The organism is Paraburkholderia tropica (assembly GCF_014171495.1).
Taxonomy (GTDB): Bacteria; Pseudomonadota; Gammaproteobacteria; order Burkholderiales; family Burkholderiaceae; genus Paraburkholderia; species Paraburkholderia tropica.
In genome coordinates, this window is the sequence record NZ_CP049136.1 from 1,487,948 (window position 1) to 1,545,618 (window position 57,671).

The window sequence follows — 57,671 nt, forward strand, 5'->3', positions numbered from 1 at the left end:
CTTTGTTGGCGTTGCGTGCTGCGCGCACTAGCATGCAATGAGGCGGACGATTACGTCCGCGATTGTCTTTGCGGGGACATCCATGCGATACAAGGGCTATGAAGTCGAACCGTCTGCTTATGCGTTGCCAAGCGGACTCTATGCGGCGAATCTGATCATCGAAACGGCATTGCCGGCTGTTGAATCTTCATTCTCGTTCGAAGCGCTCGATTATTTCTTCGAGCCGGATCACGCCATCGCCTATGCCTCACGCTGGGCTCGCGTGTGGATCGATCAGCGGGCGAAGCGGGCCGCTCAATGATCCGCAGGCGAGTGCCGCCGGTGCCGTCCTCGGCACTTTCCACGTAACGACCCTGCCAGGCAGCAAGCACAAGACTCTCCGTCGTTTCAAGAGAGTCTTCGTGTTCTCAGATACGTGGCCCCGCTACCGTGGCGAGCGTATCTAGCAGGGGTTGCGCCAGATGCAGTATTTGCCAGGGCGTGCCGGCGTGCGTGTTCCGGGATTCGGGCTCTCGCTTCGATAACAACGTGCGCGTAATCACCCAGTTTGACACGTCCAGGCTAACGACGGAGGCGCAGATATCCGCGTGGGCCGCAGTCTCGCCGTTGCGAGTAATTTCATTTGCGATTGCCTCATCGAGATCTGCGTCGATATCGACGCGAATCGTCTCGATGTAGGCGAACCTCGCATGCCTGGCAGGACCTTTCGAAGCGTCCAGGACGCTATGTGCATCAATCGGTGCACGGCCGAAGCTATTGGTCACATTGCGGTAGCGTCCGGTGGCGAGGAAGTCGCGGAATGCCGCATCATGGCGCCAGAGGTATTGCGAAGCGTAACGGGTTTCTTTCGCACCATGACGTCCTGCTTCGCGCAGGAGAAACGCTTTGTAGAAGAGGTCGGGCGCGTTGTCCCACAACGAGCCGCGCTCTTTTGCACGAAGGTGGATCTTGCTTGTATCGTAGTCGGACGGGAGGCGGTGGCCATAGAAAACGGTCAGCATGGTAAACGCTCCTTTGAATGATTTCGCAATCGGGTAAACGGCCGACACAAGCGTAGCAGCGGTCTTCCCGGTGATATAGCGATCACGCCCAGTTTCAGTGATTCGAATTCTTTATGGACAGGGAATGAAGGGTCTTGATGTAGAAGCCGTTCAGGCTTTTGTGCTGGTCGCCGATCTGAAAAGCTTTACCCGTGCGGCGCATGTGCTGGACACGACGCAGGCCGCGGTCAGCTTGCGCATCAAGCGTCTCGAGGAGCAGCTTGGGCGGCGGCTCGTGGAGCGGACCTCGCGTCACGTGCGATTGTCCGTAGACGGCGACACGTTTCTTTCTTCTGCACACGCGCTCGTAGCGGCGCACAGAGACGCGATGGGTGCGTTCGGCGAGCGGCGCCGAAAACTGGTGATCGGCATGAGTCACCATGTGGTCGGGGCAGAGCTTCCGCTGCTGCTGCGGCAACTGGGCTACGAAAATCCGATGGTGGTGATAGAGCTTCGCATCGCTGCCTCGCGCGATCTTCTCGACGACTACGACAAAGGCGTTTTGGATGCGGCTATCGTCTTGCAACACGATAGTCGGCGACTGGATGGTCAACAGATTCTGAAGGAGGCGTTCGGATGGATGGCGGCTGAAGATTTTCAGCATGACACGTCGTCGCCACTGAAGCTTGCAACGCAGGCCGCGCCTTGCAGCGTGCGCCAGATGGCAATTGATGCGCTCGACGAGGCGGGGGTTTCGTGGGAAGAGGTATTTGTCGGCGGGGGCGTGACCACAATCGGTGCGGCTGTCGCTGCCGGGATCGCGGTCGCAGCGCTCGGTCGTCGAGTCGCTCCTGCCGGCACCATAGACATCGGCGAGCGATATGGTTTGCCGCCGCTGCCTGGGCGTAATGTTGTCTGTTATAGCGCCCAACGAGACGAGCAAACCAAATGCATTTTGCACCGCCTGGGTGAAGCGTTGTGCGCTGTCCCTGTGCGATGAGCATGTGAAGGCCGCTCTTGCGTGACGTGCTGCGCGTGAGGCGATAAACGCTCACGCAGATCGCGTATCGCTCGTCGCGAACCCGTCACGCAAATCACCGCGTGGTGACCTCAGACCGCCAAAGCAACGCCGTCACTACGCGGATCGTGCGCGCCGCACGCAACGAATCCAGCGTCGTCGACATCGAGACAGATAACCCCCGCTTGTCCGCCGAGCGGACTGAGCGGCGGCAACTCGGCGATTTCGTGTCCGCGCGCGGCCAGCGCGTCGAACACCTCGCGCCCCGCGTGTGTTTCGAGCTTGAGGTTGTCGCGACTGTCCGAGAAAGTGCGCCCGAGCAGGAAACGCGGCTGCGCCAGCGCCGCCAGCGGATCCATCCCATAGTCGATCAGCCGCGTGAGCAGCGCGGCGAGCGTCTGCGGCTGACCGTCCGCGCCCTGTGTGCCGTAGAGCAGGCGCGCGCGTCCGTCCACGAGATACATGCCGGGATTGAGCGTATGGAATGGCCGCTTGCCCGGCGCGATCACGTTCGGATGCGCGTCCCGATGCGGGCCGCCGCCGGGCGCGCGGAAGGCCGCGCCGCGGTTGTGCCAGAGGATGCCGGTGTCGCCCGCCATCACGCCGCTGCCCCAGTCGTGGAAGATCGTCTGCAATACGCTTACCGCGCGACCTTGCGCGTCGGTGGCGGCGAGATAGACGGTGTCGCCTTCACGGAATCGATGCGGCCACGCCAGTGCGCGCGTGGGCTCGATGCGCGCCGCGCAGGCGGCGAGGTGAGCGTCGCCGAGCAGCCTGTCGACGGGCACGTCTTGCGTATCGGGATCGGCAAGATGCCGGTCGCGGTCGATAAAGGCCTGCTTCACCGCTTCGACGAGCCGGTGATAGTAGTCGGCGCTGCCGTGCGCGCAATCGCGCAGGCCCAGTTTCGCCAGAATGCCCATGATCTGCAGCGTCGTCATGCCCTGGGTGGGCGGCGGCAGCGTCGCGAGCACGCCTTCGCCATAACGCAGCGTGAGCGGCGGCTCGCAGCGTACGCGCGTGGCTGCGAGGTCGTCGGCGTCGAGCGGCGAGCCCGCTTCGCGCAGGCCGCGCGCAATGCGTTGCGCGAGCGCGCCTTCGTAGAAGTCGCGCGGACCGTTTGTCGCGAGCGTGCGCAGCGTGGCCGCGAGCGCAGGCTGGCGGAACGTCGTGCCGATGGCGGGAATCGCGCCGTCCGCCAGGAAGGTCTGCGCGAAGCCGCGCCAGCGTTCGGCGTCGCCGTATTCGTCGGCGCGATACGTTGTCCAGAAGTGCTGCGAGCGCGTTAGCGCGAAGCCGTCCTGCGCTAGCGCGATGGCGGGCGCGAGCAGCGCGTCCCACGCGAGCGTGCCGCCCCAGTGTTCGCGGCTCGTGCGGTACGCCGCCTCCCACGCGGCGACGGTGGCGGCGCTCGTGAGCGCGGACGCGGGGCCGCGCACGGGAATCGCGCCGTCGAAGTTCGGGAGATCGCGCGCCGCCTGGCCGATGCCCGAAATCGACTCGACGGGCTGGCCGGGCGCGGCAATCAGCCAGAAGCCGTCGCCGCCGAGACCGGTGAAATGCGGCATGGTCACGCACAGCGCCGCCGCCATCGCAATGGCCGCCTCGATCGCGTTGCCGCCGCGCGCGAGCACATCGCGTCCCGCTTCGCTGGCGAGCGTGTGAGGACTGGTGACGAGGCCCGCGCGGCCACGCGCGTTGGCGGTCGAGGTTTGCGTGCGTGTGTGGATTCGGGTGTTGATCGTCATGCGGTGACTTCGGCGTCGGCGTGGCCGCCCAGGTAGGCGGCGGACAGTTTCGGATCGGCGGCCAGTTCGGCGGCCGTGCCGCTCGCGCTCACGCGGCCTTCTTCGAGCACATAGCCGCGGTCGGCGATCGCGAGCGCCATCGCCGCCATCTGGTCGACGAGCAGCATCGAGAGCGACTCGCTGCGCAGATCGTCGAGCGACGCGAACAGTTCGGCGATGACCTTGGGCGCGAGGCCGAGCGAAGGCTCGTCGAGCAGCAGCACGCGCGGCTTCGACATCAACGCGCGCGCGATGGCCAGCATCTGCTGCTCGCCGCCGGAGAGCAGCCCGGCGCGCCGATGCTGGCGCTCGCGCAGACGCGGATAGCGCGCGAACATCGACTCGATGCGCGCATCCAGTTCGCCGCGCGGCAGTCGGCCCGACGGGAACGCGCCAAGCTTGAGGTTATCGAGTACCGAGAGTTCGGGGAAGACCTGGCGGCCCTCGGGCACGAGCACGACGCCGAGCGCGGCGATCTGCGCGGCGTCGAGGCGCGCGAGGTCGCGGCCGTCGAAGGTCACGCCGCCGGCCACCGGGCGATGCAGGCCCGCGAGGGCGCGCATGAGGGTCGATTTGCCCGCGCCGTTCGCGCCGAGCAGCGCGACCAGTTCGCCTTCGCGCACCTGCACGCTCACCTCGTGCAGAACGGGCGCGGCGCCATAGCCGGCCGTCACGTTGCCGACGCCGAGCACTTCGCGCGCCGGGGCATCGTCTTGCCGCGCAATGTGTGCAACGTGCGCGGGGCGCAGCGCATGCAGCGCGGCGTCGTTCGATGCGCCCAGATAGGCTTCTCGCACGGCGGCGTCGGCGCGAATCGCGGCGGGCTCGCCTTGCGCGAGAAAGCGTCCCGCGTCGATCACGACAATGCGATCCGATACGCCCATCACGAGCGACATGTCATGCTCGACGAGCCCGACGGTCACGCCCGAATCGGCGATGCGGCGCAGCAGGGTGCCGAGACGCGCCTTGTCTTCGCTGGACAGGCCCGCAGCGGGTTCGTCGAGCAGCAGCACGGCGGGGCGCGTGGCGAGGGCGCGCGCGATTTCGACGAGGCGGCGGTCGACGTGCGCGAGGCTGGCGGCTTCGATCTGCGCGTCGCCGTGATAGCCGCAGGCGCGCAGCAGCGCGAGCGCCTGCTTGCGCGGCGCGTCGCCCTGCATGCGCGCGGTGCCGAAAAGCGCGCCGAGACGGCCGCGCGTGAGCGCGAGCGCGACGTTGTCGAGCACCGAGAGGCTGCCGAACAGCTGCGAAGTCTGATAGGTGCGCGCCACACCGGCGCGCGCGCTCCGGAACGCGCTGCCAGCGTCGAGTTGCAGTGCGCCCAGCTTGCGCGTGCCGGTTTGCGGGCGATAGAAGCCCGAGAGCATGTTGAGGACCGTCGATTTACCGGCGCCGTTCGGACCGATCAGGCTCGTCACGCGCGCGGCGGGCAGCTCGAACGACAGATCGCTGACGGCCTTCACGCCGTCGAACGTCATCGAGAGGCCTTGCGCGGCGAGCGAGCGGCGCGCATCGGCGCTGAGCGGTTCGAGGGCGACAGGCGCGGCGGCGTCCCGATCGTGCGGCGACTCGCCCGACTGCGCGCGCGACGGCGAGACCAGCCGACGCACCAGCGCAGCCGCCACGCCGGCCACGCCGTTGGGCGCGCTCCATAGCACGACGAGCAGCAGCACGCCAAAGCACAGCAGACGCAGGTTTTCGAGCCCGGCGAGCAATTCGGGCAGCAGACCGACCACCGCCGCGCCCACCAGCGGCCCGGCCAGCGATCCCGCGCCGCCGATCATCACGACGAGCACGAAGAGGATCGATTGGGAAAACGAGAACATGCCGGGCGTCACCATGCCTTGCAGCGGCGCGAATAGTCCGCCCGCGAAACCGGCCAGTGCCGCCGAGAACGCGAACGCCACGGTTTTCACCGTGAGCGCGTTCACGCCGATCGAGGCCGCCGCCGTTTCGCTGTCGCGCACCGCGCGCATGGCCGCGCCCCACGCGCCGCGCGAAACGCGCGCATAGAGCGCGAGCGCCACGGCGAGCAACACGAGCGCGATCAGGGCGACGGCGCGCTCGCCATCGGCGAAACCGCCGAGCGCCGGGCCGAACACGTTCATGATGCCGTTTTGCCCGCCGGTGAGATCGCCGCCTTCCACGGCGCTTTGCTCGATCACGAAGGCGAACGCGATCGTCACCATCGCGAGGCCCGGGCCGCGCACCCGCAGGGCGGTGAGCGCAAGCAGCGCACCGGCGACGGCGGCGACGCCCGCGCCGAGCGCCCACGCGCTCCAGAAGCTCCAGCCGAACTGCGTGGTGAGAATGGCGACGGCATACGCACCGATCGCGAAGAACGCCGCGTGGCCGAACGACACCTGACCGGTCAGCCCGAGCAGCAGGTTGAGGCCGACGCCGCAGATAGCCAGCAACACCACGCCCGCCAGCACCACGACGAAATAGCCGTTGACGTTGCATGCGGCGAACGCGGCGGCGAGCAGCACGACGGCGAGCGCCGCGCCCTGCCAGAGTCCGCGCGAACGCGCCTCGCCTGAACGTGGCGCGGGCATTGCCTCGCGCGCGGCGAGAGAAAGTCGGGAATCGCTCATACCTTGCGCACCTCCGCGCGCCCGAAGAGGCCGTTGGGACGGATCGCCAGCACGACGATCAGCAGCCCGAATGTGATGATCTGCGTGTAACTGGATCCGAGCGTGGCCGTGATCATCGCTTCGGCAGCGCCGAACAGCAGGCCCGCGATCATCACGCCCCACGCGCTGGACAGCCCGCCCAGAATCGCGACCGCGAAGGCCTTGAGCCCGAACACGGTGCCCATGTCCGACTGCACGTTGAACAGCGGCGCGATCAGCACGCCCGCGATGCCCGCAAGCAGCGCCGAAACCGCAAACGCAGCCGCGATGGTGCGCTGGATCGGAATGCCCATCAGGCGCGCGGCGTCGCGGTTCTGCACCACGGCGAGCATCGCCACGCCCCAGCGCGAGCGGCGCAGCGCGTAATGCAGCACGGCAGCCAGCAGCAGGCCGACCGCGGGAATCACGAGCTGCAACGGATACACGCCGAGCCCCGCGCCGCCGATGTGCAGCGACGACTGCGCGAGCGGCGAGGGCAGGCTGCGCGGCTCGGTGCCGAAGGTCAGCATGACGACATTGTCGAGCACGATGCCGAGCGCCACGGTCGCCATGAGCCACGCGTTCGAGCCGCGCCGCGCGAACGGCCGCACCGCGAGGCGCTCGACGACGAGGCCGTAGAGCGCGCACGCGGCCAGCGCCAGCGCGATGGCGAGCGGCATGGGCCAGCCGAGCGTCTGCGCGAAGGTGTAGGCGAGCACGGCGCCGAGCATCATCGAGCTGCCCTGCGCGAAGTTGACGGTCGCGCTGACCGCGAACGTCAGATGAAAGCCGAGCGCCATCAGCCCGTACATGCTGCCGAGGCCAAGGCCCGCAACCAGCGCCGATATCCATTGCATGAGTGAATCTCTCCGGGGTTTTCCGCGTGTTGTGCCGGCTTTACTTCGCGGCCATCTGGCCGCCCGCGGCGCTGACCGGCACGATCCGGTTGTCGATGAACTGCGCCCACACGTAGTCGCTCGCGCCCAGCGCGTCGGGCTGCTGCTCGCTGAACGGATGTACGTAGGTCTTGATCAGCCCGTCGTAGCGGTCGATTGCGTAGAAGCCCTTGCGGATCGCATCGCCGTCGGTGGAGCCGGCCTTGTCGATGGCGAGCGCGCTCAGATGCATCGCATCGTAGGCATTGGCGACGCCCACGGCGGGCGTGATGTCGTCGGCGCTCTTGATGTCGGGATACTTCGCCTTGAGTTCGGCCACCACGCGCGCGCTGATCGGCGAGGTCGCGCCGAAGAAGCTATACGTCTGCACGAAATGCACGTTCTTTGCGTTCGGTCCCGCGAGTTCCGTGAAGCGGCCGCCCGCCGGGCCCCAGTGCGAGACGATCGGCACCTTCCAGCCCATGCGGTCGAGCGACTTCACCACCTGCGCCGAAGGCCCGACATTGCCGACCATCAGCAAGGTATCGGCGCCCGCGGCCTTCAGGCGGCCGAGCTGCGGCGTGACGTCGACATCCGTCGCCTCGATCTTTTCGATGCCGGCCGGCTTCATGCCCTTGGCGGCCAGCGCCGCGACGATGCCCTTTTCGTTCGACTGGCCCCACGGATTGTTGACGAGCACGAGGCCGAGCTTCTTCGCGCCGAAAGCCTGCTGCGCGTGCGCGACCATCGCCACGTCCACCAGTTCGTCGACGGCGGACACGCGGAACGCGAAGTTCGGCTTCGCGCCGTTGTGCGTGATCTGCGTGCCCGCGGCCCACGGATCCATGAACGGCACTTTCTCGTGATTGGCGAGCGGCACGATCGCCATCGAAACCGGCGTATCGAGGCCGCCGAACAGCACCGCCACCTTGTCCTTGTAGATCAGTTCGCGCGCGGCCAGCACGCCCTTGGCGGGATTGCCTTCGTCATCGCGGCGCACGAGTTCGAGCTTGCGGCCGCCGAGCACGCCGCCGCTTGCGTTGATCTCGTCAATGGCGATGGTCATGCCGCGCGTGAGCGCTTCGCCCGCGCGCGCCGACTGGCCGGAGAGCGCGGTGACGAGGCCGATCTTGATGGTGTCGGCAGCATACGCGACGCCGCACGACAGCGCGGCAGCGGTGAGCGCAAGCGCGACGGCACTCGTCTTGAACCACTGGCGGCGCGGCGAGGAAGCGGGGCGGACGGCCTGGTGGGCGGCGTGACGTAGCGGCATGAGACGGTTCTCCAGTGAGTGTGACGGACGCGGGCGAGGCCGCGGATGCGTCGCTTCACGCAAGAGCTATGCCATTTCGTTCGCGATTTGAGCAGATAGTTGCCGACGCCAGTAATCACAACGTGCGAACGATATGGAACGCCAATTGCATACGATCTGGCTATCAGATGGTTAACCATTTGTGGTGCGCCAAATCGGTTCGCGTTCGCACAACAGCGGTGCGCCGCGCGCGACGACAGGCACCACGACAGGCACCGCGTTATGGCTGCAAAGCGGTGCGCCCCATCGCCGACTGCAATCGCACACTACGCAAGGACACAATGAGCACAACCTTCATGGAAGCCGCGCCGATCGACGCGAACGCCACCCGGCGCGACGACCCGCGCTTCGGCGCGCTGCGCACGCACGGGCGCTTCGACTATCAGCCGATCGTCGCGCGCGATACGTATTGCTGGCCCAACGGCGCGCGCCTCGCGGTCTATCTCGGCTTCAATCTGGAGCACTTCGCGTTCGGCGAAGGGCTGGGCGCGAATCTCGGTCCGCTTTCGCCGCAACCGGACGTGCTCAATTACAGTTGGCGCGAATACGGCAATCGCGTGGGCGCGTGGCGTTGCCTCGATCTGTTCGACGATCTCGCGTTGCCCGCGGGCATCGTCATGAACACGGCGCTCCTCGATCATTGCCCGGAGTTGATCGCAGCCTGCGTGAAGCGCGGCGACGAACTGATCGCGCACGGCCATTCCAACGCGCACCGGCAGAGCGACTTCGAACGCGCGCACGAGCGCGATCTGATCGTGCATTGCCGCGCGCGTCTCGCGGCGCTCACGGGGCAGGCGCCGGCGGGCTGGCTGTCACCGTGGATTTCGGAGACGCTCGACACGCCCGATCTGCTCGCGCAGGCGGGGTATCGCTATACGCTCAACTGGTGTCACGACGACCGTCCCGTCCGCATGCGCACCGGACATGGGCCGCTGTGGTCGATTCCGTATCCGCAGGAAGTGAACGACATTCCGATGATCGTTGGACGGCATCTGGACGGCGCGGCGTTCGCGGACATGATCGTCGATCAGTTCGACGAGATGCTTACGCAGGCCACGCATCCCACGCGCGGGCAGCCGCTGGTGATGGGGATCGCGCTGCATCCTTATCTGGTCGGGCAACCGTATCGCCTGCGCCACCTCCGACGCGCGCTTGCGCACATCGCGCAGGCGGCGCGCGCGGGCACGATCTGGATGACGACGCCGGGCGCGATCAGCGCGCATATGGATGCGATCGAGGCAGCGACCGAAGCCTCGAGTGAAGGCGCAATCGGCAGCGATCTGGCGGCCACGATCCGCTAAACTGGCTCACGATTCCCTCACCCGCTATCCCTGCTTGCGCCGAACGCGTTGCACATCATGTCCACCAGCCGACCGACCCGACCTGACCGATCCCCTGCCGCGAAGAAAGCCGCCGCGAAGAAACCTGCCGTGCACGAAACGGGCGACGAAGCGCTCGCGAGCGCGCATGACGCCATGCAGACCGAAGCGGGTATCGAAACGCAAATGTACCGCACAATCGTGGATGGCGTGCTCGCGCATCGGCTCACGCCAGGCACGAAACTGCCTGAGCCGGAGCTGTGCCAGTTGTTCGATGTGGGCCGCGCGAGCGTGCGCCGCGTGCTCGAGAAGCTCGCGCATGATGGCATCGTCACGCTGCGGCCGAACAAGGGCGCGGTGATCGCCGAGCCTACGCCCGAGGAAACGCGCACGATTTTCGAAGCGCGCCGCGCACTCGAACGCGCGCTGGTCGAACTGGCGGTCGCGCGCGTGACCGATGCCGACCTCGCGCAATTGCGCAAGCAACTCGACGACGAACACGCGGCGATGCACCGCTTCGATCAGCCTTCATGGGCGCGTCTGGCGAGCGATTTTCATCTGCGCGTGGCGGCGCTTGCGGGCAATGCGGTGCTGCAACGCTATCTGGTCGAGCTGGTGTCGCGCTGCTCGTTGATTGTCGGGCTGTACGAGCCGCCGGGCTATGCGCCTTGCGAGCACGACGAACACGCGGCCATCGTCGAGTGCATTGCGCAGCGCGACGCCGAAGGCGCGATTGCGCGCATGCAGGCCCACCTCGTCGATCTGGAGCAGCGCATCGAGACCACCCGCATGCGTGGCGAAAAGAGCCTCGCCTCGCTGCTCGGGCTGGCTGAAACGAAAGTGGCCGGCGCGCGCAAATGATGCACGCGGCGCGCCGCCGCGAACCCAACAAACGCCCATGAAGGGGCGCAAAACGCCATGGAAATCGACTTCAACGAACTCACGGCTTACGAGCGTTACAAGCTGATGGCGGGGCTCATCGTGCCGCGGCCAATCGCACTCGTGACGACCCTGAGCCCGGGCGGCGTGATCAACGCTGCGCCGTTCTCGATGTTCAACATGGTCGGCGAAGAGCCGCCGATCGTGATGCTGTCCGTGAATCGCCGCGACGACGACTCGCTCAAGGACACCGCCGCGAATATTCTGCGCGAGCGCGAATTCGTGGTGCATCTGACCGACGAAGCGATCGCTGCAAAAATGCACGCTTGCGGCGAAAGCCTGCCTGCGTCGGAAAGCGAACTTGCGCACGCGGGGCTGACGTCAGTACCGTCGACGCGTGGCGGCCCGCCGCGTATCGCCGAAGCGCCGGTGGCGTTTGAATGCACGCTCTGGGAGACGCTCGAAACACCGAGCCGCCATATTTTCATCGGACGCGTGGAGCGGCTGCATGCGCGCGACGATCTGATCGACCGCGAGCGCTGCCGCGTGCGTTTGCAGCATTACTATCCGGTCGGGCGTTTCGGCGCGAGCTTTTATGTCGATACGCGCAACCGCTTTTCGATGGAAGTCAACGAGGGCACGACGACTACGGCGACTTCCGTGGACGAAATGTAATTCAGCGACGATGCCTGCCGGGAAACTTGAGAGCAGGGCGACTGCATCTAACCTGATGTCATTCGATGATATCGGCCGTTTCACTCAACACAACCCGGCAGCCTGATTCGACGCGATCGAACGCCAAAGTCATGCCATGCATGACGGCGACCGCATTCGCAAGACTGAGCCCAAGACCGTTTCCGGGCGTATGGCGGCTGGCTTCGCCACGATAAAAGCGGCGCAAGACGGCTTGATGCTCGGATTCGGGAATGCCCGGCCCGGTGTCGTGAACGGACAAATAAACGTGCCCCTCAAGACGGGCGAGGCCGATAACAACCGTCCCGCCGACTGGCGAAAATTTGATCGCATTCTCGATCAGATTGGCGAGCGCTTCGAACAATAAATTCGGATCGCCTTCAAGCACGAATTCACCGCTGTCTTCGATTTCGCATCGGTAATTCAGTTGCTTTTCTTCAGCCGACGCCTCGTAGTATTCGTACACGTCTTTCACAATGGCGCCGAGATCGACCGCGACGAACGACTGCCGACGCACGCCGCTTTCAATTTCCGAAATGCGTAGCAGAGCGTTGAAAGTGTGATGCATGCTGGTAGCGTCGACGAGCGTATTGTCCAGCGCCTGACGATAATCGTCGACCGTCCGGCCACGCCGTTGCGCGCGCTCGAGTCCGGCGATCATCGACGTCAGTGGTGTGCGCAAGTCGTGCGCAATCGCGTCGCACACGCCTTTTACTTCATTCATCAGGCGCTCGATTTCGTCGAGCATGCCGTTGACCACGCGTACCAGACTCTCAAGATCGTCGTGACGCCGATGCGTCGGCAGACGTTGCGAGAGGTCGCCGCCAACGATCTGTTTGATCGTTGCAGTGACCGCATCGAGTCGCCTAAGCGAGCCGAGTCCGATCAACGCCGCGCCGATCAAGCCAATCGCCAGCGCGATCATCGCGCCAATGAGCAGCACGTTGACAAGCCCGCTGTTGAAGCTGTCCAGTTCCAGCGCATTCTGGCATCGCAGGGCCATGCGATCGCCCGGCAGTTTCGCGGCAATACACCGGGCGGTCTGATTGATCGGTCCATCATGCAAGCGAATCGCGAATGGTTTTCCCACATATGGAATATCGCGAGGCAATGTCGTCAACGAACCGGCGATATAGCGCCCGTCATTGCCGAACAGGCCGTTCGGCCGTTGCTGGTCCGGATCGCTTTGACGCAGCACGTTGAACAGTGCGGACAAGCGTTCCGGCGAACTGCGTTGCATGGCGACATATTCCCGACCTAACCAGTCATCGACGCGTTGCGTTTCAAAACCGGTAATCGAAAAATACAGATAGGCAAATAGCGGCACCGAAATGCCGCCGAAGATGCCGAGGAACAGCACCGAAAGCCGAAAGCTCGTGGTGCGTCGAAGATCAATCAGGCGCACGAAGGACATAGCCGGAACCGCGAACGGTATGAATGATGGGCGCCGATCCCGTTGGGTCGAGTTTTCTTCTCAGGCGGCTGATATGCACGTCGATCACATTGGTGCGCTCGCCGACACGGTAATTCCAGACCGCTTCGAACAGCATCGTGCGGCTGATCACCTGGCCTTCGCGACGAATCATATATTCGAGAATCCGGTATTCGCGCGGCAGCAATTCAACTTCCTTGCCTGCATACACGACGCTACGGCTCACCAGATCGACGTTCAGCGCTCCGACGCGATACGCCTGCTCCTGGCTGGCGGTTTGCGAGCGTCGCACCAGAGAATCGAGCCGTGCAGTCAGTTCGATATATTCAAAAGGCTTCACGAGATAATCGTCGCCGCCTGCGCGCAATCCCTTCACGCGTTCGTCGACCGTCGACAGGGCGCTGAGGATCAACACGGGCGTGGTCGATCCCGCCTCTCGCAGCGCGCCGAGCACGTCGAGCCCCTCCATGCCGCCGGGCAGCATCCGGTCGAGAATGATCGCATCCAGCTGGCGCGAAGTCGCCTGTGCGAGTCCATCCGCGCCGGTTGTCGCGATTTCGACCGCATATCCGGCATCCTCCAGGGCGACCTGGATTTCGTGGCGTGTTTTCGCGTCGTCCTCGACGACGAGTACTGTTGGCATAGCGATAACTCTTCAAAAATTCAGCAGACAGGCCCCGAAAAGCCCCCTCAAACATTAAATAAAGTTCATTAAACGCGGTTCATCTCATTGATTTTGCGAAGGAATTGCCAAATCTGAATTTTTAAAGTATAAATACGAACCATTCTCATTTTAGCAGCGAGCAGGCCTCCATGACAGCCCGAGCCAGGGCTCGCGACCAACGCGCCGGACGCACTGCCGGGCGCTGTCGTTGCGCATGTGTCGCTATGTCGACAGACAGGATGATTAGTATTCCTACTATAAATGGCGGTGCCTACACGGCGAGGATCGAGCAATATCCTCAAGCGTTGGCCGATCTGCATGCCGCGCCTCGCGCTGTGCTCTACGTCATGTGTGCGTCCGGATAAACATCTACCGCTGGGCCGATAGCCACTTTTCGTGCATACATGAGTGGACATCGCTTCAGTCTTTGCCGGATCAAATTAACTTCGATGTGTCGCCCCGTTCGAATGCCGCCGCATTCGATGGCGCAGCTTTGCGCATTACTTTCTCCTCTCTCCGCCATGAATCGATCTTCCCGCCAAATTCGTCGCGCCGCCTCGGTCCGGCAACGCTCCGCCTTGAAACGACGCCGCTCCATTGCGGTCGCGCTGACCGTGGTCGCTTATGGCGGTCTCGCCGATTCCCGCGCATGTGCGGCTGAGCCGGTCGCGGCTTCCAGTGCGCCTGCATCGGCGTCCGCTGCTGCGAGCGAGCCGGAAAAGGGCGCGACGCTTGCGCCCATCATGGTCAAGACGGCGAAAGAGCCGGCGGCGAGCCCTTACGCGCCGAAGACCGTGCAGACGGGCCAATATCGCGGACTCGATGCGCTCGACGTGCCGGCTACCGTGAGCGTCGTGACGAGCGATGTGTTGAAAGCACAAGCTGCAACGGGGCTCTACGACGCGCTGCGCAATGTCGCGGGCGTCACGCGCCAACAGTTGAGCGGCATTTCGTATGACCAGCTTTCGATTCGCGGTATTGCGCTCGACAATCGTCAGAGCTATTACCTCGACGGCGTGCTGCCGATCGACAACAACATCTGGATGCCGATGGAGGACAAGGAGCGCGTCGAAGTGCTGAAGGGCGCTTCGGCGTTGTATTACGGCTTCGCGGTGCCGGCCGGCATCGTCAATATGGTGATGAAACGCGCGGGCGATACGCCGGTGACGTCGGCGTCGATGCTGGTCGATTCGCACGGCTCGGTGGGCGCGCATGTCGATATTGCGCGACGCTTTGGTGCGGATAAACAGTTTGGCATTCGCGTCAACGCCATGGCAGAGCACGTCGAGACGCCGATCAGCGGCGACCGCGGCTATCGCATGTTCGAAAGCGTTGCGCTCGACTGGAAGCCGACGAACCGCTTGACGTTCAAGTACGACCTCGAGCACATCGACCAGCGTGTGGTCGAGCAGGCCGGGATTACACCGCTTACCGCCGTCAATGGCGTTATCACGCTGCCCTCGCTACCCGACGCGTCGAAATTGCTGGTGCCGAATGACAAGCCCACGACATCGACTGCGATCGCACAGATCCTGCGCGCCGACTATCTCATCAACGACAACTGGAGCGCGAACGTTTCGATTGGTCAGTCGATCACGCAACGCAATCGCTGGCTGTGGATTTTCCAGAAGTACAACGTCGATACGGGCACAGGCCAATTGCAGGGCAGCAAGCAGAATGGTCAGTTCTATGAAAACAAGAACGTGCGCGCGGAAATCAACGGCCTCTTCAACACCGGGCCCTTCACGCACGACGTCACGTTCGGCGTCAACGAAAACTGGTTATTCCAGCCGAATTTCACGACGTACTATTACACCGCGACGCAGAACCTGCATGAGCCGATCAGTATCACCAGTTTGACGGCGGGCTCGTCGAAGGCCTTTTACGCACAGCACATCAGCAATCAGGGTGTGTATCTTTTCGATCGCATTGGCCTGACGAAGAACCTCGATTTTACGGCGGGCGTGCGTTATTCGTCGTATCACGCTACGCAGGCGTATACCGTCACGCAGGATGTGAATCACACGTCGCCTTCAGCGAGCATCGTGTACAAGATCACGCCGAAAACGAGCGTTTACGCGAGCTATATCGAAGGGTTGGAGTCGGCCGGTAGCGCCCCGGCGACGGCGACAAACGCGTATCAGGTCCTGCCGGCGGCGGTGAGCAAACAGGTGGAAGTGGGCGTGAGGCATCGATTCAACAATGGCGCGCTCGCGTCGATCGCCGCGTTCCAGATTCGTCAGCCGTCCGCGAGCACGGATGCCGACGGTGTCTACGCGCTGAATGGCGTGGGCCGCTATCGCGGCATCGAGTTCTCGTATCAGGGCGATATCACGCGGGATCTTTCGATCGTCACGACGGGCATGTGGCTCGATGCGACGCTCGTCGACAGCACCGATTCCACGACGCTCGGCAAGCGACCGGAAAATACGCCGCGTTATACCGGCAGCGTATTTCTGAATTATCGCGTACCGCATCTCTATGGATTCTCGATCAACGGCGGCGCCTATTTCGTCGGTCAGCGTCCGATCAACGACGCGAATCAGGCGTATATCCCGGGCTACACGCTGTTCTCTGCGGGCGCTCGCTACGAGACGAGTCTGTTTGGGCGGCACGCTACATTCCAGTTGAACGTCGAGAATGCGTTCAACAAACACTACTGGGCGTCGGCGGGATCGAGCCAATTGGGCATCGGGCTCGAGCGGACGATTTCTCTGACCTCGACATTCGACTTCTGATAGGACGGCGACCATGAATGTGAATTTTCCATTGAGTTCGGACCGCGCTGTTGCGCACACATCGCGTCGTGTGCTGCGGCGCGCCGCCTCGCTATTGACCGCGTTGATCGCATTCAGCGCCGCGGGAATGGCTAGCGCCGCTGCGCCCCATGCAACGGGCGCGAGCGGTGACACGGTCACGGCCAACAAGCATGTGCTTTACGTTACTCGACTGGATCATCGCGATCGTGAAGAGGACGACAAGGTGATCGCGCATCTGGAGCAACGCGGGATGATCGTCAAACTGGTCAACGAAGACGCGCCGGTTTCGGCTGCGAAGGGCGAAGACCTCGTCATCATTTCGTCAGTGGTGAGTGCGCGCGATATGGTCGGAACGCCGTTTCGCGATGTCGCGGTGCCCATTTTGACGTGGGAATCGGATCTGTTCGATTCGCTGCGCTTCACCGGTCAGAAGAAAGGCGAGGACTTCGGCGAGGTTGCGAAGGAGCATTACGTGAATGTGGTGAATGCGCCGAGTCCGCTCGCAGGCGGCGTGCCGGCGGGTAAGCGTTGGGTTTATCCGCGCGACGATGAAATGGGTTGGGGCAAACCGGGGCCGGGCGCCACAATCATTGCGACGATCGCCGGCGAGCCGACGCATGCCGTGGTGTTCGCGTACGAGAAGGGCGCAACGATGGATTACGATTTCATTGCACCCGCACGCCGCGTTGCACTGTTTCTTGGCAACCGGTCATTCGAGAAACTCAGCGCGGACGGCAACGCTATTTTCGATGCGGCTGTGAACTGGGCCGTCAGTTCATCGGCCGCGGCGGAGTGTCCGTAAGCAGGTCATCGTGCCGCGATCGCGCGGGGAACGTCCGAGGCGGGTCGTGCGTGAAATCGAGCACGCGTGTTTCCCGCCTCATTAGCCGCGCTCTGCGAGCGCGCTATTCCATTGTCCGTCTTTCACGATATCCATCACCGCCGCCATATGCGAAGACGCCGACATCTTCACGATGCTCGGATAAAACGCAGCGAATGTGGACGAGATGGGAAACACGCGGCAATGCTTCCATTTTTCCTGATCGACCTCCGAGGCCGGCAGGATACTCGCGCAATCGAGCCCGGTCTCGATCCAGTCGAGAATAACCGACGGCTGCGATACCGACATGACCGCCTTCAGTTCGCCACTCGCGCGTTCGAGCCGGTCTTTCACCAGTTCATAAATCCCCGGACCTTCACCGCGACGCAACAGCATCAGCGGAAATTTCGCGATTTCGCACAGCGATAGTGCACGATCGGGAAGATCTTTTGCCAGCGTGGGCGTCATGACCGCGACGGCGCTTATCGGCTGGAAATTGAGGCAGTCGTAGCCACTCGGGTTCGACGGTTTCTGGATCAGCGCGACGTCGATCAGCCCGTTGCGCAACAGCATTTCGATGTAGCTGGAGTCGGAGACCGTGAGGCGAATGTGAATGTCGGGGTGACGGTGGTGGATTTCCAGAATCAGTGATTGAAAGAAGCGCTGGTAGAGATGGGATACGCCGATACGGAGTGTCTGCGTTTCCGTCTTCGAGATGATGATGGTTTCGCGCGTGGCGTTGTCCACGCTCTGAAGAATCTCGCAGGCCCGGCGGTAGAGATGTAGCCCGGCGGGCGTGGCCTCGATGTGCCGGATGCCCCGCAAAAACAGCAGCGCCCCAATTTCCTCTTCCAGCTCGCTGAGCCGCTTGCTGAGCGCGGGCTGAGCGATATTCAAGAATCGTGCTGCCTTTGAAACATTTCCCTGCTCAATAACGGCACAGAAATAACGCAATCGCTTTAGGTCCATATTCCCTCCGCGGCCGATTCTAACAAATTGGGATCAGCAATTTCTGATTCGAATCAAATTCATCGGGCATATATTTTTTTGCTTAATGTGCCATATCGAAACGGTAATTTTGGCATCGGCCGTTGTTGCCTATATTGGCTCCGGGATAAAAATTTGGCTTACGAAACGTTCCACGAAGCAATCGAATCGATCGCCACGCCGGACGAAACGCCTGTGCAGACAGGCCTTTCTCCTGGCAGCGGGCGCCATGGGAACCGTGTGAATAAAGCGTCGAGCCAAAAGGAAATAAATATTGCGTAATGAAAATCAGGTGTGGTTAATCGTCGCATTTCTGAATGGGGAAGTGCAGAAGCGAAGAGCGTAAAGGTAGCGACGAATGAGTGTGATGAAACAATCAGGCGCCGCAATTCGGTTTAAAGGTTTAAATGGAGGACTGGCATGATGCGCCAGCGAATCATTGTCGGTATCAGTGGGGCTACGGGGTTTCAGTACGGCGTCAAGGCGCTGCAGTTACTGCGCGGCATGAATGTGGAAGTGCACATGGTCATGTCGCGTGGCGCCGAATTGACGCGCGAGCTGGAAACCGACTATTCCCGCGAGGAAGTTCTGGAACTTGCCGACGTCGTCCACCCGATCACCAATCTCGGCGCTTCGATCTCCAGCGGCTCGTTTCGGACCGTGGGCATGCTGGTCGCGCCCTGTTCAATGCGCTCGCTCGCGTCGATCGCGTCAGCGCAATCCGACAACCTGCTGACCCGCGCCGCCGACGTGGTGCTGAAAGAGCGCCGCCGTCTCGTGCTGCTGGCGCGCGAAACGCCGCTGAACCTCGCGCACATCGACAACATGCGTCGCGTCACGGAAATGGGCGGCATCATTTTTCCGCCTACGCCGGCGCTCTATCAGCGACCCACGACGGTGGATCAGATTCTGACCCACACCGTGGGGCGCGCGCTCGATCTATTTGGACTCGAAGTACCCGATTTGCCTCGCTGGGGTGAATCACACGCTTGAGTGGTCAACAACAAAGCTGATAACTGAAATTTACTTGGGGTAAAGAACATGCTGATTGGTCCATATTTCAACGGGTCGGCCGTGGTTGTCGGTGGTTGCGCGGGTGCGTTTTTGGGCACGCGGCTGTCCGAACGTCTGCGTCTCGCATTGCCGCAGACGTTCGGTCTCGCGTCGATGGGGCTGGGCATCACGCTGATCATCAAGGTCAAGTTCATGCCGGCCGTCGTGCTCGCATTGATTCTGGGCGCAGCCATCGGTGAAATCATCTATCTGGAGAAGTTCATCGGCAAACTGGCCGGTTCGACGCGAGGCGTGATCGACCGCTATTTACCGTCGAATTCAGGACTGGGACAAGCCGAATTTACCGAGCGATTCGTGGCCATTCTCGTCCTGTTCTGCGCGAGCGGAACCGGGATTTTCGGCGCGATGCACGAAGGGATGACCGGCGACCCGTCGATTCTCTACATCAAGACGATTCTTGACCTGTTCACGTCTGCGATTTTTGCAACGGCACTCGGCTATGCCGTGGCATCGATCGCGATTCCGCAACTCGTGATTCAGCTCTTGCTGGCCGCACTCGCTGCCATGATTCTGCCGATGACGACGCCGGACATGATGGCGGACTTCTCGGCGGTTGGCGGCTTGATCATGCTGGCCACGGGCTTCCGTATCTGCGGCGTCAAGGCATTCCCGGTCGCGAACATGATTCCCGCGCTTGTGATTGTCATGCCGATTTCGCATCTGTGGGCGCACTTCGTGCACTAATCGCCGAATGCGCTTTGCGCGTCAAATGAAAAACACCGCACTTCAAGTGCGGTGTTTTTCATTTCTCTATTGAAAAAACGATGTTTGAATCAATGCGCGCGCACTTCCACGATCGAGAGCGATTGCTGCAATCGAGCGATCGTGGAAGCGGGCGGATAGTCGGCAGGCAGCGGCGCATCGAGCGGACCGCCGGTTTGAACGCCGTCACGCCGGAAAGGCTGCAATACCAGTTTCGTGATGCCGCGCGCGACGAGTTCGGTCGAAATGGCGACCAGATCGTCCTCGGTGAGCAGCGCGGGGTGGATCGTCGTGCGGCATTCGAATTCAATACCGCTTTCGACGATGAGATCGAGTGAACGCCGTGCCGCGTCTCCGCTGCGTGCAATCTGCGTGACGTCCGCGTAGCGCTCGAACGGCGCTTTCACGTCAAAGCCGATCCAGTCGATCAAGGGCAAGCACGCCGCCAGTCGATCCGGATAGCCACCGCCCGTATGCAACGCAACGCGAAAGCCGAGCGCTTTCACTTCCGCCATCATCGACGGAAGAAAGCGTTCGACCAGCGGTTCGCCGCCGCAAAAGACCACTGCGTCGAGCATCCCTTTGCGGCGTTCGAGCCACGCCGCGATCGACGGCCATGAGGGCCGATCGGGCGCGCTATTGCGGGTTTGCAGGTGCGGATTGTGGCAATAGTGGCAGCGCCACGGGCAACCCGAGACAAACACGACGCACGCGAGTTTGCCCGGGTAATCGCAGCTGGAGAAGCGCACGACGCCGCCGAGCTTCGGCGAAGGTGTCGGCTCGTCGTGATGGCTCATGGGCGTTCGCGGAAGAAGCAGCGTTCGGCGAATTCACCTTGTTTGCCGATGTTGAAGGCGGAAACCGGTCGGTGATAACCCATGACGCGCGTCCAGATCTCGCAGCGCGTGCGTTCTTCTTCTTTCAGGACCGGCTGCGTCGATGTTGCGTGAAGCGTTGGGAGTTGTTGCTGGAACATAATGCCTCCTTGAGGCGTTGAGAAAGCGGAAAATGGAAGGGCGATATTGAATCGCCGAACGGTGAAATTGTTCAGCCGATCTCGGCTTCGGCTTTTTCGTGCAGCAAGGCTTCATCGCATTTCGGACAGAATTCGTGGCGGCCGCTGAGATAGCCATGCTTCGGGCACACCGAGAACGTGGGCGTCACGGTGATATACGGCACGCGGAAACCGGCAAGCGCGCGTTTCACCAATTCTCGGCAAGCCTTCGCCGACGACACCGCCTCGTTCATATACAGGTGCAACACCGTGCCGCCCGTGTATTTCGCCTGCAACGGTTCCTGTTGTTCGAGCGCTTCAAACGGATCGTCGGTCCAGGAGGCGGGCAGTTGCGTCGAGTTGGTGTAATAGGGCTGATCCAGCGTCCCAGCCTGGAGAATGTCGGCGAAACGGCGGCGGTCTTCCTTGGCGAACCGGTACGTTGCGCCTTCGGCGGGCGTGGCTTCGAGATTGAAGAGATGGCCGGTTTCCTGCTGGAATTCCGCGAGTCGCGTACGCACATGATCCATCAGGCGGATCGCGAAATCGTGTCCGCGCGAGGTTGTAATATCCTCCGTATCGCCGTAGAAATTGCGGATCATTTCGTTCACGCCATTCACGCCAATGGTGCTGAAGTGATTGCGTAAAGTCCCCAGATACCGTTTGGTATACGGATACAAACCTTTGTCCATCAGATCCTGAATCAAGGCGCGTTTCACTTCGAGGCTCTCCCTGGAGAGATCGAGCAAAGCGTTCACGCGCGCGTAGACGCGGTCTTCGTCGCCACGGCACTCATAGCCGATTCGTGCGCAATTGAGCGTCACCACGCCCACGCTGCCGGTTTGTTCCGCCGAGCCGAACAGGCCGTTGCCGCGCTTGAGCAATTCGCGCAAGTCGAGCTGGAGACGGCAGCACATCGAACGCACCATATGCGGCTCGAGTTCACTGTTCAGAAAGTTCTGGAAATACGGCTGGCCGTAGCGCGCGGTCATTTCAAACAGACGCTCCGTGTTCGGATGCGTCCAGTCGAAATCGCGCGTGATGTTGTAGGTCGGAATCGGGAAAGTAAAGCTGCGGCCGCGCGCGTCGCCGGCCGACATCACCTCGATATAGGCGCGGTTGATCATATCCATTTCCGCGCCCAGATCGCCATAGGTGAAGGGCATTTCCTCGCCGCCGACATAAGGCACCTGATGCTTCAGGTCGTCGGGGCAGGTCCAGTCGAAGGTCAGGTTCGTAAAGGGTGTTTGCGTGCCCCATCGACTCGGCACATTCAGGTTGTAAACCAGTTCCTGGATGCACTGTTTCACCTCGGCATAGCCGAGTTTGTCGACACGCACGTAAGGCGCCATATACGTATCGAACGAAGAAAATGCCTGTGCGCCGGCCCATTCGTTTTGCAGCGTGCCGAGGAAATTCACGATCTGTCCAACAGCGGCGGACAAGTGACGTGGCGGATTCGCCTCCACTTTTCCCGGGACGCCATTAAAGCCCTCTTGCAGCAAGCTGCGTAGCGACCAACCGGCGCAATAGCCCGACAACATATCAAGGTCATGAATATGGAGTGAGCCGTCGCGATGCGCCGCGCCGATATCGGCGGAATACACATTGTTGAGCCAGTAATTCGCAATGACCTTGCCGCTCGTATTCAGGATCAGCCCACCCAGGCTCCAGCCTTGATTGGCGTTTGCATTGACGCGCCAATCCGAGCGATTGAGATACTCGACGATGGTCGAGGCGACATCGACGGTGAGCCCCGACTTGTCGTCTTGCGGAGCTTGCGCGGGGTTGTGAGTCAACGCGTTTTGCATTTGATTGGCACCATATGTAGTGGTCGTTGTTGATTGGTGAACTTTATATGGTGTTTTATGGCGATGCTGGACGATGCCTTGGCACATTGATAAGTGTCAAAAACCGATGCACCGCGATGCCGCGGTACACATGCGATTCGTGACCGCGCGAATGCGTGAAAGGAGACGAGTCCGGCGTGTTTCGAACGTGCGAGCGATTCGAAGCAAGTGAATCACGCACAGTTCGAGAAAAAGACAGAGCGGTTTCTACCGCAATAAGCTGCGGTAAATCGACTCAATGGAAACAGAATGAGAATAGCGATTCAGGAGCGATCGCCGTAATGGCAGCAGGCAAATATGAAGCGCGGAAATCCACTGTAGAAACCGCGCAGCAGAGCGGAGCGATCAATGTGATTCGTCGCGTTGCCAGACAGTTTTGCGGGCGAAAACCAGACTATTATCGGTGAGTTTGATGTGTTCGATCGACAGCCGCCACAAATCGGTGGGACGCAGGCGCGCAACCGGGTGCCGGATGAGATAGCGATCCATCGCGGCTTCGAGTTCCGCACCGGAAAGCCGCGTCGCGAACGCCGAGAACTGTACGCCGCGTATATCGCGAAGGCGCTCGGGTTGTTCGGAAACCGTTGCCGAAACCATCGGTCGGCTTTGCATCGCGTGACCGTGGCGCGTTTTCAGGCTGGTCATCACGAGCACGCTCGCGTTGTTCGGTTCAAATGCGTAAAAGCAACTGGCCGACCACGGCGTGTCGCCGTCAACCACGGCAAGGCTCAAGACATGATGCGTCGACATGAAGTCGGAGATGCGTGCGGGAAAGGCGTGCATGGGGAAAAACCTGTTGAATCTGCGGAATATCGCATCTGACGATTCTGCCGCCGGTGACGCGCTCCATGCTGGAACTCATCATCGGCGGCAGGCCGTTCAGCGCGATTTCAGGCGGTATTCAGACGAACCGCCTGATCTTGCGTGTCTAGATTTCGTCCGGCACGAAGTCGGGCAGGAAACGACGCACATCGACTTCCTTGAATTTCGAACGCTCGAAATGATGCTTGAGTTTGAACGGCACCGTGCAGTCGAAAATCGTTTTGCACGATGCGCCCTGTTCGAGAATGCTCGGGCTGAATTCCGGAATCTGTGACGGATCGAGCGGATGGCAGCGCACGCCCGGAATGGCCACGTGGCTCACGTCGCCCTGATAACGCGTTTGCATGGCCCACAACACGTCGTCGGTGTCGAAGATATCCACGTCTTCGTCAACGAGAATCACGTGCTTGAGTTCCGGGAACGACGAGAACGCGAGCAGGGCAGCTTGACGTTGACGACCTTCGTCCACGGGCGCCGACTTCTTGAATTGCATCACGGCGAGCAGTTTGCCGCCGCCCGAGTTGTGCGCGTAGACGTTGAGCAGTTTGCCCGGCATGGCGCGTTCGACCATCTGCAGAATGCTGGCCTCGGTCGGAATGCCGGCCATGTTCACGTGCTCTTCGCCGGGGCCGACGGTCGTTTGCAGGATCGGATTACGACGATGCGTAATGGCCTTCACCTTGATAACGGGAATCGCGTCCTTCGCTTCGCCGGTATAACCGGGGAATTCCGGCATGGCCTTGCCGGTGTCGGTGTTCTGGTCTTCGCGTACGCGCACGATCGGCAGCAATTCGCCTTCGATCACGATTTCGGCGTGGGCGATGGCGCGCGCGTTGACGGTCAGACAGTTCGACAGTTCGACGGCTTTATTACGCAACGCGCCGGCCACGTTCAGTTCGTCGAAACCGAGCGGCGTCGTCGGCGGTTCGAAACACGCTGCCACGTAAATAGCAGGATCGACACCGATGCTGACCGAAATCGGCAGCGGCTTGCCGGCGGCTTCGGCTTTCTGGCGGAACGCGTCGATATGGCGGCCCGGCGTGAGCCACATCGAGAGCTCGTCCTTGCTCTGCACGCAGAGGCGGTGAATCGTCACGTCGTGCTCGCCCGTTTCCGGATCGGCCGCGTAGCAGAGACCCATCGTGACGTACGGTCCTGCGTCTTCCTCGGTATTGGTTGGCGCGGGCAGCAGCGTGCGCAGATCGAAACCCGGCTCCGTGGCGAGGTGCACGACCTCCTGGCACTGCGCCTTTTCCTTGCCGACGGTGACCGGCGGGATCGGATTGAGCACGGCGTCCTTGAGCAGGAAGCCGAGTTTTTTCGGCTCGCAGTTCAGCAGTTTGCCGACGCGCTTGCGCGAGCCCAGCAGGCCGATAGCGACACGGAAGTCGGGGAAGCCTTTGACCTTATTGAAGATCATGGCGGGACCGCCGCGTCGAGTGGGGCGTGAACAGGTACCGCCGGCGCCGACATAACGATAGACGCCCGAGAGTTCTGCGTGCGGATCGACTTCGACGCTGGTCTGGACCAGTTCGCCCGGGAGGTCGCCGAGGACCTGGAGGGCCGAGCGCAGGTCATGCACGCGCGGTTCTGTGTCACCGCTGTGATCGTTGTGTGCCAATTCAATTCTCCTTGGATTCGACGCTGAACGCGTCTGGGAAAAAATATAAACACCGGAGAATGAAGCGGGAATTACCGTTTTGTTATGCCTTCTAAAGCGAAACAATATGGCTTATCGAAATGATTAAGGTCAATGAAAAAAATGGATTTAGGAACCAGAATCCACTCGAATTTCATGTGGAGACCAATTTTTGTCTCGATGAATTTCACGTGAGTTGTTGAGTATTCCCGCAACCACGTGTGTAGCCGGCGTGTGCACGTAACGCGGGTGGCATGCTGGATTGTTCGCTACTTGAGCCGGGTCGGCAGGCGTAGCGAAATATCCGGAAAATTTTTGATGGCAATAAGCTATTTATTCTGAATGGCGTGATTATTTGTCGCAGTGAAAGTGGGGTGGTCGATCGATTGACGCATCGAGTTTTCGATTGACCGGATTCAATCGCAGTGGATTGGCGGTAGAAAAATCTAGAACGAAGTCGTCGGTGGGTAGTGCGGTTACGCCTCGTTGCGCGGTTGGGGAAACCCGGGCGTAGTCCGCACGGTTGTGAAGAACTAACACAGGATTACTAATGACCAGGATCGTATTATCGGCGGCGCTCGTCGCGGCAGGGGTGCTGACGGCATCGGTCGCGCATGCGCAGAGCAGCGTGACGCTGTGGGGCCAAATGGATGTCGGCATCAACTATGTCAGCAACCAGGGCGGCACACGCAACTTCATGATGGACGACGGCGTCAACGGGCCGGATCTGCTGGGCCTGCGCGGCGTCGAGGATCTCGGCGGCGGCACCAAGGCCATCTTCGAACTGGTGGATCAGTTCTCGGTCGATACCGGCGAATTCACGGCAGACCAGAGTCTCTTTTCTCGCACGTCGCTGGTGGGCCTGCAGAACGACCGTTTCGGCAAGTTGACGGTGGGGAATCAGTACGAATTCATGACGGACACGCTGTTCTTTAACGGCGACGATCCCTCGGAACTGTCCGGCCACTTCTACGACTTCCGCGCCGGTCCGTTCCAGAAGCTCGACCTGCCCGGCAACCCGACGGGTTCGTTCGACTGGGACATGATGAGCGGCGGCACGCCGGTCACCAACTCGGTGAAGTATGTCTCGCCGCGATTCGGCGGATTCAACTTCGGCGCGATGTACGCATTCGGCAACGTTGCGGGTTCGGTGGGTGCGGGCAACGCGCAGAGCTTTTCGCTGAGCTACAAGGCGGCCTCGTTCGGTGCGGACGCGGCTTATACGAACATCAAGACGTACACGGCAGGCTCGCCGCAGATCAGCGTGCGTCGCTGGGGCGCGGGCGCGCATTACGACTTCGGTAACTGGCGCACCAATGCGCTGTTCACGACCGTGCATAACTCGGAGAACGGCGGCTCTGTCTGGGAAGTCACCGCGGGTGCTGAATACCACTTCACGAGCGCGTTCAAGATGGGCGCTTCGTACATGTATATGAAGGGCAATCAGACCGTCGACAACAACCACGCGAACCAGCTTTCTGGCATCGCCGAATACTCGCTCTCGAAGAACACGAGCGTGTACGCCATGGCGCTTTATCAGATTGCGAACAAGGGCGCGCAAGCGCAATTGAGCGGGCAGAACACCACCGAAGACGCCTCGAGCAGCAACGTTCAGACGGTCGCACGTATCGGTATTCGTCATCGCTTTTAAACGTGCCAGCCACGTGAATTTCCGGCGTGATTCATGTTCCGGAAATTCGCCCGTCGCCGCGTGGATAAAAAAACACCATGCGGCAACGGGCGACGAAACGGCGAATCAAGCACTCGCAGCACGAGGTCCAGACATGATCGATATCCAGAAAGGCTCGCCGTATGAATGACTATCTTTATCGCATTTCGGTCGCGCTCGGCGGCATGTTGTCTTGCATGCCGACGCTTCCCGGCTCCGAGGCGCTCGTCAACGTGCTGAACAAAACCTTGCGACACGATATTCCTGCGAAAACGCTCAAGTTACTCGAAGGTCGTGCGCTGCAGGCGCAGGTTGCCGACATTGGCGTGCGCTTCGATTTCGCGGTATGCGATGGCGTATTCGAAGCGCTCCCGGAGCCGCGCGAAGTGGACTTGAAAATGAGCGCGACGTTCGAAGATTTCCGCGCGGTAATCGGCGGCGAGACGCCGTTCGACACGCTGTTTTATAGCCGGCGGATCGTACTCGAAGGCGATCTCGACATTGGATTCGCCGTCAAGGAAATGTTTTCGGACATGGATTTCGGCACCACCTCGCTGGAGACCGTCATGCAATTGTGGCGCACCAATATGCCTCGCAATCTCGGCGCCTAGCGCCAACGTGTTCCCCGCGATCGTTTTCGCCGAGATCGCCAGTTGAAGATTTGCAGAAGCACGGCCAGCCGGGCCGTGTTGCATCATTTGTGAGGATTGTCTATGTTCGTCGCCAGCAGGACGGAGCTCGACTCCCTGATTGCGCGCGTGAAAAAAGCGCAGGAAATATTCGCCACGTTCCCGCAGAAGAAAGTCGATGAAATCTTTCGCAGCGCTGCGCTCGCCGCGTCCGAAGCTCGCATTTCCCTTGCACGCATGGCGGTGGAAGAGACGGGAATGGGCGTGCTCGAAGACAAGGTCATCAAGAATCACTTCGCGTCGGAGTACATTTACAACGCGTGGCGAGACGAAAAGACCTGCGACGTGATTGCCGTCGACGAAAGCGCGGGCACGATGACGATTGCGGAGCCGGTCGGGCTCGTTTGCGCGATCGTGCCGACCACCAATCCCACCTCCACCGCGATCTTCAAGGCGCTGATCGCACTGAAGACGCGCAACGGCATTATTTTCAGCCCGCATCCGCGTGCGCGCCGCTCGACGTGCGAAGCCGCGCGCATCGTGCTCGCAGGCGCGGTGGCGGCAGGCGCACCCGCCGATATCATCGGCTGGATCGATGCGCCGAGCGCCGAATTGTCCGATCACCTGATGACGCACGACGACATCAATCTGATTCTCGCGACGGGCGGCCCAGGCATGGTGAAGGCCGCGTATTCGTCGGGCAAACCGGCCATTGGCGTGGGCGCGGGCAATACGCCGGCCGTCATCGACGAAACCAGTGACATCAAGCGCGCCGTCGCCTCGATCCTGATGTCGAAGACATTCGACAACGGCGTGGTATGCGCGTCGGAGCAATCGGTGATCGTCGTGGATGAAATCTATGACGCGGTACGCGAGCGCTTCGCAAAGTCGGGCGCGTATGTGTTGTCGCCGGAAGAAGCGGGCGCAGTGGGCACCTTCCTGATCGTCGGCGGCCGCCTCAACGGCGATATTGTCGGGCAATCGGCGGTGACCATCGCGGATATCGCGGGCGTGAACGTGCCCGAGAATACGAAGATCCTGATTGCGGAAGTCACCTCATACGGCGAAGACGAACCGTTTGCGCACGAGAAGTTGTCGCCTACGCTCGCCATGTATCGCGCGCGCGACTTCGCTCACGCAGTGGAAATCGCCGAAGCGCTCGTCGAGCTGGGCGGCATCGGTCACACGTCGGTGCTGTATACGGATCAGGACAATCAGCGGGATCGCGTCGCGCTGTTCGGCAAACGTTTGAAGACGTCGCGTGTGCTCGTGAATACGCCTTCGTCGCACGGCGGTATCGGCGACCTCTATAACTTCAGGCTCGCGCCGTCGCTCACGCTCGGCTGCGGTTCGTGGGGCGGCAATTCCGTTTCGGAAAACGTCGGCCCGCAACATCTGATCAACCGGAAGATCGTCGCTAAACGGGCGGAGAATATGCTGTGGCATAAATTGCCGAAGAGTATTTATTTCCGCCGCGGCTGTTTGCCGTTCGCGCTCGAAGATCTGCGCGACAAAACGCGCGCCACGGTTGTGACCGATCGCTTTCTTTTCACGCAAGGCTATGCGGGCGAACTGATTCGAACGCTCAAATCGCAGGGGCTGGAGGTGTCGGTGTTCAGCGACGTCGAAGCGGACCCGACGCTCGACATGGTGCGTCGCGGCGCCGCTGCACTGCGCGCCTTCAAGCCCGATGTGATCGTTGCGTTCGGCGGCGGCAGCGCCATGGACGCGGCCAAGATCATGTGGGTGATGTACGAACACCCCGAAATTCGTTTCGAGGAACTGGCGCAGCGTTTCATGGATATTCGCAAGCGTATTCATCGCTTCCCGCGCCTGGGCGTGAAAGCGGAACTCGTCGCCATTCCCACCACCTCGGGCACGGGTTCCGAAGTCACGCCGTTCGCCGTCGTGACCGACGAGAAGACCGGACTCAAATATCCGATTGCCGATTACGAACTCACGCCGAATATCGCTATCGTCGATGCGGATCTCGTCATGCACATGCCGCGCGATCTCACGGCTTACGGCGGCATCGATGCGGTCACGCATGCGCTCGAAGCGTATGTCTCCGTGATGGCAAACGAGTATTCGAACGCGCAGGCGTTGCAGGCGCTCAAATTGTTGAAGGTGTATTTGCCGTCCGCATACGCGCGCGGCGCGGGCGATCCGGTTGCTCGCGAGCAGGTTCACAACGGCGCGACGCTTGCGGGTATCGCCTTTGCGAATGCTTTCCTCGGCGTGTGTCACTCGATGGCGCACAAACTCGGCGCGGAATTCGGTCTTGCGCACGGCCTCGCGAATGCGTTGCTGATCGCGAACGTGATTCGCTACAACGCGAACGATGTCCCGTCGAAACAGGCGGCCTTCAGCCAGTACGACCGGCCCGTTGCGCGCTGCCGTTACGCGGAAATTGCCGACGCGCTTTCGCTCGGCGGTGTTTCAGTGGACGAGAAGGTCGAGGCGCTGGTGGCGTGGATCGAGGAACTCAAGCAATGGCTCAACATCCCGGCGTCGATTCAGGCGGCGGGTGTGCCCGAAGCGCGATTCCACGCGTGTCTCGACGCGCTCGCGGAAAATGCGTTTGACGATCAATGCACGGGCGCGAATCCGCGCTATCCGTTGATTGCCGAAATCCGCCAGCTACTGCTCGACAGCTACTATGGGCGGGCTTATGTCGAACGCGTCGGCGACGTGGCTGAACCCGAAGTCACCGTTGCCATAGACGGACTGTAAACGTAAAAAACCCGGTCGCCCATCGGGCAACCGGGTCGTCGATTCGCGCGGGTCACTCGGCGTCACGCGCTGTGCAACACGCTCGACAAGCCCCGCGCCGAACGATGCGATCGTTCGCGCAGGGCGACTCTCATGGTGCGATCAAGACCGATCAGAAGCGGTGGCGGATGCCGACCGTGCCGACGACCTGCGAGCTCGACGACGACGCCGAGAAACCGACGATATCCGCGCCGATGCCCGAATCGCCCGTGCTGCCCACGTGCTGGTACGCAGCTTCGGCGTACACGTCGGTGCGCTTCGAGAGCGCGTAATCCGACTGCAGCGTGATCTGGTGGTACTTCGGATCGACGCCCTTCAGGCTCGCATCCGTGTACGTGTACGCGCCCGAGAACGACAGGGCCGGCGTCAGGTTGTAACGCGCGTTGATTTCATAGTTCGTGAAGCGCGCGCTGCCATCGAGGCCGATGCCCGACGACGTGCCCGAGTTCGACGAACCGATCAGCGTGGCGTTGCTCAGTTGCGTCTGCGTGAAGACGAAACCGACGTTCGCTGCGCCGAACGCGTAGTTCACGCCTGCGCCGTAGGTGCGTTGACGGCCTGCCGTGAAGGTGGCGTCGGTGCTGACCGCGCCGCTCGTGTTGCTCGAACCCGAGCCGTTGACCTGCAGGTAGCCGGCGCCGAACTTCAGGCCGCCGAATGCGTACGATGCGCCGACGCTGTATGCGCGGTTGTCGGCGAAGCCGTCAGCTTCGTTCGAGAAGCCATAGAGGGCGCCGAACTTGAAGCCGTTGTAATCGACGCTCTGGAACTTGACCGAATTGCTGATACGGAACGAGTTGTTCAGGTTGTCGTTGTCGTACGGGTGCGAGGCGATCGTGCCGCCGTATTGCGTGCCGTTGAGCGCGAGCGGGGCGAGATAGTCGACCACGCTGTCATACTGGCGGCCGAGCGTGAGCGAACCGTACTGGTTGCTCGACAGACCGACGAATGCCTGGCGGCCGAACATGCGGCTGTTTTGCTTGAGCGCGCCGCTCATGACGCTGAAACCGTTTTCGAGGACGAAGATCGCCTTCAGGCCGCCGCCGAGGTCTTCCTGACCCTTCAGGCCGAAACGGCTGCCGTTCAGCGCGCCGCTGGTGGCTGCGAATTCATGCGCGCCGCCCGAGTTGCTGCTATAGGCGATGCCTGCGTCGATCAAACCGTACAGCGTGACGGTGCTCTGTGCGTGGGCGACGCTGGCGAAACCGGCGGCAGCGACTGCGAGAGCGGAAAGGGTAGTCTTTTTCATCGTTACTCCATGGAATTGTTATTCGCTCGATGAGAGCGAGCGCGGAGCATAACGCGATATCCAAAATTGTTTTTTACGCTTGTGGTCTGCACGCCACGATTCGAATCACCGATTGTTCTTTGTTATTCCCGTTTATTACGTGACCGGTATGTTTTATCGAAATGTGTCGTAAAAAACGATGTATTTGCTCGTTGTCGACGAGCTTCGAGCACGCTGTGGAACGCGATTCTCACGAGTTTTCTGAAATATTCGTTAATCGAGATTACGAATTATAGCGAAAGTCGAATAGCGCAATGAAATGCACGCTATTTCGAAACGTAATGCGTCCATCGACATTTACGGGGCGACTTCCGCAGACATTTTCAGCCTCGATTCGCGTCGTTGGGTGCGATTCGACGAGTGACATGAAAGCCACACGCAAGCGCGCAGTGTGACTACGGCGCAACAGTCTGCGACACAGCGCTTCACCACCAATTTTTACGGTTGTTTACCGGCATTGCGGCATGCCGATCTGCGCGGAGGCTTGTCGCGCAAGGCTGACACAAGCGCACGCATTCGGGCGCGCGATGGCCGCGCGAGTTCAATTCTTACTCGTCGTTACCGCAACCTTCCAATCTGACAGTTAGTAAGGAGAATCATTCTCATTTGCAGCTATGATCGCGGCCTTTGATGCACCTTGGGTCAAACGACCCGCTATTGGTTGATTACGCTGCGGAAACTCAAACATTCATGAACCGAACCACACACTCACCCGTGCAGGCGTTTCGCCTGGCTCCGCTCGCCGCTGCGGCTTTCGCGCTCGCCAGCCTGTCCGTCCACGCGTATGCCGCCGATGCCACGAGCGATAGCGCCACCACGGACAGTGCGAAGTCGTCGGTGTTGCCCGCCGTGAGTGTGAAAGCGGCTCGCGCCGCGCTGCCCGGCGACCTTGCGCCGGCGTATGCGGGCGGGCAGGTCGCGAGCGGCGCGTCGATCGGCGTGCTCGGCAAGCAGAAGATGCTCGACGTGCCGTTTTCGGTCACGAGCTACACGTCGAAGCTGATTCAGGATCAGCAGGCGCAAACGGTCGCCGACGTCGTCGCCAACGATCCGGCCGTGCGCACCGCGCTCGGCTACGGCAACTTCTCCGAGACCTATATCATCCGCGGCTTCCAGGTCTATTCGGACGACGTGGGCCTCGACGGCTTCTACGGCCTCACGCCGCGCCAGATGGTCGACACCGGCGCGATCGAGCGCGTCGATATCTTCAAGGGCGCGAGCGCGTTCGTGAACGGCGCGGCGCCGGGCGGCTCGGGCGTGGGCGGCACGATCAACGTGCAGACCAAAGTCGCGGACGATAAGCCCGTCACGCGCGTGACGGTGGAGGGCAGCGCGTCGGGCGAACTCGGCACGCACGTGGACGTGGGCCGCCGCTTCGGCGACAACGACCAGTTCGGCATTCGCGTGAACCAGACCGTGGTGGGCGGCAGCACGGCCGTGCAGAACCAGGACAGCCACTCGCAGCAAACCGCGATTTCGCTCGATTATCGCGGCGACAAGCTGCGTCTCTACGCCGACTTCCTCTATCAGAAGAACAACATCACGGGCGGCCGTCCGGGCGTGTTCGTGACGGGCGACGACATGCCGTCCACGCCGTCGGCGAGCTACAACTACGCGCAGCCGTGGACGTATTCGAAGCAGGAAGACACGGTCGGCATGCTGCGCGGCGAATACGACATCGCGCCGAACTGGACCGCTTACGCGGGCATCGGCTCGCGTCATACGACCGAACTGGGGCAGTACGAGACGCCCACCTACGATGCGGGCTCGACGACGGCGTATCGGATGAACACGCTGTTCAAGGAAAACGCGATCTCGGCGCAGACGGGTGTGCGCGGCAAGTTCAATCTCGGCCCGGTTTCGAACCAGGTCAATGCGGGCTGGCAGATCGAACGCATCGCGGAGTACGGCGCTTATAACTGGAGCTACGGCCTCCCGTGGTCGACGAGCCTCTACAACACGGCGACGGTTGCGATCCCGGGCACCACGTATGGCGCGGGCGACTTCTCCGATCCGGGCCTGACGAGCACGACGCTGATGCGCAGCTTCGTCGTGTCGGACACGCTCGGCTTCTTCCACGACCGCCTGCTGTTCACGGTTGGCGCGCGTCGTCAGAACATCGTCGAAAACGGCTATGAATACGGTTCGGAAACGCAGGACTCGGCGTACAACGATTCCGCGACCACGCCGATTCTCGGCCTCGTCTACAAGCTTCAGCCGAATCTGTCGATCTACGCGAACCGCGCGGAAAGCCTCGTCGAAGGCGGCACGGCGCCGAGCGGCACGGCCAACGTCGGCCAGGTGCTCGCCCCGTTCCGCGCCAAACAGTACGAAGCGGGCGTCAAGTACGACGCGAATCATTACGGCGCGGCGTTCGCGATCTACCAGATCAAGCAGCAGGTCGCGTACACGAACAGCGTGACCAACATCTACGCCGCGGACGGCATTCAGCGCCACCGCGGCGCGGAGTTCTCGATGTACGGCGAGCCGCTCAAGGGCCTGCGCGTGATCGGCGGCGTGTCGTATATCGACGCCAAACTGATGGACACGGGCGACGCCTCGGAGAACGGCAACCGTCCGATCGGCGTGCCGGCGTGGACCTTCAACGCGAACCTCGAATACGACGTGCCGCAACTGCCGGGCCTCACGCTGATGGGCCGCGCGATCTGGACCAGCTCGCAGTATCTCGACACGGCGAACACGCAGAAGATCCCGTCGTGGACGCGTTTCGACGTGGGCGCGCGCTACAAGACGCAGATCCTCAAGCACGACACGAGCTTCAACGTGATGGTGACGAATCTCGCCAATCGCTCGTACTGGTCGTCGGCGCTCGGCGGATATTTGACGCAGGCCGAGCCGCGCACGGCGTGGTTCTCGGTGACGACGGACTTCTAAAGGGAGCCATCGCGCATGCCGCGCATAGCTGCTATGCGGCATGCGCGCGCCCAACGCCATGCGCGGTCCGGATAATTTCAGGCATTCCGAAGCGCGTCCGGCCCAGCGGCTGAGTTCGCGCGACACCTTGCAACAGGGAGCCTGAACTCATGTCTGAAATCGCCCAGCCGCGCAACGGCGGCCGCATCCTCGTGGACGCGCTCGTGCGCAATGGCGTCGATACCGTCTACTGTGTGCCCGGCGAAAGCTATCTGCCGGTGCTCGACGCCCTGCACGACGCGCATGGCGTGCGCACGATCACCACGCGCCACGAAGGCGCGGCCTCGAACATGGCCGATGCCTACGGAAAGCTGACGGGTCGCCCCGGCATCTGTTTCGTGACGCGCGGCCCCGGCGCCACGCACGCGAGCAACGGCGTGCACACGGCGAGCGAAGATTCCACGCCGATGATCCTGTTCATCGGCCAGGTCGAGCAGGATTTCATCGGTCGCGGCGCGTTCCAGGAAGTCGATTACCGCCAGATGTTCGGCGGCATCGCCAAGTGGGTCACGCAGATCGAAAGCGTGGAGCGCATTCCCGAGATCGTCGCGAAGGCGTTCAGCGTGGCGCTCTCGGGCCGTCCGGGTCCGGTCGTGATCGCGCTGCCCGAAGACGTGCTGTTCGGTGCGGCCGCCGTGGCCGACGCACCCGCCGTGCGCATCGCGCATGCCGCGCCGGAACCGCAGGCGCTCGACACGCTGCGCGAATTGCTCGACGCCGCGACGCGTCCGCTGGTGGTGGTCGGCGGCACGGGCTGGGACGCCGAATCGGGCGCCGCGCTCAAGCGCTTCGTGCACGCCAACAATCTGCCGGTCGCGGCCTCGTTCCGCCGCCAGGATCTGTTCGACAATCGCGATCCGCATTACGTCGGCCAGCTCGGCCTCGGCGTGTCGCCGAAACTGTCGGATCGCGCCAAAGAGGCCGATCTGGTGATCGTCGTCGGTTCGCGTCTCGCCGAAACGACCTCGTCGGGCTACACGGTGTTCGAGAGCCCCGCGCCGAAGCAGACCATGGTGCATGTCCATCCCGACGCCGAGGAACTGGGCCGCGTGTTCCAGTCGCGTCTGCCGATTCACGCGTCGCTGCGCGCGTTCGCGCTGGCGCTCGACGGTGTAAAGCCGGTCGCGGCCGCCTCGCAGCAGCGCTGGCAGGCGTGGACGGAAACGGCGCGCGCCGATTACGTCGCGCATTCGACGCCGCCCGCGCCGAGCGCGGAAATCCACGGCGTGGATCTCGCGCAGGTCGTCGCGCATCTGAACGACGTGCTGCCCGACGATGCCGTGATTTCGAACGGCGCGGGCAACTACACGGTCTGGGTGCATCGTTTTTACCGCTATCGCAGCCCGGCCACGGAACTCGCGCCGACCAACGGCGCGATGGGCTACGGCTTCCCGGCGGCCATCGCGGCGAAAATCCAGAATCCGCAGCGTTCGGTCGTGTGCTTCGCCGGCGACGGCTGCTTCATGATGTATCCGCAGGAACTGGCGACGGCGGTGCAGTTCGGCGCACCGCTGATTGTCATCGTCGTGAACAACAATATGCTCGGCACGATCCGCATGCATCAGGAGCGCGAATATCCGGGCCGCGTGTCGGCCACGCAATTCGTGAATCCCGATTTCGTGGCGATGGCGCAGGCTTTCGGCGCACATGCCGAACGTGTCGAGCGCACCGAAGATTTCGCGGCGGCCTTCGAGCGCGCGCAGCGTGCCGGCGTGGCGGCGCTCATCGAGCTTCGCACCGATCCGCTGCAGATCACTCCCGCTAACCGTTTGAGCGCATGAGCATGACAACCGACATTCAAGGCATGATGATCATCGGCGGCACGCCGGTGAAGGGCGCCGATGGCGTGACCTACGCGCACGCGGCGCTGACCGGCGAGGCGCTCGCGCCTGCATTCGGCTGCGCGAGCGCCGACGACGTCGAGCGCGCCTGCACGCTGGCAGCCGACGCATTCGACGCCTACCGCGCACTCTCCGACGAGCGGCGCGCCGCGTTTCTCGAAGCCATCGCCCAGGCGCTCATCGATCTCGGCCCGGCGCTCACCGAACGCGCGCATCTCGAAACCGCGCTGCCGATGCCGCGTCTCGAAGGCGAGCGCATGCGCACGGTGAATCAGCTGAAGCTGTTCGCGGCGGTCGTGCGCGACGGCCGCTGGCACGGCGCGATCATCGATCCGGCGCTGCCGCAGCGCGCGCCGCTGCCGCGCCCGGATCTGCGTCTGCGACGCATCGGCCTCGGGCCGGTCGCCGTGTTCGGCGCAAGCAATTTCCCGCTCGCGTTTTCGGTGGCGGGCGGCGACACGGCGTCGGCGCTGGCCGCGGGTTGCCCGGTGATCGTCAAGGCGCATCCGGCGCACCTCGGCACGTCGGAACTCGTGGGCCACGCGATCGCCCGCGCCGCGCGCGAAACCGGCATGCCGGACGGCGTGTTCTCGCTGCTGATCGGCGAAGGCACGGCGGTCGGCGAAGCGCTCGTACGTCATCCGGAGATTCAGGCCGTGGGTTTCACGGGTTCTCGTCAGGGCGGTCTCGCGCTGCAACGCATCGCGCAGGCGCGCCCCGAGCCGATTCCCGTCTACGCGGAAATGAGCAGCATCAATCCGGTCGTGCTGTTGCCCGCGGCGCTTGAAGCGCGCGGCGAGCAGATCGCCAGCGAGTACGCCGATTCGATCGTGCTCGGCACGGGCCAGTTCTGCACGAATCCTGGCATCGTGCTCGCGCTCGAAGGCGCGGCGCTCGACGCGTTCTGCGCGAAGGCTTCGCAGGCCATCAGCGCGAAGGCCGCGACGACCATGCTGACGCCCAATATCCACGCCGCGTATTGCCGCGGTGTCGATCGCCTCAGCGCGCTGGCCGACGTGACGACGCTCGCGAACGGCCGTGAAGCAGCAGGCGCGTTCGACGCGGTGCCCGCGCTGCTGCGCACCGATGCGCGCGCGTTCCTCGCCGAAGCGGAGATGCAGGAAGAAATCTTCGGGCCGAGTTCGCTGATCGTGGCGTGCCGCGATCTCGACGAACTGCGCACCGTGCTGCGCCGCATGAGCGGCCAGTTGACGGCCACCGTGCATCTCGACGAAGCCGATCACGAGCACGCCCGCGCGCTGTTGCCGACGCTCGAGCGCAAGGCGGGCCGCGTGCTGTTCAATGCGTTCCCGACCGGCGTCGAAGTCAGTCATGCGATGGTGCACGGCGGCCCGTTCCCGGCGACGTCGGATACGCGCACGACCTCGGTTGGCGCGACGGCCATCGACCGTTTCCTGCGTCCGGTCTGCTATCAGTCGGTGCCCGATACGCTGCTGCCGGACGCGCTCAAGCAGGCGAATCCGCTCGACATCTGGCGTCTTTACGACGGCGATCTGAAGCGCGATTAACGTCGGAATTAAAGCCTGAATTAAAGCTGGAAAGTACAACGCCCGCGAATGCATCGCACGATGCGCTCGCGGGCGTTTTCATTGGCGCCGCGGTTTTTAAAAGCGCGGGCTGGATCGGTCAGCCTTCCGAAAGGTGCGGTTCGTCCGGCGTGCCGGGCGTGAGCGCCGTGCCGGGCCAGTCGCCGCTCGTCACCAGATCGGCGGCGACGTCGCGAATCATCTGCGCCACGCTCCAGACGCCGTCCGGCATCGTACGATTCTGCGGCCACGCAATCGCCACGTCGCGCATGACCACGGGATTGTCGAGCGGCACGCATTGCAGGCGGCCATCGGCGACTTCCTCGATCACGGAAGCGGCGGGCAGCACCGTGCAGCCGCATTGCGCGATCACGAGACGTTTGGTCAGCGAGATCGATCCGTCGCATTCGAGCACGATGCGCGGCGTGAAGCCGTGGCGCGCCGCGAGCGATTCGACCAGCACGCGCAGGCCGTGATGCGTGCTCGGCAGAATGAGCGGTACCTGGCCGAGCAGGCTGACGTCGGCGAGTCCTTCGGGCAGTGCGTAATTCGCCGGCGCGACGAGACAGATCTGTTCCGCGAGCAGCGTGTCGAACTGCATCGCGCCGCGATGCTCGGGCACGTACATGACGGCCAGATCGATTTCGCCGTCGCTCAGGCGGCCGAGAATCTGGCTCGCGAGACCTTCGATAAAGCGCACGCGCGTATTCGGATAACGCGCGCGCAGCCGATGGCCGAGGCTCGCGAACATGATGCGGGCAATCGTGGGTTGAGCGGCGATGACGAGCCGGGCGGGCCCGCTTTCGACGCCGCTGCGCATCGCGCCGCGCGCTTCGTCGAGCGTGCGTTCGAGCGTTTGCGCATAACCGAGCAGCTGGGCGCCGCGTTCGGTGAGCCCGACGCCACGGCCGCTGCGGCGGAAGAGACGCACGCCCAGTTCGGCTTCGAGCACGGCGATACGGCGGCTGACGGTGGACTGGTTCGCGCCCAGTTCCATCGCGGTGCGCGAAATGCTGCCGGTCTTCGCGACGTGGGCGAAGACGGCGAGGTCGTCTGAGTTCATGGGCGATTCACGAGCGGCGATGTACGCGCGAGTACCGGGGTGGCCGCGGGAGTGGCCGTGCGCATGATGGAGGCGCGGGCCGGTACGGATTGCGCAAGTGCTCGTTATATCACGTCATGACCCGGAAGCTGACGTTTTCCTTGATAGTGGAAAAGACGCGGCGCGTGACCGGGAATCGTTCGGAGACCCAGGCACGCGCCGCTTTCAGTCGAATTCAGGCGAATTCAGCCGAAGTGATCAAGCGTGAAAATCAGGCTTGCCCTTCGAGTTGCTTGTTGCGCGTTTCAGGCAGAAACACGGCGACGATGAACACCACCACATACGACGCCGCCGCCCACACGCCGATCGACTTCGCCAGCCCGACCGACGCGCTCGTGATGCCGACCGCAGCGGGCACCAGCGAACCGATGCCGCGACCGAAATTGTACGAGAAGCCGCCCGCCGAGGCGCGGATCTGCACCGGGAACAGCTCGGTGAAGCATGCGCCCATGCCGGAGACGATGCCCGACTGGAACAGTCCGAGCGGAAAGCCCAGCACCAGCAGCGCGGACATCGGCAGATGCAGGTGCGTATAAGCCAGCACCGTGAGCGTCGCGCCCGCCGCCGAGAGCGAGAAGGTCCAGCGTCGGCCGATCGCATCGCTCAGATACGCCATGCCGACGTAGCCGCAGAACGAGCCGAAGATATTGACGGCGAGATACATCGTCGTCAGGTTGATGGTCAGGCTTTGTGTTTCGCGCAGATACGTCACGAGCCACGTGAGAATCGTGTAGTTGCCGCCGAGCGCGCCGGCTGCCATCGCCGAGGCCAGCAGGGTGCGCGGCAACACGCTGGGCGCGAAGATGCGGCCGAAGGTGTCGAACAGACCGCTTTGCGCGCGGAATTCCGCCGCCGATTCGAAGGCCGCCGATTCGTCGACATTGCGGCGCATCCACAGCACCAGCAGGCCCGGCAGAATGCCCAGCAGGAACAGTACGCGCCACGCATATTGTTCGGGCAGCGCGCTGAACAGCACCCAGTAGAGCAGCGCGGCGAGCGCATAACCCACGGGCCAGCCGCTTTGCACGCAGCCCACCGCGCGTCCGCGAATGCGCTTGTCGACGACTTCGCCGATCAGGATCGCGCCCGCCGCCCATTCGCCGCCGAAGCCGAGACCTTGCAGACTGCGCGTGAACAGCAATTGATGGAAGCCGTTCGTGAAAGCCGAGAGGCCGGTGAACAGCGAGAACCACAGAATCGCCAGCTTGAGCACGCGAACGCGGCCGATACGGTCTGCGAGCACGCCCGCAATCACACCGCCCACGGCCGAGGCGACCAGCGCCGAGGTGCCGATCACGCCGGCCTGCGCCTTGGTCATGTGCCAGGCGGTCAGCAGGGTGGGAATGACGAACGCGAAGAACTGCACGTCCATGGCGTCCAGCACCCAGCCGAGGAAACACGCCCAAAAGGTGCGCCGCTGGGAGGAATTCATGGTGCTGTACCACGTCTGCATGAGGTTGATCTCCAGCGCAGGCTGCCGCCCGCTTTGTTCTATATCGAAGGTCGGGCAAAGGCTGCCGAACCGTGAAATAACTTGTGACAGTGATTATGCGGGCATGCCAGATTGCCGCCCTTGCGTATGACGCATAGCAGATATGCGAAAAAAGACTGAGTGCGCAAATAACGCTGTGAAATGCTCAACGTTCTCAAGTTTCGATCATTGATGCCGTAGACGGGGGCAACGGCTCGAATTTGAATTCCTCTGTTCTTTCAGCGATTTCACTCTGCGATATGTTTAAAAAATTACAATCCGCGCGCGCCTGGCTCTCGCGATGGGGTTTCTCGGCTGCCTACTGGTCATTGGCGGCTCGATGGGGGTTGCAGGTGTGAGTTCCAGCAATCACGATCTGCAAACGCTGTATTCCAATCAACTCGGCTCGGCGGTGGCGCTGAGCCAGACGAGCGTCGCGCTGGCGCGCAGCCGTCTGTGGCTGTTCCGCATTGGTCTCGCGCCCGATGCACCCGACATCGCGCGCTCCGAGCAGAATTCGCGCGATCAGCTCGATCACGCGAAGCAGTCGTGGGAGGCTTATCGCAAGCTGCCCAGCTATAACGACGAGGAAGCGCGCAAGGCCGACGAAATCGACGCCAAACTCAAGCAGTTGTTGCAGGACGGCTATGAGCCGATTTATCGCGCGATCGAAACGAAGGACGGCAATCAGATTCGCTCGGCAGTCCAGAATACGTCGTCGGCGTTATATGGCGATGTGACGGGCAGCATCGACGCGTTGCAGAAAATGCAGGCCGGTTTTGCCGTCGCCAAATACGATCGCGCGCAGGAGCGTTTCCACTGGTTCGTGACCGTGGCCGTATTGGGCGTGCTGTTTGCGCTGTGCGCCGCCGCGTTCGCATGGATCGCGTTGCAACGCGCCATCGGCCGTCCGCTTGCGCAGGCGCTCGCGCATTTCAAAGCGATTGCGAATGGCGATCTCACCGCGCGTATCGAAGTCCAATCGCTCGACGAAATGGGGCAATTGCTCGAAGGCGTCAAGGCGATGCAAACCAATCTCGTCGACATGATTGGCCGCGTGCGCGATGGCGCAAGCGCGATCAATACCGCCGCGCGCGAAATTGCCAGCGGCAATTCGGATCTCTCGCAACGCACGGAAGCGCAAGCCGCATCGCTCGAAGAAACGGCGTCGAGCATGGAGGAATTGACCGCGACGGTGCGCCAGAACGCCGAGAACGCGCGTCAGGCCACTTCGCTGGCGGGCGCGGCCTCGGATACGGCGCAACGCGGCGGCGTGGTGGTGGGCGAGGTCGTCCAGACGATGCAGGGGATTGCGGACAGCTCGCGGCGCATGAACGAAATCATCAGCGCGATCGAGAGCATTGCGTTTCAGACCAATATTCTGGCGCTCAATGCGGCGGTCGAAGCCGCGCGTGCAGGCGATCAGGGTCGCGGTTTCGCGGTCGTGGCGTCGGAAGTGCGCACGCTCGCGCAGCGCGTGGCCACGGCGGCGGGCGAGATTCGCGGCCTGATCGGTCAGGCGACGTCGCGCGTGGACGCCGGTTCGCGACTGGTCGAGGAAGCGGGCACCACGATCGCCGATATCATTCGCGACGTCTCGCGCGTGAACGAAATCCTCGGCGAAATTGCCTCGGCTTCCGAAGAGCAGAGCACGGGTATCGGCCAGGTGAACGTAGCGGTCTCGCAGATGGATCACGCGACCCAGCAGAATGCGGCGCTGGTCGAGCAGGCGTCGGCGGCGGCGCAGGCAATGGCGCAGCAGGCGAGCGGCCTCGATGAAGTGGTCGGTGTTTTCCGGGTGCGCAATTAAGCACACATCGCATTGCGCCGCGCGATATTGCCTTCGCGCGGCGCAATGCGAATCATCAGAAGTCCGATCGAACCGTCAGCATCACATTGCGCGTATCGCCGAATACGCTGTAATACGTGCTCGGCGGACGAATGTAATACTCGCGATTAAACACGTTATTCAATTGCAGCGACGCTTCAACATGCTTGTTGAATCGATAACCGATCTGCGCATTGAAAATCGCATAGGCGCCTTGTTCGACACCGCGTGAAATACGCGTTTGCGCGAGCATGCCGCCGCCCACCGAGAACCCGCGCAACGTGCCGCGCGAGAACGTGTACTTCGTCCACAGCTTGAACAGGTGCTTCGGATCGGTGCCGTCGGTGAGATCGGGCGAGTCGTTCTCGTAGTGCGCATTCAGATACGTGTAGCCCGCGTAGACGTTCCAGTCCGGCATCGGCTGGCCCGTGACTTCGAGTTCCACGCCCTGATCGCGTGCCTTGCCCGCCGAGACGTAGTAATACTGGTGCGCGGGATCGGCGACGGCGCGGTTGTTGTCGTCGATACGGAACAGCGCGGCGTTCGCATTCAGGCGGCCATTCAGGAAGCTGCCTTTCACGCCCACTTCATACTGCTCGCCCGAACGCGGCGGCAGGCCCGTGCCCGAATACGTGCTCTCCGTTTGCGCGTCGAGAAAGCGCGCGTAGTTCGCATAGGCCGTGATCGACGGCACGATATCCCAGAGCAGCCCGGCGGAGGGCAGGAAGCGGTGATTGATCTGCGCGTTGGTGGTCCAGTCGCCGACGCTCGGCAGCGTCGATTGCGTGCGGTCCTGCAGGAAAGCCTCGCGGCCGCCGAGCACCAGCGTGAGCGGATCGGCGAGTTTGATGCGCGCCTGCGCATAGACGCCGTACTGCACGGTGCGATGATTGGTGCCGAACGTGTAGGGCACATCCACGGCGGGCACGGCGTTCGGATCGTAGAGACTGAACGCGCCACCGTACGGGCCGCTCAGCGCCAGATAACCCGATTGCGCGCTCGACGTCATCACCGAGTAATTCGCGCCGATGGTCAGCGTATGCGTTCGCCCGAACAGATGGATCGGGCCCGAGACGTTGCTGTCCGCGCCGAACCAGTCGTAGCTCGTGCGCTGGCGCTGATCGCCGTAGAGCGCGAGACCGTTCGCGGTCGCGCCCGGACCGGAGTACGCGTAATACGCCTTCGAGAGTTCGTGGCGATAGAACAGCGTGGTCGACGACTGCCAGTCGTTTTCGAAGCGATGCACGAGGTTCGCGTTGCCTTCCTGCAGCGAGGTGTACGCGTAGTTCCAGCTCGGGCTGAAGTTCTGCGTGAACGAGCTCGGCACGCGGCCGGTGAGGGCGGTGCGCGTGCTGTTGAGCACGCCGCCCGCGCCGTAGTCGATGCCCGAAATCGGCGAAACCTGATAGCCGCCCGAGAGCGAAAGCGTCGTGCGCGGCGTGAGATCCCAGTCGAGCGCGCCGTAGGCCATCACTTCCTTGCTGCGCGTGCGGTCGATGGACTGCGTGCCGTCGCTGCCGACCAGCACCGCGCGTCCGCGCAGCGTGCCGTCCTTGTTCAGCGGCCCGGTCACGTCGATCATCTGACGCACGCTGCCGAACGAATCGACCTGCGTTTCGGTCGACAGATGGAATTGATCCTGCGGGCGCTTGCGCACGAGATTTACCACGCCGCCCGGCTCGCCCATGCCGTCGATCGAACCGGCCGGACCGCGCATGATTTCCACGCGGTCGTACATCGCCAGATCGAATTGCAGCTGATATTGCAGGCCGCTCAAGGTCGGCACGCCGTCGAACTCGATGCCGAGCTGCGAGCCGCGCGCGCGGAAATACGCGGTGCCGTCGCCGTAATCGATCGAGCTGACGCCCGTGACGTAGCGCAGCGCGTCCTGGATGGTCGTCACGTTCTGGTCGTCCATCTGCTGGCGCGTGAGCACGGAGACCGAGTTCGGCGTCTCCTTGATCGATTGCGCGACCTTGCCGCCGATGGTGGCCTGCTTCGCGGCGTAGGTGCCGCTGCCTTCGGTGGTTGCGTCGGCGTCGTTCGCGCCCGACACCGTCACGGCGGCCAGAACGTTACCGTTCGCGGCAGGCGCGGTTTGCGCGCGCGCCCACGGCGAAGCGAGGCTCAGTGCCGCGAAAGCGAGCGGCGTCATGGTGAGCGCGAAGCGCGGCGCGGCGCGCGTTACACGGCGAGGCGCCAGCCTCCACCATCCCGAAGCCGGTGCGCGCTGCGCACCACGGTGGTCTATTCTCGTTGTCATCGTCAATCATCCCACTGTTGAAAAAGGCCGAACGACTTCCTCCCGCTCAAAGGCGGGCTGTAAAAAAATGCGAGGGACGATCGTTATGGACGGGTGTTTTGAGGGCCCCGTTTGCCCTTGATTTGCCTACGCGCTTCGACGGCCGCGCAGCACCACGAGCGCGACGAGCCACGGCCCGCCGAGCAGCGTGGCGACGAGGCCCGCCGCCACTTCCTGCGGAAACGCGATTTGCCGCCCGAGCCAGTCCGCCGAGACCATCAGCAGCGCGCCGAGCGTCGCCGCGAGATAGAGCTGCGGCATCGGACGCCGCGCGCCGGAAAAGCGTGCGATATGCGGCGCGATCAAGCCGACGAACGACAGCGGGCCGACCACCACGGTGGCCGCCGCCGTGGCCAGCGCGGCGAGCAGCAGCAGCGCGAAGCGCGCGCGGCCCACCGGCACGCCGAGGCTCGCGGCGGCATCCGCGCCGAGCGCGAGCGTGCCGAGCCAGCGCGCGGTTAGCGGCGCGACGGCGAGCGCGAGCAGCGCCAGCGCGGCCATGCTCCACGCGATGCCGGGCGCGACGTAATACGTGGAGCCGATCAGCAGATCGACGAGCACGCCCGCGCGCGGGTCGCCGCTCGACATCAGCGCGCCGACCACCGCCTGAAACAGCGCGCTGATCGAAATGCCGACCAGCAGCAGGCGCTCGGGCGCGAAGCGCGCGCGCCGTCCGAACCACAGCAACAGCAGCAGTGTCGCGAACGCCCCGGCGACGCAGCCCGCGAACAGCGCGGCGGGAACAATGCGCTGGCTCAGGAACAGCACGACGACCATGCCGAACATGCCGCCCGATCCCACGCCGAGCAGGTCGGGGCTCGCCATCGGGTTGGCGGTCATGCGTTGCAGCAGTGTGCCCGCGGTCGCGAGCAGGCTGCCCGCCGCGAGCGCCGCGACGAGATGCGGCACGCGCCAGAACAGCAGCGCGTCGATATGCGCGCGCGTCGCGATGCTCCAGCCGTCGGCGCTGCGCGACACCATCAGCGAGAGCACGCAGACGAGCGGCAGCAGCATGGCCCACAGCAGCGGCAGCGCGCGCGGCGCGAGTGAATTGTGGTGCGGAGCGTGGGGCGCATGGGTGTCGGGCCGCGTGCGCAAACGCGGCAGCAACGCGATGAGCAAGGGCACGCCAACAAGCGCGGTCACGCTGCCGGTCGCGATCAGATGGGCGGCAAACACGTCGGCGCGCGCGGCGAAGCGCACGATTTCATCGGTGAGCCACAGCAGGGCCGCGCCGGTCAGCGGCGCCCAGACGAGCCGGTCGCGCAGACGCCGCGCGCCCGCCAGACGCGCCAGCAGCGGCGCAGCCAGTCCAATGAAGCCGATCACGCCGACTTCGGCGACCACGAACGCCGTGAGCGCCACCGCGACGAACAGCGCCGCGCCGCGCATCCAGCCGACCGCCACGCCGAGATTGCGCACCGTGGCGTCGCCCGCATCGAAGAGACTCAGCGGACGGTAGAGCAGCACCGCGCCGACAAGACACAGCGCGAGCCGCACGGTCAGATGCAGCGCCGCTTGCCAGCCGCTCTGGTCGAGCGCGCCGCCGCCCCAGATCTGCAGGCCGGCGAGCCGGTCGAAATGCACCACCGAAATCGCGAGACTGATCGCGCCGCAATACAGGTTGACCACCATGCCGCCGAGGATCACCCCGAGCGGCGACATGCCTTGCGCCCACGCCAGCGCGAACACGGCGAGCATGGCGATCGCGCCGCCCGCGAGCGCCAGCGTGTCGCGGCCCAGCGCGAGCCAGCCCGGCATCCAGATCGTCGCGATCGAGAGCGCGAGATAGGCGCCCGGGAACACGCCGAGCGTCATCGGTTCGGCGAGCGGATTGCGCAGCACCTGCTGCATCAGCGTGCCCGCGAGGCCGAGCGCGGCGCCGCAGAGCAATGTCGTCGCGATGCGCGGCAGCAGGCTGTCGTGGACCAGCACCGCGCCGATGTCCTGCGCGCTGATCGATGCGGGCAGCGTGAGCGCGCTCCAGAACGGCGCGCCCGCGAGCACGCGATGCACGTCCGCGGCGGCGAGGCACGCGGCGAGCGCGAACAGCGCGCCGACCAGCGGCCAACGCCAGTCGCGCGGCAGCGCGGCGCGCTCAAGGAAGGGACGACGCGCGAGGTTACGCAAGGCCGCCTCCGCCGTTGTCGAGCGTGGCCCGCGCCACGGGAAGGGCGGCGGCGAAGCGCTGCATCGAGACGAGGCCGCCGAACGCGGCGATCACCGGCAGCACCGACACGCGCCGTTCGCGCACGGCGGGCAGCGCGCGCCACAGCGGGCTCGCGCCCAGCGCGGCGCGCAGGTCGTCGTGCAGCGGACCGACCAGCAGAATGTCCGCCTGCGGCACGTCGAACAGGCGTTGCAGCGCGACGGTGGCCGAGCCCGCCGCGTTGGTTGGCCAGGGCGCGTCCTGTGGACGACCCGCCGCGTCACGCGGATTCGCGGCGTTGCGCAGGCCGATGCGCGCAAGCACAGCGTCGAACAGACTGCCCGCGCCGTAGACGCGAAAGTGCCGCTCGTCGAGCGCTTCGGCGACGATCACCGGGCGCGTGGCGCGCGTCGGCGTGGCCGCGATCGCGTCGGCGGCCGCGGTGAATCCGCGTTGCGTGGCGGCGATCAGCGCCATGGCATGGTCCGGCGCGGCGAGCGCGCGCGCCATCGTCTGCGTTTCAGCGCAGAGCGCCTCGAATGGTTGCGCGGCGCTCATGTACGCGCCGAGCGTGAGCGTCGGCGCGATGCGTTGCAGCGGCGTCATCAGCGCCGCGTGGGCGGGCGTGACGATCAGCAGGTCGGGCGCGAGCGTGAGCAGCACGTCGAAATTCGGCTGATAGAGCAGCCCGACGTCGACGACGCCCGGCGGCAGCGGCGGCGCGACGATCCCGCTCGCGTACCAGTCCGGCAGCGGAATGCCGACCGGCGCGCGGCCGAGCGCGAGCAGCGTTTCGGTCAGCTCCCAGTTGAGGACCACGATCCGCCGGGGTGAACGAGGCGAACGAGGTGCACGAGGCGGCGTCGCGCCGAAGCTTGATGTGGACGCCAGCGCGCCAAGTGCAGCGAGCACGCGACGGCGGCGCGGATTCGTGGTGTGCGCGCTCATGCCGGAAACCCCAGACGGCGCCCGCTCGACGGATCGACGCTCACGCTCATCGGCACGCCGTAAATCGATTCGAGCCGCAGCGGGTCGATGATGTCGGCGGCGCGCTCGCGCATCAGCAGGCGCCCCTCGCGCAGCGCGACGATGCGGTCGCAAAAGCGCGCGGCCATGTTCACGTCGTGCAGCACGACGACCGCGCTCATCGCGCCCGAGGCGCACAGCGCGCGCACGAGGTCGAGCACCGCAAGCTGATGGCCGATGTCGAGCGCGGCGGTCGGTTCGTCGAGCAGCATGCAGCGGCAGTCCTGCGCGACCAGCATCGCGAGCCACGCGCGCTGGCGCTCGCCGCCCGAGAGCACATCGACGGGACGATCGGCGTGCGCGAGCACGTCGGCGGCGCGCATGGCGCGCTCGACCCACGCGGCGTCGTCGTCGCTGAAACGGCCCAGTGCGCCGTGCCACGGATAGCGCCCGAGCGCGACGAGTTCGCGCACGGTCATGCCGTCGGTGAGCGGCGTTTGCTGCGGCAGATACGCGACCTGGCGCGCGAACTCGCGGGCGCTCCACTGTGCGAGCGGCCGGCCCGCGTAACGGATCGTGCCGGCGGCGGGATCGAGCTGGCGCGCGAGCAGTTTGACGAGCGTCGATTTGCCCGAGCCGTTGTGGCCGACGAGACCGGTCACGCGCGCGTGCTCGATCGTGAGGTCGAGCGGATGCAGCAGCGTGCGGCCACCGGCGGCGAACGCGACGCCTTCGAGCGCGAAGGCCGTCTGCGTGCCTGCCGTGTCGTGCGCTGATTCGTGAACCGCGTTGTGCAGGATCGCGTTCATGCTGCGCTCGCCATGTTGTTGCCGCTGTGGCCGTTACCGTCGGCGAGGCTGGAATGCGTCGCGCCGATCCGCCCGCTGTCGAGCTTGATCAGACGATCGGCGAGATCGAAATACCGATCGTCGTGCGTAATCACGAGCACCGTTTTTCCCTTCGTTTTCAGCTCCGGCAGCAGCGTGCGATAGAACACGTCCTTGAAGGCCGGGTCCTGATCGGCGGCCCATTCGTCGAACACGTAGAACGGCCGATCCTCCAGAAACGCGACCAGCAGCGCGAGGCGTTTGCGCTGTCCCTGCGAGAGCGCGAGCGTGGAAAACGCGCCGTCCTGAATCCGCACCTTGTGGTCGAGCTGCAGCGCGACGAGCAGCGCGCGCGCCGCGTTTTCGCGTCCGGCGCTCAAGCCGAGCAACGAATCGAACAGATGGAAGTCGCTGAACACCACGGAAAAATACTGTCGATAAGCGGCGCGTGTCGCGTCGTCCACGGCCGCGCCGTCGACGAGCAGACGGCCGCGCTCGGGCGCATACAGGCCGACGAGCAGTTTCGCGAGCGTGGTCTTGCCGCTGCCGTTGCCGCCGACGAGGAACACCGTTTCGCCCGCACGAAACGTCAGATCGATCGGGCCGAGCGTGAAGAAACCGTCCTCGTTTTCGCGCACGTAACGATGCTCGACGCCTTCGAGCGCGATGCGCGAAAACGCGGGCTGAGCGGCTTGCGCGACATTTGTACCGATATCGGCAAGCCGACCCTGTTCAGGTGGCAGCGCGGCTTCGAGCTTGCCGATCCGCTCGAACGCCACGCGCGCCGAACTGATCGCGGGCAGCGCCGCCAGCAGGCCTTCCACGGGCATGATCAGGTAGAGAAAGACGAGTGCGTAACCGGACATCACGTGCGCATCGGCGTCGAACAGGCGCGCGAGCACGAAGATCGTCAGGCCGACGAAGCCGAACAGCAGCAGATTGCCCCAGCTCGCCGCGAGCGCATGCAGCACGTAGCCGCGCGTGCGTTGCGCGCGCACCGCTTCGACGTGCGGCGCGAGCTGGCCGCCGACGAACGCTTCGGCGCGTGCGCGATGCAGCTTCAGTTCCTTCGCGCCGTCGAACAGCGCGCGAAACTGGCGCAACAGCTCGTCCTCGCGTTCGCGCGAAGCACGCAGATGACGCAGCGCGCGCGAACCGACGAGATGCGTGCCGAACGTCCCCACGCCGAGCACCGCGAGCGCGACGCCGAGAATCGGCAGCGACAGCATGCCCAGATAGGCGAGGCAACCGGCGATCACCGCACCCTGCATCGCAATCGACGGCAGGCTCACGAAGAACACGACGATGCTGTCGAGGTCCTGGGTCAGCGCGCCGAGCGCACGCGCCGCGCCGCAGCGCTCCAGATCGCGGAACGAGGCCGCGGCGATGCGGCCGATCGTCTGCATGCGCAGACGCGCTTTCACGCGCTGGCCGAGATACATGAAGAGCGTCTGCGAACCCACGCGCGTGGCGAGCACCAGCGCCGCGAGTAGCGCGAAGCGCACGCCCAGTTGCACGAGTTGCGCGCCCGACGCCTGTAACGCCTGGTTGATGAGCGCGACTAGCGCCGCATTCGCGAAGCCGCTCACGAGACTCACGAGCAGGGCGAGTGGCAGAAGCCAGCGCGAGCTGCGGATCAATGAAGCAATCAGGGGCATAAGCGGCGGAAAAGTCGTTCGTGCGCGTGGCGATCGTGTGTGTCGACCCTATCGACCCTATCGACCACAGGGTCCACCGGGGTAATTCCACGAATGAGAAGCATTATTGATTTCGGGCGGGGTTCCGCCAGAAGCCTTGATGGGTAAGGAGATTACCGTCTTATGCGAATTAAAGGCGGACAGGAGATATCGATTTTTTGACAATTTTTTGTCAATTTCCAATATCATGGGCCACTTCCTTTCGCGCCCGTACGTCCGTCCGATGAAGTCGTTTCTGCTCAAGCGCTACCCGATGGCTCGCACGCCGCTGCCGCGCGAGGTCGCTGCGACGCTCGTGACCTACCGCCACGGCGAACGCGTGACATGGCATCAGCATCGTCATGGTCAACTGGTATTCGCGGTCAAAGGCGTGATTCGCGTGCTCACGCCCGCGCGCACGTGGACCGTGCCGCAGTCGCGCGCGGTGTGGCTGCCGTCGGATGTCGATCATGAACTGCACGCGGTCGGCGATACGGCGCTGTGCAGCATCTATCTGGAACCCGATGTGTTTCCCTGGCCGTGGGAAGATCCCGCCGTGATCGGAGTGTCGGCCTTGCTGCGCGAACTCGCGCTCACGCTGGTCGAGGGCGCGGACAGCTATACGGCCACGAGCCGCGCGGGCCTCGCCGCGCCGTTGATGCTGAAGGTGCTGGCGGAAACGCCCAGCCTCGCGGAGCCCGGCGTGCCCTTGCCGCGCGACGAGCGCCTGCTCAAGCTCTGCGAGCACATGATGAACGACCCGGGCAGCGATCTCTCGCTCGATTTTTGGGGCGAGCAGTTCGGTGCGAGCGGACGCACGCTCGCGCGCCGCCTGCATGCGGAAACCGGGCTGACCTTCGTGGCCTGGCGTCAGCAGATGCGCGTGGCGGAAGCGATCACGCGCCTCACGCTCGGGCATTCGGTAGTGCAGGTCGCGAAAGATCTCGGTTATCGCAGCGCGAGCGCGTTTATCGTCATGTTCCGCCAGGTGACGGGCGAATCGCCGCAACGCTATCTGGCGTCGAGTTGACGGCGCGCGGATGATTGACTCACGTCGCCTTCACTGACCCGAAGGCTTGCCCCACACGATCGATTCCGGATGGCGCTGGAGATAATCGGCCAGCGCGTTCACGCTCGCGAGCGTCCGGCGCAGTTGCGTCGTGGCCGTGCGCACGTCGGTTTGCAAGGGCGAATCCGCTTCGAGCGTGGTGCGTGCAGCGGCAAAAGACGTCTGCGCAAAAGCCAGCGTGGACTGCGTTTGTGGAACGGTTTCATCGTTCAGGGTCTTGAGTAGCGCATTCGCGCCGTCGAGCGACGCATCGACGTTCCTTCCGATTTCGTCGAACGGCACGCGATCGAGTTTCGCGACGATATCGCCGAGCAGATCTTGCAGTTCTTCGATGGTGTTGGGCACCGTCGGCAGTTCGACCGCCGCGCGCTTCGCATCGAAATGAACGGGCGGCGCCTTGGGGAAAAAGTCGAGCGCGATATAGCGCTGGCCCGTGAGCACGCTGCCCATGCGCACCTGGCCGCGCAGACCTTGCGCGATCATGTCGCTCAGCAGCGCGCGTCCGCCCGGGCCGTCGCCTTTGCCGAGCGCCGCGCGATAGCGTCGCCCGAGCCGGAACGGATAGAGATTCAGGCTGACGATCATGTCGAAGCCGCCGTGCGCGGTGTTGTTATCGACGTCGATCCGTGTGACGTTGCCGATCTCCACCCCATGAAAATCGACCGGCGCGCCCACAACGAGGCCGCGCAACGATTCGCGAAAGCGCATCTGCACGGGCGCGGCCGGGCCGTTCGTGCTGCGCAGCGCGTCGGTGCGGTTGTCGGCGAGGGTGAAGGTGCGGCTGTCGTGCGACGGCGGAGCGGCTTCGGCGGGCGAGTCGAATTGCACGCCGCCGCGCAGCATCGCTTCGAGCGGCTGCAGGTCGACGTTGAAGCCGCGCGAATCGAGTTGCACGTCGATTCCGCTGGCCTGCCACCAGCGCGTCGACGACGTGACATAGCGATCAAACGGCGCGTTCACGAACACGTCGACATCGACTTCCTGGCCGTTTTTCGGCAGCGTGTAGCCGAGAATCTGTCCCACGGCGACGCGATGAAAATAGACCGGCGAACCCGCCTGCAGCGAACCCAGCGACGCGGCGCGCAGAATGAAGCGGCTGCCGCGTCGATCGGCGCTCACCACGGGCGGCGTTTCCAGGCCGATAAAGCTGTGGCACGTTGTGCGGGCGGCGCCGATATCCACGTCGATATACGGCGCGGTGCGCAGGGTTTCGAGCCCCGAAATACCTCCGGCGTCGATACGCGGACGCGCCACCCAGAAACGCGTCCCGCAGGTGGCGAGGCGGGCGGCGTCCGCCATCAGCCGCACCACGGCGGTCACATGCGAGCGGTCGCGCGACAGATGCAGCGTTTCGAGTTCGCTCACTTCCACGTTGCGATAGCGCACGCGCGTCTTGCCCGCCTGCAATCCGGCTCCGCTGGCGAAGTCGATCGTCAGTTGCGGGCCGCGCGGGAACAGCGCGTGAGCGAGCAGCAGGCCACCGGCCAGCAAGGCGATGAGCGGCGCGAGGCTCATCGGCGAAAACATCGTGCGCAACATTCAGAGCTTCCCTGCGATGACATCGCCGAGCGCGCGCCGGAACCGGCCGAATGCGTCGCGTGCGCGAATCCACAAGCCGCAGATGGCACTGGCTTTGCCGTCGACGGTCATGGGCGAAAGCCCAGTATCAGCGTCAGATAGGCGAGCGCCGCGAAGACGCCCGCCATCGTGCCGTAGTAGTCGCGCGCGCCCGGACCGAGCAGGCAATGCGCGGGAATGCCGACCGCGCAATACGCAGCCGTGAAGACGAGCGTGATGACCAGCGTAGGATGGCCCGCCGACCACGCGAATTCCGCCAGGTGTTTCATGATCAGGCATCCTGATTATTTAAATGATTCCGGGCGATTGAATCTCGCGTGGCCGGGCAGGGTGCTTCGGTGTTCTGGTGCGCGGGATTAATGCATTTGCGCGACGAGCGCTTCCGCACCTTTATCGAGGCCGGTTTTCGCGGCGCTCAACGAGCCGAACGCCGCGGGCAGATTCATCGCATTCGGATATTGCTTGGTCACATAGGCTTTCAGTAGACGGCCATCGTTGCTGTCGTACACCTCGACCGCGTACGACACCGAGCCGCTGAACGCGCCCTGGCCGCCGCGCACCGCCTGCACGCCGTTGTAGAGATTGCCGGCGATATCGAAATGCATCGCCTGACCCACGAGCAGCGTGGTGCTCTCCGCGCCGGTCAGCGTCACCTTCACGCGCAGCACGCCGGGGCCGGTGTGGTTCGTCATCTGGAAGCGTTTGCCGAGGTTTTCGGTGAAGGCCTGCTGCGCGTAGCGGGCGAGCGTGGTTTTGTCGTCGTCTTTCATGTCGCCGAATTGCGCGTCGGCGCCGCGATAGACGGTGACGGGGTCGAGCACGACCTGCGTATAGCGCGACCAGGAGACGGGAATGCCGTAGGCGAGCGGCACTTTGTTGCGGTCGTCGCCGTGATTCGGCTGCAACTGGTGCGTGGCGTCGATGCCGGAGTAGGCGACCGGCTGAACGCCGGCGCAGGCGGCAAGAAGAAGGGACAGCGTGCCCGTGACGAGGGGAAGTGCGAGGCGTTGGCCGAACATCGGAAGGTTCCTTGGATGGATTAAGCGGGCGCTGAAAGAAAGCTGGGTGAAACAGTGAGAAACCGCTGTTCACTGCGGACGCAGCGTAACGGCAAATTCGAGAAATGTAAACCGTCTACCCGGTTTGTTTGTATGGCGAGGCGGAATTGGTTACAATCATGTCCGCAACCGACCGACCGTTCGCCAGGCGCCGCTTTTCACGCGGATCGGCGCGCGATTCCCTCGCCGACGCTGTCATGCCCGAAGTCACGCTGTCACGTTCTTAGTCACGCCCTCGAATCGACATGGATAACCCGACCCGCTCCGAACTGTCCCGCAAGAAAGCCATCGCCGCCGCGCTGGCGATTCTGACGAGGGAGGGCGCGGGCGCGTTGACGTTCGACGCGTTGTCGCGCGAAAGCGGCATCAGCAAGGGCGGGCTGCTGCATCAGTTCCGCACCAAGAACGGTGTGCTGGAGGCGCTGCTGGAGCATCAGCTCAGCGAGTTTCAGCGGATCGCGGCCGATTATCTGGGCAAGGAAGGCGCGAAAAAAGCCGAGCCCACGCTCAATGCGCAGATCGAAATTTTTCGCGAGGCCGTGAATCAGCCGAATTCCGTCGCGCGCGCGATGCTGGCGGTGATGGTGGAATCGCCCGAGATGCTCGGGCGCGTGCGCGACACCGACAATCGAGTGACGAAAACCATCGAGAGCGAAGCGCGCGACGAGGAACTCGCGCTGCTGCGGTATTTCGCGGCCAGCGGCATGGCGTTTCACACGCTCATCGGCTTGACCGAACTGGACGGCGCGCGGCGCAATCGCCTGTTCGACCGCTTGCAGGACGACGCGAGCTGGGCGCCGCTCGAAAAGAAACGCAAGACGGCGAAGTAGGCGCGCGTTTTTAATCGGGTTTTTAGTCGCCTTTCACGCGCGGGCCGGTTTCGCGGCCGATCCTGGCCTGACGACGCGCGCGCTCGTTGATGATCTGATGACGCCGATGGTCGGTCATCTTCTTCCAGCCACGCGCTTCCTCGCGCGTGCGGTAACAGCCCGTGCACAAACCGGTTTTGCCATCGAACGCACAGAGTTCGATGCACGGCGATTTCACGGCCATGGCTTACTTGAAATAGCTGTGGACGACTTCGATCAGCTGCTCGGTGCCGCTGCCGTGTTCGTCGGCGGGTTCGGCATCGACGAGATGGGTGCGGATGTGATCCTCCAGCACCACGGCGAGCAGGCCGTTCATCGCGCCGCGGCTGCTGGTGATCAGTTGCAGCACGTCCATGCAGCCGCGCTCGTCTTCGAGCGCGCGCTCGATGGCCTCGACTTGCCCCTTGATGCGGCGCACGCGGTTGAGCAGCTTCTGTTTTTCGCGAATCGTGTGACTCATGCCTGACCTCGACGGATGGAAACCCGAGTATACCGCTGCCTATAGCGAGGGGGACTACGCTACGCGCCGCGACATCAGGCCGCGAGCGCCGTCAAACCCTGATAGCCGACGATCAGGCCGACGAGCAGGATCAGCGCGCCGGAGAAATACGGCGCTTTGCGCGCGAAATCGCCGAATCCGCTCCATTTTTTCGACACGTGCTTGACGCTCAGCGCCGCCAGCGTGCCGGAGACGACCATCGTCAGCGCAAGTCCGATGCTGAAGCAGAGCACGAGCGACGCGCCCAGCGCGAAACGCTTCAGTTGCAGGCACAGTAGCAGCACGGTGATCGACGCGGGGCACGGCACGAGTCCGCCGGTCAGGCCGAACATGACGATCTGGCCGGTGGTGACGTCGCGATTCGCGAAGCGGCGACGGATGTCGTTCGCGTGCGCGCGTTCGTGGGCGTCCTGGTACTCGGTGGAGGACGCATCGAGGTCGGCGTGGTGGTGATCATGGCCGTGATGATCGTGATCATGATGATCGTGATCGTGGTGGTGATGGCCGTGCGCGTGTCCATGCTCGTGCTCATGCGCCGCGCGCTGCTCGCGCCAGGTGCGCCAGATCATCCATGCCGCGACGCCGACGATCAGCACCGCCGAGGCCACCTGAAACCACGGCTCGCTGCTTGCGGCGTTCCAGTTGCGGCCGAAATACATGCCGATGAGCGCGATGGCCCACACCACGGCGGTATGCGAGAGCGTCGCCGACAAGCCCAGCAACACCGCCTGCCCAACCGTGCCGCGAATCGCCACGATGAACGCGGCCATCATCGTTTTCGAGTGGCCCGGCTCCAATCCGTGCAGCGCGCCCAGCAGGATCGCGCTCGGAATGAACAGCCAGGCGCTGGAGGCGCCCTGCGAAAGAAGATGCGAAAAGTCCATCATGCTGCGGTTTCCTGGATGACTGGCTAGCTGGCTGCGGCGCGCGCCGCGCCACGTCTCATCGAGACGATTAATATACGGTAGGGGGTATATTACACAAATAGGGTGAGGGGGTATACTAATTCGCACTGGTTTGCGCTATTTCCCCGTGATTCTCGCGCCCGTTTCGTTGCGGGGCATTTCTCGATGCGCTTATAATCCAGGCTCTTTTCGGGCAGTCGCCGCGCCTCGCGCGCGCCTGCCGTCTGCTGACTCCCGAGCGCGCGCCGTGCCCTGACGCGAGGCCGTCACCGCTTGCGACGCGCGTCGCATCGATGTGAATTCCATGAAGAAAAAACGCTGGATTGCGCTGCTGTGCCTGATTCTTTCGGCGGCAGCGCTGGCGCACTTCCTGCGCCCGCGCTACACGCCCGCCGAGCGCGACTATTACACCGTGCTGTTCTGTCTGGTGAAGAACAACGGCACCGACGATCCGCGCAAGGACATGCGCGATATGGTCGAAAACGGCAACTCCGATTACGCGCTGCACAAGCAGGAATACAACCCGGCGGCCGCCAACGACGCGCTGGCGCGCTTCAACAAGCTCGGTAGCGAGGATCAGCGGGCGGCGGGGCAGAGCCGTGCGGAATGCCAGCGTTTGCTGGGCTTGAACGCCCAGCGCTAGACACGCCAGGCAAGCTGGACAAACGCGGCGGGAAGAGAGCAGGCGCTCGCGCGATGCGAGCGCCCGAAGTGCGGCACGTCGTGACTTATTCGTGCGCCGCGGATTGAAGCTTCGCCGTGGCATCGCCGAACTGCAACGCGGCCAGTTGCGCATACAGCGGCGAGCTTTCGAGCAGATCCGCGTGACGCCCTTGCGCGACGATGCGGCCATGCTCCAGCACCACGATGCGGTCGGCCTGCTGCACGGTCGCCAGCCGATGCGCGATCACCAGCGTGGTGCGATTCTGCGCGGCGTTGTCGAGCGCCGTCTGCACGAGCCGTTCGCTGGCGGCGTCGAGCGCGCTGGTGGCTTCGTCGAGCAGCAGAATCGGCGGGTCCTTGAGAATCGCGCGGGCAATCGCGATGCGTTGGCGCTGTCCACCCGAGAGCCGCACGCCGCGCTCGCCGAGGAACGTGTCATAGCCTTCCGGCAATTGCTCGATGAACCCGGCGGCGGCGGCCATGTCGGCGGCACGGCGCACTTCGTCGAGCGTGGCGTCCGGCATGCCGTAGCGGATGTTGTCGAGCACGCTGCCCGAAAAAATCACCGATTCCTGCAACACCACGCCGATCGCCTGGCGCAACGAGGCGAGCGTCACATCGCGCGTCGGCACGCCGTTGATGAGGATGCGGCCCGACTGCGGATCGTAGAAACGCAGCAGCAACTGGAACAGCGTGGTCTTGCCCGCACCCGACGGCCCGACCAGCGCGACATGCTCGCCCGGTCGCACATCGAGCGAAAAGCCCGCGAGCGCCGCGATGCCAGGCCGCGACGGATACGAAAAGCCCACGT

General features: G+C 63.4%; 46 protein-coding genes and 1 pseudogene (1 of these 47 cut by a window edge). 19 read left to right on the forward strand and 28 right to left on the reverse strand.

Annotated features, from left to right (window positions below; genetic code table 11):
• Nucleotides 1–82: 82 nt before the first annotated feature.
• On the forward strand, nt 83–301 hold the full coding sequence (locus G5S35_RS30210) for a hypothetical protein (protein WP_080180506.1): 219 nt from the start codon (nt 83–85) through the stop codon (nt 299–301).
• Between the two features lie 106 nt (nt 302–407).
• Here the strand turns inward: G5S35_RS30210 and G5S35_RS30215 are convergent, their stop codons facing one another.
• Nucleotides 408–1,001, reverse strand: a complete 594-nt coding sequence (locus tag G5S35_RS30215; protein ID WP_074983606.1) for a DUF4865 family protein — start codon at nt 999–1,001, stop codon at nt 408–410.
• Nucleotides 1,002–1,125: 124 nt separating this feature from the next.
• On the opposite strand from G5S35_RS30215, the gene G5S35_RS30220 reads away from it, so the two are divergent.
• A complete protein-coding gene (locus G5S35_RS30220; RefSeq protein WP_074983608.1) occupies nt 1,126–1,980 on the forward strand; it encodes a LysR family transcriptional regulator in 855 nt (284 codons plus the stop codon).
• Nucleotides 1,981–2,090: 110 nt separating this feature from the next.
• Here G5S35_RS30220 and G5S35_RS30225 read toward each other — a convergent pair whose 3' ends face one another.
• The 4 genes from G5S35_RS30225 to G5S35_RS30240 are packed head-to-tail and all read right to left on the reverse strand — an operon-like array spanning nt 2,091 to nt 8,545.
• On the reverse strand, nt 2,091–3,746 hold the full coding sequence (locus tag G5S35_RS30225; RefSeq protein WP_183039713.1) for a gamma-glutamyltransferase family protein: 1,656 nt from the start codon (nt 3,744–3,746) through the stop codon (nt 2,091–2,093).
• A complete protein-coding gene (locus G5S35_RS30230) occupies nt 3,743–6,379 on the reverse strand; it encodes a branched-chain amino acid ABC transporter ATP-binding protein/permease (RefSeq protein WP_183039714.1) in 2,637 nt (878 codons plus the stop codon). The genes G5S35_RS30225 and G5S35_RS30230 overlap by 4 nt, the downstream gene beginning before the upstream one ends.
• Nucleotides 6,376–7,254 (reverse strand): branched-chain amino acid ABC transporter permease, encoded by an 879-nt coding sequence (locus tag G5S35_RS30235; RefSeq protein WP_065058435.1) that lies wholly within the window; start codon nt 7,252–7,254, stop codon nt 6,376–6,378. The genes G5S35_RS30230 and G5S35_RS30235 overlap by 4 nt, the downstream gene beginning before the upstream one ends.
• Nucleotides 7,255–7,294: 40 nt before the next feature.
• Entirely contained in the window at nt 7,295–8,545 is a 1,251-nt protein-coding gene (locus G5S35_RS30240; protein WP_080180504.1) for an ABC transporter substrate-binding protein, read from the reverse strand.
• Nucleotides 8,546–8,880: 335 nt separating this feature from the next.
• On the opposite strand from G5S35_RS30240, the gene G5S35_RS30245 reads away from it, so the two are divergent.
• The 3 genes from G5S35_RS30245 (at nt 8,881) to G5S35_RS30255 (ending at nt 11,457) form a co-directional block, all read left to right on the forward strand.
• Nucleotides 8,881–9,885 carry a polysaccharide deacetylase family protein gene (locus G5S35_RS30245; RefSeq protein WP_065058437.1) on the forward strand — a complete coding sequence of 335 codons (1,005 nt, stop codon included), beginning with the start codon at nt 8,881–8,883 and terminating at the stop codon, nt 9,883–9,885.
• Between the two features lie 174 nt (nt 9,886–10,059).
• Nucleotides 10,060–10,764 (forward strand): GntR family transcriptional regulator, encoded by a 705-nt coding sequence (locus G5S35_RS30250; protein WP_065058596.1) that lies wholly within the window; start codon nt 10,060–10,062, stop codon nt 10,762–10,764.
• A gap of 57 nt (nt 10,765–10,821) precedes the next feature.
• On the forward strand, nt 10,822–11,457 hold the full coding sequence (locus G5S35_RS30255; RefSeq protein WP_065058438.1) for a flavin reductase family protein: 636 nt from the start codon (nt 10,822–10,824) through the stop codon (nt 11,455–11,457).
• A 58-nt stretch (nt 11,458–11,515) separates the two neighbouring features.
• On the opposite strand, the gene G5S35_RS30260 is transcribed toward G5S35_RS30255, so the two are convergent.
• Nucleotides 11,516–12,889, reverse strand: coding sequence for a sensor histidine kinase (locus G5S35_RS30260; protein ID WP_176080032.1), 1,374 nt, complete (start codon nt 12,887–12,889; stop codon nt 11,516–11,518).
• A complete protein-coding gene (locus tag G5S35_RS30265) occupies nt 12,867–13,550 on the reverse strand; it encodes a response regulator transcription factor (protein WP_065058441.1) in 684 nt (227 codons plus the stop codon). Before G5S35_RS30265 ends, G5S35_RS30260 begins: the two co-directional genes overlap by 23 nt.
• Nucleotides 13,551–14,149: 599 nt before the next feature.
• Between G5S35_RS30265 and G5S35_RS30270 the strand changes: the two genes are divergently transcribed.
• Entirely contained in the window at nt 14,150–16,309 is a 2,160-nt protein-coding gene (locus tag G5S35_RS30270; protein ID WP_237181605.1) for a TonB-dependent siderophore receptor, read from the forward strand.
• A 70-nt stretch (nt 16,310–16,379) separates the two neighbouring features.
• Nucleotides 16,380–17,132 (forward strand): hypothetical protein, encoded by a 753-nt coding sequence (locus G5S35_RS30275; protein ID WP_237181607.1) that lies wholly within the window; start codon nt 16,380–16,382, stop codon nt 17,130–17,132.
• Nucleotides 17,133–17,213: 81 nt separating this feature from the next.
• On the opposite strand, the gene G5S35_RS30280 is transcribed toward G5S35_RS30275, so the two are convergent.
• On the reverse strand, nt 17,214–18,119 hold the full coding sequence (locus tag G5S35_RS30280) for a LysR family transcriptional regulator (RefSeq protein ID WP_065058443.1): 906 nt from the start codon (nt 18,117–18,119) through the stop codon (nt 17,214–17,216).
• Nucleotides 18,120–18,557: 438 nt separating this feature from the next.
• Between G5S35_RS30280 and G5S35_RS30285 the strand changes: the two genes are divergently transcribed.
• Nucleotides 18,558–19,130, forward strand: coding sequence for a UbiX family flavin prenyltransferase (locus tag G5S35_RS30285; protein ID WP_074983620.1), 573 nt, complete (start codon nt 18,558–18,560; stop codon nt 19,128–19,130).
• 48 nt (nt 19,131–19,178) lie between these two features.
• The gene (locus G5S35_RS30290) at nt 19,179–19,895 is read left to right on the forward strand and encodes a DUF554 domain-containing protein (RefSeq protein ID WP_074983622.1); all 717 of its coding nucleotides are present in this window, start codon (nt 19,179–19,181) and stop codon (nt 19,893–19,895) included.
• Between the two features lie 89 nt (nt 19,896–19,984).
• On the opposite strand, the gene G5S35_RS30295 is transcribed toward G5S35_RS30290, so the two are convergent.
• From G5S35_RS30295 to G5S35_RS30315, 5 genes and pseudogenes are all read right to left on the reverse strand, one after another.
• Nucleotides 19,985–20,710, reverse strand: coding sequence for an anaerobic ribonucleoside-triphosphate reductase activating protein (locus G5S35_RS30295; RefSeq protein ID WP_065058446.1), 726 nt, complete (start codon nt 20,708–20,710; stop codon nt 19,985–19,987).
• The gene (gene nrdD, locus G5S35_RS30300; protein WP_065058448.1) at nt 20,707–20,889 is read right to left on the reverse strand and encodes an anaerobic ribonucleoside-triphosphate reductase; all 183 of its coding nucleotides are present in this window, start codon (nt 20,887–20,889) and stop codon (nt 20,707–20,709) included. The genes G5S35_RS30295 and nrdD overlap by 4 nt, the downstream gene beginning before the upstream one ends.
• A 71-nt stretch (nt 20,890–20,960) precedes the next feature.
• Nucleotides 20,961–22,655: pseudogene (locus G5S35_RS30305) on the reverse strand (ribonucleoside triphosphate reductase); the annotation flags it as partial.
• A gap of 447 nt (nt 22,656–23,102) precedes the next feature.
• Nucleotides 23,103–23,540 carry a PNPOx family protein gene (locus G5S35_RS30310; protein ID WP_110327402.1) on the reverse strand — a complete coding sequence of 146 codons (438 nt, stop codon included), beginning with the start codon at nt 23,538–23,540 and terminating at the stop codon, nt 23,103–23,105.
• A gap of 145 nt (nt 23,541–23,685) precedes the next feature.
• On the reverse strand, nt 23,686–25,200 hold the full coding sequence (locus G5S35_RS30315; RefSeq protein ID WP_176080038.1) for a UbiD family decarboxylase: 1,515 nt from the start codon (nt 25,198–25,200) through the stop codon (nt 23,686–23,688).
• Between the two features lie 568 nt (nt 25,201–25,768).
• Here G5S35_RS30315 and G5S35_RS30320 point away from each other — a divergent pair.
• The 3 genes from G5S35_RS30320 (at nt 25,769) to adhE (ending at nt 30,249) form a co-directional block, all read left to right on the forward strand.
• On the forward strand, nt 25,769–26,869 hold the full coding sequence (locus tag G5S35_RS30320) for a porin (RefSeq protein ID WP_074983628.1): 1,101 nt from the start codon (nt 25,769–25,771) through the stop codon (nt 26,867–26,869).
• Nucleotides 26,870–27,030: 161 nt separating this feature from the next.
• Nucleotides 27,031–27,498 (forward strand): ubiquinone anaerobic biosynthesis accessory factor UbiT, encoded by a 468-nt coding sequence (gene ubiT / locus G5S35_RS30325; protein ID WP_065058454.1) that lies wholly within the window; start codon nt 27,031–27,033, stop codon nt 27,496–27,498.
• 102 nt (nt 27,499–27,600) lie between these two features.
• A complete protein-coding gene (gene adhE / locus G5S35_RS30330; protein WP_183039716.1) occupies nt 27,601–30,249 on the forward strand; it encodes a bifunctional acetaldehyde-CoA/alcohol dehydrogenase in 2,649 nt (882 codons plus the stop codon).
• Between the two features lie 151 nt (nt 30,250–30,400).
• On the opposite strand, the gene G5S35_RS30335 is transcribed toward adhE, so the two are convergent.
• Nucleotides 30,401–31,537 carry a porin gene (locus tag G5S35_RS30335; protein WP_065058457.1) on the reverse strand — a complete coding sequence of 379 codons (1,137 nt, stop codon included), beginning with the start codon at nt 31,535–31,537 and terminating at the stop codon, nt 30,401–30,403.
• A gap of 729 nt (nt 31,538–32,266) precedes the next feature.
• Here G5S35_RS30335 and G5S35_RS30340 point away from each other — a divergent pair.
• From G5S35_RS30340 to G5S35_RS30350, 3 genes are all read left to right on the forward strand, one after another.
• Complete coding sequence (locus tag G5S35_RS30340) at nt 32,267–34,471, forward strand: TonB-dependent receptor (protein WP_065058458.1); 2,205 nt, start codon at nt 32,267–32,269, stop codon at nt 34,469–34,471.
• A gap of 149 nt (nt 34,472–34,620) precedes the next feature.
• The gene (locus G5S35_RS30345; RefSeq protein WP_183039717.1) at nt 34,621–36,291 is read left to right on the forward strand and encodes a thiamine pyrophosphate-binding protein; all 1,671 of its coding nucleotides are present in this window, start codon (nt 34,621–34,623) and stop codon (nt 36,289–36,291) included.
• A 2-nt stretch (nt 36,292–36,293) separates the two neighbouring features.
• The gene (locus G5S35_RS30350) at nt 36,294–37,880 is read left to right on the forward strand and encodes an aldehyde dehydrogenase (NADP(+)) (protein WP_183039718.1); all 1,587 of its coding nucleotides are present in this window, start codon (nt 36,294–36,296) and stop codon (nt 37,878–37,880) included.
• Between the two features lie 118 nt (nt 37,881–37,998).
• On the opposite strand, the gene G5S35_RS30355 is transcribed toward G5S35_RS30350, so the two are convergent.
• Both G5S35_RS30355 and G5S35_RS30360 read right to left on the reverse strand, forming a co-directional pair.
• Nucleotides 37,999–38,961 carry a LysR family transcriptional regulator gene (locus tag G5S35_RS30355; RefSeq protein WP_065058463.1) on the reverse strand — a complete coding sequence of 321 codons (963 nt, stop codon included), beginning with the start codon at nt 38,959–38,961 and terminating at the stop codon, nt 37,999–38,001.
• Between the two features lie 250 nt (nt 38,962–39,211).
• Nucleotides 39,212–40,453, reverse strand: a complete 1,242-nt coding sequence (locus G5S35_RS30360; RefSeq protein WP_065058464.1) for an MFS transporter — start codon at nt 40,451–40,453, stop codon at nt 39,212–39,214.
• A gap of 319 nt (nt 40,454–40,772) precedes the next feature.
• Between G5S35_RS30360 and G5S35_RS40075 the strand changes: the two genes are divergently transcribed.
• A complete protein-coding gene (locus tag G5S35_RS40075) occupies nt 40,773–42,281 on the forward strand; it encodes a methyl-accepting chemotaxis protein (RefSeq protein ID WP_183039719.1) in 1,509 nt (502 codons plus the stop codon).
• Between the two features lie 55 nt (nt 42,282–42,336).
• Here the strand turns inward: G5S35_RS40075 and G5S35_RS30370 are convergent, their stop codons facing one another.
• The 5 genes from G5S35_RS30370 to G5S35_RS30390 form a co-directional block, all read right to left on the reverse strand.
• On the reverse strand, nt 42,337–44,454 hold the full coding sequence (locus tag G5S35_RS30370; RefSeq protein WP_237181609.1) for a TonB-dependent siderophore receptor: 2,118 nt from the start codon (nt 44,452–44,454) through the stop codon (nt 42,337–42,339).
• Between the two features lie 234 nt (nt 44,455–44,688).
• Nucleotides 44,689–46,731, reverse strand: a complete 2,043-nt coding sequence (gene fhuB / locus G5S35_RS30375) for a Fe(3+)-hydroxamate ABC transporter permease FhuB (protein ID WP_237181611.1) — start codon at nt 46,729–46,731, stop codon at nt 44,689–44,691.
• Nucleotides 46,724–47,569: an ABC transporter substrate-binding protein gene (locus G5S35_RS30380; protein ID WP_237181613.1), complete on the reverse strand. Its 846-nt coding sequence runs from the start codon at nt 47,567–47,569 to the stop codon at nt 46,724–46,726. The genes fhuB and G5S35_RS30380 overlap by 8 nt, the downstream gene beginning before the upstream one ends.
• A 125-nt stretch (nt 47,570–47,694) precedes the next feature.
• Nucleotides 47,695–48,525: an ABC transporter ATP-binding protein gene (locus G5S35_RS30385; protein ID WP_183039721.1), complete on the reverse strand. Its 831-nt coding sequence runs from the start codon at nt 48,523–48,525 to the stop codon at nt 47,695–47,697.
• Complete coding sequence (locus G5S35_RS30390; protein ID WP_074983641.1) at nt 48,522–50,201, reverse strand: cyclic peptide export ABC transporter; 1,680 nt, start codon at nt 50,199–50,201, stop codon at nt 48,522–48,524. Before G5S35_RS30390 ends, G5S35_RS30385 begins: the two co-directional genes overlap by 4 nt.
• Before the next feature lie 262 nt (nt 50,202–50,463).
• Here G5S35_RS30390 and G5S35_RS30395 point away from each other — a divergent pair, with 262 nt between their 5' ends.
• Nucleotides 50,464–51,249 carry an AraC family transcriptional regulator gene (locus G5S35_RS30395; protein ID WP_176080046.1) on the forward strand — a complete coding sequence of 262 codons (786 nt, stop codon included), beginning with the start codon at nt 50,464–50,466 and terminating at the stop codon, nt 51,247–51,249.
• Between the two features lie 30 nt (nt 51,250–51,279).
• On the opposite strand, the gene G5S35_RS30400 is transcribed toward G5S35_RS30395, so the two are convergent.
• The 3 genes from G5S35_RS30400 to G5S35_RS30410 all read right to left on the reverse strand — a co-directional run bounded on the left by G5S35_RS30400 (nt 51,280) and on the right by G5S35_RS30410 (nt 53,885).
• Nucleotides 51,280–52,827, reverse strand: coding sequence for a PqiB family protein (locus tag G5S35_RS30400; RefSeq protein WP_183039722.1), 1,548 nt, complete (start codon nt 52,825–52,827; stop codon nt 51,280–51,282).
• Nucleotides 52,828–52,934: 107 nt separating this feature from the next.
• Nucleotides 52,935–53,135, reverse strand: coding sequence for a hypothetical protein (locus G5S35_RS30405; protein ID WP_065058475.1), 201 nt, complete (start codon nt 53,133–53,135; stop codon nt 52,935–52,937).
• A gap of 87 nt (nt 53,136–53,222) precedes the next feature.
• Nucleotides 53,223–53,885 carry a DUF3313 domain-containing protein gene (locus G5S35_RS30410; protein ID WP_074983644.1) on the reverse strand — a complete coding sequence of 221 codons (663 nt, stop codon included), beginning with the start codon at nt 53,883–53,885 and terminating at the stop codon, nt 53,223–53,225.
• Nucleotides 53,886–54,169: 284 nt separating this feature from the next.
• On the opposite strand from G5S35_RS30410, the gene G5S35_RS30415 reads away from it, so the two are divergent.
• Nucleotides 54,170–54,754, forward strand: a complete 585-nt coding sequence (locus tag G5S35_RS30415) for a TetR/AcrR family transcriptional regulator (protein ID WP_065058479.1) — start codon at nt 54,170–54,172, stop codon at nt 54,752–54,754.
• 22 nt (nt 54,755–54,776) lie between these two features.
• On the opposite strand, the gene G5S35_RS30420 is transcribed toward G5S35_RS30415, so the two are convergent.
• The 3 genes from G5S35_RS30420 to G5S35_RS30430 all read right to left on the reverse strand — a co-directional run bounded on the left by G5S35_RS30420 (nt 54,777) and on the right by G5S35_RS30430 (nt 56,179).
• Entirely contained in the window at nt 54,777–54,977 is a 201-nt protein-coding gene (locus G5S35_RS30420; RefSeq protein ID WP_065058480.1) for a DUF1289 domain-containing protein, read from the reverse strand.
• Between the two features lie 3 nt (nt 54,978–54,980).
• Nucleotides 54,981–55,253 (reverse strand): metal/formaldehyde-sensitive transcriptional repressor, encoded by a 273-nt coding sequence (locus tag G5S35_RS30425; protein WP_065058482.1) that lies wholly within the window; start codon nt 55,251–55,253, stop codon nt 54,981–54,983.
• Between the two features lie 74 nt (nt 55,254–55,327).
• Nucleotides 55,328–56,179 carry a nickel/cobalt efflux transporter gene (locus tag G5S35_RS30430; RefSeq protein WP_065058483.1) on the reverse strand — a complete coding sequence of 284 codons (852 nt, stop codon included), beginning with the start codon at nt 56,177–56,179 and terminating at the stop codon, nt 55,328–55,330.
• Between the two features lie 322 nt (nt 56,180–56,501).
• Here G5S35_RS30430 and G5S35_RS30435 point away from each other — a divergent pair, with 322 nt between their 5' ends.
• Entirely contained in the window at nt 56,502–56,840 is a 339-nt protein-coding gene (locus G5S35_RS30435) for a hypothetical protein (protein ID WP_065058484.1), read from the forward strand.
• A gap of 85 nt (nt 56,841–56,925) precedes the next feature.
• Here G5S35_RS30435 and G5S35_RS30440 read toward each other — a convergent pair whose 3' ends face one another.
• A protein-coding gene (locus G5S35_RS30440; RefSeq protein WP_065058485.1) for an ABC transporter transmembrane domain-containing protein crosses the window boundary here: on the reverse strand, nt 56,926–57,671 show its 3' end. It continues 1,045 nt past the right edge of the window; the window shows 746 of its 1,791 coding nt (coding positions 1,046–1,791); its start codon lies off the right edge, out of view; its stop codon occupies nt 56,926–56,928.

What these genes read in the sequence shown, in the direction of transcription:
- G5S35_RS30250 (WP_065058596.1), top strand. Translation starts at nt 10,060, where the DNA reads ATGCAGACCGAAGCGGGTATCGAAACGCAAATGTACCGCACAATCGTG.
- G5S35_RS30310 (WP_110327402.1), bottom strand. Translation starts at nt 23,540, where the DNA reads ATGCACGCCTTTCCCGCACGCATCTCCGACTTCATGTCGACGCATCAT.
- G5S35_RS30405 (WP_065058475.1), bottom strand. Translation starts at nt 53,135, where the DNA reads ATGAAACACCTGGCGGAATTCGCGTGGTCGGCGGGCCATCCTACGCTG.
- G5S35_RS30420 (WP_065058480.1), bottom strand. Translation starts at nt 54,977, where the DNA reads ATGGCCGTGAAATCGCCGTGCATCGAACTCTGTGCGTTCGATGGCAAA.
- G5S35_RS30240 (WP_080180504.1), bottom strand. Translation starts at nt 8,545, where the DNA reads ATGCCGCTACGTCACGCCGCCCACCAGGCCGTCCGCCCCGCTTCCTCG.
- G5S35_RS30400 (WP_183039722.1), bottom strand. Translation starts at nt 52,827, where the DNA reads ATGTTGCGCACGATGTTTTCGCCGATGAGCCTCGCGCCGCTCATCGCC.
- G5S35_RS30425 (WP_065058482.1), bottom strand. Translation starts at nt 55,253, where the DNA reads ATGAGTCACACGATTCGCGAAAAACAGAAGCTGCTCAACCGCGTGCGC.
- G5S35_RS40075 (WP_183039719.1), top strand. Translation starts at nt 40,773, where the DNA reads ATGGGGTTTCTCGGCTGCCTACTGGTCATTGGCGGCTCGATGGGGGTT.
- G5S35_RS30220 (WP_074983608.1), top strand. Translation starts at nt 1,126, where the DNA reads ATGAAGGGTCTTGATGTAGAAGCCGTTCAGGCTTTTGTGCTGGTCGCC.
- G5S35_RS30345 (WP_183039717.1), top strand. Translation starts at nt 34,621, where the DNA reads ATGTCTGAAATCGCCCAGCCGCGCAACGGCGGCCGCATCCTCGTGGAC.
- G5S35_RS30410 (WP_074983644.1), bottom strand. Translation starts at nt 53,885, where the DNA reads ATGTTCGGCCAACGCCTCGCACTTCCCCTCGTCACGGGCACGCTGTCC.
- G5S35_RS30360 (WP_065058464.1), bottom strand. Translation starts at nt 40,453, where the DNA reads ATGCAGACGTGGTACAGCACCATGAATTCCTCCCAGCGGCGCACCTTT.
- G5S35_RS30255 (WP_065058438.1), top strand. Translation starts at nt 10,822, where the DNA reads ATGGAAATCGACTTCAACGAACTCACGGCTTACGAGCGTTACAAGCTG.
- G5S35_RS30215 (WP_074983606.1), bottom strand. Translation starts at nt 1,001, where the DNA reads ATGCTGACCGTTTTCTATGGCCACCGCCTCCCGTCCGACTACGATACA.
- G5S35_RS30230 (WP_183039714.1), bottom strand. Translation starts at nt 6,379, where the DNA reads ATGAGCGATTCCCGACTTTCTCTCGCCGCGCGCGAGGCAATGCCCGCG.
- G5S35_RS30245 (WP_065058437.1), top strand. Translation starts at nt 8,881, where the DNA reads ATGGAAGCCGCGCCGATCGACGCGAACGCCACCCGGCGCGACGACCCG.
- G5S35_RS30355 (WP_065058463.1), bottom strand. Translation starts at nt 38,961, where the DNA reads ATGAACTCAGACGACCTCGCCGTCTTCGCCCACGTCGCGAAGACCGGC.
- G5S35_RS30235 (WP_065058435.1), bottom strand. Translation starts at nt 7,254, where the DNA reads ATGCAATGGATATCGGCGCTGGTTGCGGGCCTTGGCCTCGGCAGCATG.
- G5S35_RS30395 (WP_176080046.1), top strand. Translation starts at nt 50,464, where the DNA reads ATGAAGTCGTTTCTGCTCAAGCGCTACCCGATGGCTCGCACGCCGCTG.
- G5S35_RS30390 (WP_074983641.1), bottom strand. Translation starts at nt 50,201, where the DNA reads ATGCCCCTGATTGCTTCATTGATCCGCAGCTCGCGCTGGCTTCTGCCA.
- G5S35_RS30290 (WP_074983622.1), top strand. Translation starts at nt 19,179, where the DNA reads ATGCTGATTGGTCCATATTTCAACGGGTCGGCCGTGGTTGTCGGTGGT.
- adhE (WP_183039716.1), top strand. Translation starts at nt 27,601, where the DNA reads ATGTTCGTCGCCAGCAGGACGGAGCTCGACTCCCTGATTGCGCGCGTG.
- G5S35_RS30350 (WP_183039718.1), top strand. Translation starts at nt 36,294, where the DNA reads ATGACAACCGACATTCAAGGCATGATGATCATCGGCGGCACGCCGGTG.
- G5S35_RS30210 (WP_080180506.1), top strand. Translation starts at nt 83, where the DNA reads ATGCGATACAAGGGCTATGAAGTCGAACCGTCTGCTTATGCGTTGCCA.
- G5S35_RS30415 (WP_065058479.1), top strand. Translation starts at nt 54,170, where the DNA reads ATGGATAACCCGACCCGCTCCGAACTGTCCCGCAAGAAAGCCATCGCC.
- G5S35_RS30435 (WP_065058484.1), top strand. Translation starts at nt 56,502, where the DNA reads ATGAAGAAAAAACGCTGGATTGCGCTGCTGTGCCTGATTCTTTCGGCG.
- ubiT (WP_065058454.1), top strand. Translation starts at nt 27,031, where the DNA reads ATGAATGACTATCTTTATCGCATTTCGGTCGCGCTCGGCGGCATGTTG.
- G5S35_RS30430 (WP_065058483.1), bottom strand. Translation starts at nt 56,179, where the DNA reads ATGATGGACTTTTCGCATCTTCTTTCGCAGGGCGCCTCCAGCGCCTGG.
- G5S35_RS30260 (WP_176080032.1), bottom strand. Translation starts at nt 12,889, where the DNA reads ATGTCCTTCGTGCGCCTGATTGATCTTCGACGCACCACGAGCTTTCGG.
- G5S35_RS30265 (WP_065058441.1), bottom strand. Translation starts at nt 13,550, where the DNA reads ATGCCAACAGTACTCGTCGTCGAGGACGACGCGAAAACACGCCACGAA.
- G5S35_RS30295 (WP_065058446.1), bottom strand. Translation starts at nt 20,710, where the DNA reads ATGAGCCATCACGACGAGCCGACACCTTCGCCGAAGCTCGGCGGCGTC.
- G5S35_RS30320 (WP_074983628.1), top strand. Translation starts at nt 25,769, where the DNA reads ATGACCAGGATCGTATTATCGGCGGCGCTCGTCGCGGCAGGGGTGCTG.
- G5S35_RS30335 (WP_065058457.1), bottom strand. Translation starts at nt 31,537, where the DNA reads ATGAAAAAGACTACCCTTTCCGCTCTCGCAGTCGCTGCCGCCGGTTTC.
- G5S35_RS30225 (WP_183039713.1), bottom strand. Translation starts at nt 3,746, where the DNA reads ATGACGATCAACACCCGAATCCACACACGCACGCAAACCTCGACCGCC.
- nrdD (WP_065058448.1), bottom strand. Translation starts at nt 20,889, where the DNA reads ATGTTCCAGCAACAACTCCCAACGCTTCACGCAACATCGACGCAGCCG.
- G5S35_RS30340 (WP_065058458.1), top strand. Translation starts at nt 32,267, where the DNA reads ATGAACCGAACCACACACTCACCCGTGCAGGCGTTTCGCCTGGCTCCG.
- G5S35_RS30280 (WP_065058443.1), bottom strand. Translation starts at nt 18,119, where the DNA reads ATGGACCTAAAGCGATTGCGTTATTTCTGTGCCGTTATTGAGCAGGGA.
- G5S35_RS30285 (WP_074983620.1), top strand. Translation starts at nt 18,558, where the DNA reads ATGATGCGCCAGCGAATCATTGTCGGTATCAGTGGGGCTACGGGGTTT.
- G5S35_RS30385 (WP_183039721.1), bottom strand. Translation starts at nt 48,525, where the DNA reads ATGAACGCGATCCTGCACAACGCGGTTCACGAATCAGCGCACGACACG.
- G5S35_RS30370 (WP_237181609.1), bottom strand. Translation starts at nt 44,454, where the DNA reads ATGACGCCGCTCGCTTTCGCGGCACTGAGCCTCGCTTCGCCGTGGGCG.